Annotated in this window: 58 protein-coding genes, 1 tRNA gene, 1 pseudogene and 1 riboswitch (1 of these 61 cut by a window edge); of the genes and pseudogenes, 23 read left to right on the forward strand and 37 right to left on the reverse strand. The window is 69.7% G+C overall.

Going from position 1 to position 53,686, the window contains the following annotated elements; genetic code table 11:
• Positions 1-195: 195 nt before the first annotated feature.
• The 9 genes from ABT342_RS29655 to ABT342_RS29695 all read right to left on the reverse strand — a co-directional run bounded on the left by ABT342_RS29655 (position 196) and on the right by ABT342_RS29695 (position 9,145).
• On the reverse strand, positions 196-1,257 hold the full coding sequence (locus tag ABT342_RS29655; RefSeq protein ID WP_351580602.1) for a 2-aminoethylphosphonate ABC transporter substrate-binding protein: 1,062 nt from the start codon (positions 1,255-1,257) through the stop codon (positions 196-198).
• Between the two features lie 69 nt (positions 1,258-1,326).
• On the reverse strand, positions 1,327-2,124 hold the full coding sequence (locus ABT342_RS29660; protein ID WP_351580604.1) for an ABC transporter permease: 798 nt from the start codon (positions 2,122-2,124) through the stop codon (positions 1,327-1,329).
• Complete coding sequence (locus ABT342_RS29665; RefSeq protein WP_351580607.1) at positions 2,111-2,983, reverse strand: 2-aminoethylphosphonate ABC transporter permease subunit; 873 nt, start codon at positions 2,981-2,983, stop codon at positions 2,111-2,113. The genes ABT342_RS29660 and ABT342_RS29665 overlap by 14 nt, the downstream gene beginning before the upstream one ends.
• Positions 2,976-4,022 (reverse strand): ABC transporter ATP-binding protein, encoded by a 1,047-nt coding sequence (locus ABT342_RS29670; protein ID WP_351580610.1) that lies wholly within the window; start codon positions 4,020-4,022, stop codon positions 2,976-2,978. The genes ABT342_RS29665 and ABT342_RS29670 overlap by 8 nt, the downstream gene beginning before the upstream one ends.
• Entirely contained in the window at positions 4,019-4,771 is a 753-nt protein-coding gene (locus ABT342_RS29675; RefSeq protein WP_351580613.1) for a phosphonatase-like hydrolase, read from the reverse strand. The genes ABT342_RS29670 and ABT342_RS29675 overlap by 4 nt, the downstream gene beginning before the upstream one ends.
• Positions 4,772-4,776: 5 nt before the next feature.
• Positions 4,777-5,898: a TIGR03364 family FAD-dependent oxidoreductase gene (locus ABT342_RS29680; protein WP_351580616.1), complete on the reverse strand. Its 1,122-nt coding sequence runs from the start codon at positions 5,896-5,898 to the stop codon at positions 4,777-4,779.
• Between the two features lie 134 nt (positions 5,899-6,032).
• On the reverse strand, positions 6,033-6,818 hold the full coding sequence (locus ABT342_RS29685) for a GntR family transcriptional regulator (protein WP_351580618.1): 786 nt from the start codon (positions 6,816-6,818) through the stop codon (positions 6,033-6,035).
• 36 nt (positions 6,819-6,854) lie between these two features.
• The gene (locus ABT342_RS29690; protein WP_351580622.1) at positions 6,855-7,775 is read right to left on the reverse strand and encodes a hypothetical protein; all 921 of its coding nucleotides are present in this window, start codon (positions 7,773-7,775) and stop codon (positions 6,855-6,857) included.
• 191 nt (positions 7,776-7,966) lie between these two features.
• Positions 7,967-9,145 (reverse strand): ROK family protein, encoded by a 1,179-nt coding sequence (locus tag ABT342_RS29695; RefSeq protein ID WP_351580625.1) that lies wholly within the window; start codon positions 9,143-9,145, stop codon positions 7,967-7,969.
• A gap of 67 nt (positions 9,146-9,212) precedes the next feature.
• Between ABT342_RS29695 and ABT342_RS29700 the strand changes: the two genes are divergently transcribed.
• On the forward strand, positions 9,213-10,283 hold the full coding sequence (locus ABT342_RS29700; protein ID WP_351580628.1) for a Gfo/Idh/MocA family oxidoreductase: 1,071 nt from the start codon (positions 9,213-9,215) through the stop codon (positions 10,281-10,283).
• A 3-nt stretch (positions 10,284-10,286) separates the two neighbouring features.
• Here ABT342_RS29700 and ABT342_RS29705 read toward each other — a convergent pair whose 3' ends face one another.
• From ABT342_RS29705 to ABT342_RS29725, 5 genes are all read right to left on the reverse strand, one after another.
• Positions 10,287-10,658, reverse strand: a complete 372-nt coding sequence (locus tag ABT342_RS29705) for a Uma2 family endonuclease (RefSeq protein ID WP_351580631.1) — start codon at positions 10,656-10,658, stop codon at positions 10,287-10,289.
• Between the two features lie 210 nt (positions 10,659-10,868).
• Complete coding sequence (locus ABT342_RS29710) at positions 10,869-11,729, reverse strand: fumarylacetoacetate hydrolase family protein (protein ID WP_351580634.1); 861 nt, start codon at positions 11,727-11,729, stop codon at positions 10,869-10,871.
• A gap of 114 nt (positions 11,730-11,843) precedes the next feature.
• Positions 11,844-12,557, reverse strand: coding sequence for a YidC/Oxa1 family membrane protein insertase (locus ABT342_RS29715; RefSeq protein ID WP_351580637.1), 714 nt, complete (start codon positions 12,555-12,557; stop codon positions 11,844-11,846).
• A gap of 130 nt (positions 12,558-12,687) precedes the next feature.
• On the reverse strand, positions 12,688-12,999 hold the full coding sequence (locus tag ABT342_RS29720; protein ID WP_351580640.1) for a DUF6412 domain-containing protein: 312 nt from the start codon (positions 12,997-12,999) through the stop codon (positions 12,688-12,690).
• A gap of 121 nt (positions 13,000-13,120) precedes the next feature.
• Positions 13,121-13,942: a class E sortase gene (locus ABT342_RS29725; RefSeq protein WP_351580788.1), complete on the reverse strand. Its 822-nt coding sequence runs from the start codon at positions 13,940-13,942 to the stop codon at positions 13,121-13,123.
• An 86-nt stretch (positions 13,943-14,028) separates the two neighbouring features.
• Here ABT342_RS29725 and ABT342_RS29730 point away from each other — a divergent pair, with 86 nt between their 5' ends.
• The 3 genes from ABT342_RS29730 (at position 14,029) to ABT342_RS29740 (ending at position 19,733) form a co-directional block, all read left to right on the forward strand.
• On the forward strand, positions 14,029-15,033 hold the full coding sequence (locus ABT342_RS29730; protein WP_351580643.1) for an SEC-C metal-binding domain-containing protein: 1,005 nt from the start codon (positions 14,029-14,031) through the stop codon (positions 15,031-15,033).
• A gap of 181 nt (positions 15,034-15,214) precedes the next feature.
• Positions 15,215-16,741, forward strand: coding sequence for an ATP-binding protein (locus tag ABT342_RS29735; protein ID WP_351580646.1), 1,527 nt, complete (start codon positions 15,215-15,217; stop codon positions 16,739-16,741).
• Positions 16,742-16,760: 19 nt separating this feature from the next.
• Positions 16,761-19,733, forward strand: a complete 2,973-nt coding sequence (locus ABT342_RS29740; protein ID WP_351580649.1) for a Z1 domain-containing protein — start codon at positions 16,761-16,763, stop codon at positions 19,731-19,733.
• A gap of 5 nt (positions 19,734-19,738) precedes the next feature.
• Here the strand turns inward: ABT342_RS29740 and ABT342_RS29745 are convergent, their stop codons facing one another.
• Positions 19,739-20,437: a hypothetical protein gene (locus tag ABT342_RS29745; RefSeq protein ID WP_351580652.1), complete on the reverse strand. Its 699-nt coding sequence runs from the start codon at positions 20,435-20,437 to the stop codon at positions 19,739-19,741.
• 214 nt (positions 20,438-20,651) lie between these two features.
• Here ABT342_RS29745 and ABT342_RS29750 point away from each other — a divergent pair, with 214 nt between their 5' ends.
• A complete protein-coding gene (locus ABT342_RS29750; protein ID WP_351580655.1) occupies positions 20,652-21,647 on the forward strand; it encodes a NaeI family type II restriction endonuclease in 996 nt (331 codons plus the stop codon).
• 6 nt (positions 21,648-21,653) lie between these two features.
• Positions 21,654-22,124: a very short patch repair endonuclease gene (locus ABT342_RS29755; protein ID WP_351580658.1), complete on the forward strand. Its 471-nt coding sequence runs from the start codon at positions 21,654-21,656 to the stop codon at positions 22,122-22,124.
• A 3-nt stretch (positions 22,125-22,127) separates the two neighbouring features.
• Here the strand turns inward: ABT342_RS29755 and ABT342_RS29760 are convergent, their stop codons facing one another.
• Complete coding sequence (locus tag ABT342_RS29760; protein WP_351580661.1) at positions 22,128-23,243, reverse strand: DNA cytosine methyltransferase; 1,116 nt, start codon at positions 23,241-23,243, stop codon at positions 22,128-22,130.
• A 161-nt stretch (positions 23,244-23,404) separates the two neighbouring features.
• On the opposite strand from ABT342_RS29760, the gene ABT342_RS29765 reads away from it, so the two are divergent.
• Positions 23,405-24,157 carry an HNH endonuclease gene (locus ABT342_RS29765; RefSeq protein WP_351580664.1) on the forward strand — a complete coding sequence of 251 codons (753 nt, stop codon included), beginning with the start codon at positions 23,405-23,407 and terminating at the stop codon, positions 24,155-24,157.
• A gap of 21 nt (positions 24,158-24,178) precedes the next feature.
• Here the strand turns inward: ABT342_RS29765 and ABT342_RS29770 are convergent, their stop codons facing one another.
• Positions 24,179-24,808, reverse strand: a complete 630-nt coding sequence (locus ABT342_RS29770; RefSeq protein ID WP_351580667.1) for an ATP-binding protein — start codon at positions 24,806-24,808, stop codon at positions 24,179-24,181.
• Between the two features lie 220 nt (positions 24,809-25,028).
• Between ABT342_RS29770 and ABT342_RS29775 the strand changes: the two genes are divergently transcribed.
• The 4 genes from ABT342_RS29775 to ABT342_RS29790 all read left to right on the forward strand — a co-directional run bounded on the left by ABT342_RS29775 (position 25,029) and on the right by ABT342_RS29790 (position 27,244).
• A complete protein-coding gene (locus ABT342_RS29775) occupies positions 25,029-25,874 on the forward strand; it encodes a helix-turn-helix domain-containing protein (RefSeq protein WP_351580670.1) in 846 nt (281 codons plus the stop codon).
• A gap of 1 nt (position 25,875) precedes the next feature.
• On the forward strand, positions 25,876-26,088 hold the full coding sequence (locus tag ABT342_RS29780; RefSeq protein ID WP_351580673.1) for a DUF397 domain-containing protein: 213 nt from the start codon (positions 25,876-25,878) through the stop codon (positions 26,086-26,088).
• Between the two features lie 317 nt (positions 26,089-26,405).
• Positions 26,406-26,858, forward strand: coding sequence for a hypothetical protein (locus ABT342_RS29785; RefSeq protein WP_351580676.1), 453 nt, complete (start codon positions 26,406-26,408; stop codon positions 26,856-26,858).
• A 107-nt stretch (positions 26,859-26,965) separates the two neighbouring features.
• Entirely contained in the window at positions 26,966-27,244 is a 279-nt protein-coding gene (locus tag ABT342_RS29790; protein WP_351580679.1) for an acylphosphatase, read from the forward strand.
• A 61-nt stretch (positions 27,245-27,305) separates the two neighbouring features.
• Here the strand turns inward: ABT342_RS29790 and ABT342_RS29795 are convergent, their stop codons facing one another.
• Both ABT342_RS29795 and ABT342_RS29800 read right to left on the reverse strand, forming a co-directional pair.
• Complete coding sequence (locus ABT342_RS29795; protein ID WP_351580682.1) at positions 27,306-27,569, reverse strand: DUF1876 domain-containing protein; 264 nt, start codon at positions 27,567-27,569, stop codon at positions 27,306-27,308.
• A 26-nt stretch (positions 27,570-27,595) separates the two neighbouring features.
• Positions 27,596-28,042, reverse strand: a complete 447-nt coding sequence (locus ABT342_RS29800) for an SRPBCC family protein (RefSeq protein ID WP_351580685.1) — start codon at positions 28,040-28,042, stop codon at positions 27,596-27,598.
• A 193-nt stretch (positions 28,043-28,235) separates the two neighbouring features.
• Between ABT342_RS29800 and ABT342_RS29805 the strand changes: the two genes are divergently transcribed.
• Positions 28,236-29,039: an excalibur calcium-binding domain-containing protein gene (locus ABT342_RS29805; protein WP_351580688.1), complete on the forward strand. Its 804-nt coding sequence runs from the start codon at positions 28,236-28,238 to the stop codon at positions 29,037-29,039.
• 168 nt (positions 29,040-29,207) lie between these two features.
• Here ABT342_RS29805 and ABT342_RS29810 read toward each other — a convergent pair whose 3' ends face one another.
• Positions 29,208-29,708, reverse strand: a complete 501-nt coding sequence (locus ABT342_RS29810) for a COG4315 family predicted lipoprotein (RefSeq protein ID WP_351580691.1) — start codon at positions 29,706-29,708, stop codon at positions 29,208-29,210.
• 206 nt (positions 29,709-29,914) lie between these two features.
• Between ABT342_RS29810 and ABT342_RS29815 the strand changes: the two genes are divergently transcribed.
• Together ABT342_RS29815 and ABT342_RS29820 are read left to right on the forward strand one after the other, a co-directional pair.
• Positions 29,915-30,838, forward strand: coding sequence for a CHRD domain-containing protein (locus ABT342_RS29815; RefSeq protein WP_351580694.1), 924 nt, complete (start codon positions 29,915-29,917; stop codon positions 30,836-30,838).
• 134 nt (positions 30,839-30,972) lie between these two features.
• Positions 30,973-31,281: a hypothetical protein gene (locus ABT342_RS29820; RefSeq protein ID WP_351580697.1), complete on the forward strand. Its 309-nt coding sequence runs from the start codon at positions 30,973-30,975 to the stop codon at positions 31,279-31,281.
• A 168-nt stretch (positions 31,282-31,449) separates the two neighbouring features.
• Here the strand turns inward: ABT342_RS29820 and ABT342_RS29825 are convergent, their stop codons facing one another.
• The 3 genes from ABT342_RS29825 to ABT342_RS29835 form a co-directional block, all read right to left on the reverse strand.
• Positions 31,450-32,823, reverse strand: coding sequence for a DUF445 domain-containing protein (locus ABT342_RS29825; RefSeq protein WP_351580700.1), 1,374 nt, complete (start codon positions 32,821-32,823; stop codon positions 31,450-31,452).
• Between the two features lie 85 nt (positions 32,824-32,908).
• On the reverse strand, positions 32,909-33,601 hold the full coding sequence (locus ABT342_RS29830; RefSeq protein WP_351580703.1) for a DUF1707 SHOCT-like domain-containing protein: 693 nt from the start codon (positions 33,599-33,601) through the stop codon (positions 32,909-32,911).
• A gap of 180 nt (positions 33,602-33,781) precedes the next feature.
• On the reverse strand, positions 33,782-34,654 hold the full coding sequence (locus ABT342_RS29835) for a class I SAM-dependent methyltransferase (protein ID WP_351580706.1): 873 nt from the start codon (positions 34,652-34,654) through the stop codon (positions 33,782-33,784).
• Between the two features lie 146 nt (positions 34,655-34,800).
• Here ABT342_RS29835 and ABT342_RS29840 point away from each other — a divergent pair, with 146 nt between their 5' ends.
• The gene (locus ABT342_RS29840; RefSeq protein WP_351580709.1) at positions 34,801-35,424 is read left to right on the forward strand and encodes a TetR family transcriptional regulator; all 624 of its coding nucleotides are present in this window, start codon (positions 34,801-34,803) and stop codon (positions 35,422-35,424) included.
• A gap of 24 nt (positions 35,425-35,448) precedes the next feature.
• Here the strand turns inward: ABT342_RS29840 and ABT342_RS29845 are convergent, their stop codons facing one another.
• The 3 genes from ABT342_RS29845 to ABT342_RS29855 are packed head-to-tail and all read right to left on the reverse strand — an operon-like array spanning position 35,449 to position 38,051.
• Positions 35,449-36,435: an ABC transporter ATP-binding protein gene (locus ABT342_RS29845; RefSeq protein WP_351580712.1), complete on the reverse strand. Its 987-nt coding sequence runs from the start codon at positions 36,433-36,435 to the stop codon at positions 35,449-35,451.
• 7 nt (positions 36,436-36,442) lie between these two features.
• Entirely contained in the window at positions 36,443-37,207 is a 765-nt protein-coding gene (locus tag ABT342_RS29850) for an ABC transporter permease (RefSeq protein WP_502965636.1), read from the reverse strand.
• A 43-nt stretch (positions 37,208-37,250) separates the two neighbouring features.
• Entirely contained in the window at positions 37,251-38,051 is an 801-nt protein-coding gene (locus ABT342_RS29855) for an ABC transporter permease (protein ID WP_351580791.1), read from the reverse strand.
• Between the two features lie 193 nt (positions 38,052-38,244).
• On the opposite strand from ABT342_RS29855, the gene ABT342_RS29860 reads away from it, so the two are divergent.
• The gene (locus tag ABT342_RS29860; RefSeq protein ID WP_351580717.1) at positions 38,245-40,542 is read left to right on the forward strand and encodes a transglycosylase domain-containing protein; all 2,298 of its coding nucleotides are present in this window, start codon (positions 38,245-38,247) and stop codon (positions 40,540-40,542) included.
• A gap of 3 nt (positions 40,543-40,545) precedes the next feature.
• Here the strand turns inward: ABT342_RS29860 and ABT342_RS29865 are convergent, their stop codons facing one another.
• The 3 genes from ABT342_RS29865 to ABT342_RS29875 form a co-directional block, all read right to left on the reverse strand.
• The gene (locus tag ABT342_RS29865; protein WP_351580719.1) at positions 40,546-40,866 is read right to left on the reverse strand and encodes a DMT family transporter; all 321 of its coding nucleotides are present in this window, start codon (positions 40,864-40,866) and stop codon (positions 40,546-40,548) included.
• A 32-nt stretch (positions 40,867-40,898) separates the two neighbouring features.
• Positions 40,899-40,961: riboswitch (guanidine-III (ykkC-III) riboswitch) on the reverse strand.
• Between the two features lie 82 nt (positions 40,962-41,043).
• Positions 41,044-41,382: a GroES family chaperonin gene (locus ABT342_RS29870; protein ID WP_351580721.1), complete on the reverse strand. Its 339-nt coding sequence runs from the start codon at positions 41,380-41,382 to the stop codon at positions 41,044-41,046.
• Between the two features lie 54 nt (positions 41,383-41,436).
• Positions 41,437-41,757: a DUF3618 domain-containing protein gene (locus tag ABT342_RS29875; RefSeq protein ID WP_351580724.1), complete on the reverse strand. Its 321-nt coding sequence runs from the start codon at positions 41,755-41,757 to the stop codon at positions 41,437-41,439.
• Between the two features lie 183 nt (positions 41,758-41,940).
• Between ABT342_RS29875 and bcp the strand changes: the two genes are divergently transcribed.
• The 4 genes and pseudogenes from bcp (at position 41,941) to ABT342_RS29895 (ending at position 43,974) form a co-directional block, all read left to right on the forward strand.
• A complete protein-coding gene (bcp, locus tag ABT342_RS29880) occupies positions 41,941-42,408 on the forward strand; it encodes a thioredoxin-dependent thiol peroxidase (protein WP_351580727.1) in 468 nt (155 codons plus the stop codon).
• A 146-nt stretch (positions 42,409-42,554) separates the two neighbouring features.
• Positions 42,555-43,194 (forward strand): annotated as a pseudogene (locus ABT342_RS29885) (HNH endonuclease signature motif containing protein).
• Complete coding sequence (locus tag ABT342_RS29890) at positions 43,191-43,847, forward strand: HNH endonuclease (protein ID WP_351580730.1); 657 nt, start codon at positions 43,191-43,193, stop codon at positions 43,845-43,847. The pseudogene ABT342_RS29885 and the gene ABT342_RS29890 overlap by 4 nt, the downstream one beginning before the upstream one ends.
• A gap of 54 nt (positions 43,848-43,901) precedes the next feature.
• Positions 43,902-43,974 (forward strand) — tRNA-Leu (locus tag ABT342_RS29895).
• Between the two features lie 49 nt (positions 43,975-44,023).
• Here the strand turns inward: ABT342_RS29895 and rdgB are convergent.
• The 4 genes from rdgB to ABT342_RS29915 all read right to left on the reverse strand — a co-directional run bounded on the left by rdgB (position 44,024) and on the right by ABT342_RS29915 (position 46,328).
• Complete coding sequence (gene rdgB / locus ABT342_RS29900) at positions 44,024-44,626, reverse strand: RdgB/HAM1 family non-canonical purine NTP pyrophosphatase (protein ID WP_351580733.1); 603 nt, start codon at positions 44,624-44,626, stop codon at positions 44,024-44,026.
• Positions 44,627-44,800: 174 nt separating this feature from the next.
• On the reverse strand, positions 44,801-45,193 hold the full coding sequence (locus ABT342_RS29905; RefSeq protein WP_351580736.1) for a hypothetical protein: 393 nt from the start codon (positions 45,191-45,193) through the stop codon (positions 44,801-44,803).
• 92 nt (positions 45,194-45,285) lie between these two features.
• Positions 45,286-46,017 carry a ribonuclease PH gene (gene rph, locus ABT342_RS29910; protein WP_351580739.1) on the reverse strand — a complete coding sequence of 244 codons (732 nt, stop codon included), beginning with the start codon at positions 46,015-46,017 and terminating at the stop codon, positions 45,286-45,288.
• A gap of 77 nt (positions 46,018-46,094) precedes the next feature.
• Positions 46,095-46,328 carry a PTS sugar transporter subunit IIB gene (locus tag ABT342_RS29915; RefSeq protein ID WP_351580742.1) on the reverse strand — a complete coding sequence of 78 codons (234 nt, stop codon included), beginning with the start codon at positions 46,326-46,328 and terminating at the stop codon, positions 46,095-46,097.
• 179 nt (positions 46,329-46,507) lie between these two features.
• Between ABT342_RS29915 and ABT342_RS29920 the strand changes: the two genes are divergently transcribed.
• A complete protein-coding gene (locus ABT342_RS29920; protein ID WP_351580745.1) occupies positions 46,508-47,731 on the forward strand; it encodes a PTS transporter subunit EIIC in 1,224 nt (407 codons plus the stop codon).
• A 136-nt stretch (positions 47,732-47,867) separates the two neighbouring features.
• The gene (locus tag ABT342_RS29925; protein ID WP_351580748.1) at positions 47,868-49,133 is read left to right on the forward strand and encodes a PTS transporter subunit EIIC; all 1,266 of its coding nucleotides are present in this window, start codon (positions 47,868-47,870) and stop codon (positions 49,131-49,133) included.
• Positions 49,134-49,218: 85 nt separating this feature from the next.
• On the opposite strand, the gene ABT342_RS29930 is transcribed toward ABT342_RS29925, so the two are convergent.
• From ABT342_RS29930 to ABT342_RS29940, 3 genes are all read right to left on the reverse strand, one after another.
• The gene (locus ABT342_RS29930; RefSeq protein ID WP_351580751.1) at positions 49,219-49,641 is read right to left on the reverse strand and encodes a universal stress protein; all 423 of its coding nucleotides are present in this window, start codon (positions 49,639-49,641) and stop codon (positions 49,219-49,221) included.
• A gap of 1 nt (position 49,642) precedes the next feature.
• Positions 49,643-51,118, reverse strand: a complete 1,476-nt coding sequence (locus ABT342_RS29935; RefSeq protein WP_351580753.1) for an APC family permease — start codon at positions 51,116-51,118, stop codon at positions 49,643-49,645.
• A gap of 194 nt (positions 51,119-51,312) precedes the next feature.
• Positions 51,313-52,065 carry an MBL fold metallo-hydrolase gene (locus tag ABT342_RS29940; protein WP_351580756.1) on the reverse strand — a complete coding sequence of 251 codons (753 nt, stop codon included), beginning with the start codon at positions 52,063-52,065 and terminating at the stop codon, positions 51,313-51,315.
• A gap of 206 nt (positions 52,066-52,271) precedes the next feature.
• Between ABT342_RS29940 and ABT342_RS29945 the strand changes: the two genes are divergently transcribed.
• Positions 52,272-52,733 (forward strand): type II toxin-antitoxin system PemK/MazF family toxin, encoded by a 462-nt coding sequence (locus tag ABT342_RS29945; protein WP_351580759.1) that lies wholly within the window; start codon positions 52,272-52,274, stop codon positions 52,731-52,733.
• A 262-nt stretch (positions 52,734-52,995) separates the two neighbouring features.
• Here ABT342_RS29945 and ABT342_RS29950 read toward each other — a convergent pair whose 3' ends face one another.
• Positions 52,996-53,686: the 3' portion of a PLP-dependent cysteine synthase family protein gene (locus ABT342_RS29950; RefSeq protein ID WP_351580762.1), read on the reverse strand. 260 nt of this gene lie beyond the right edge of the window; 691 of the gene's 951 nt are visible here — the last part of the coding sequence; the start codon falls outside the window, past its right edge — the gene reads right to left on this strand; its stop codon occupies positions 52,996-52,998.

Here is a 53,686-nt window from a genome sequence, read left to right on the forward strand (position 1 = left end):
GGTATTTACGGGGTGCTGCCATGGTGCTGGTGGTTCTCCTTCGCCAGGACGGTAACCCTGGCATCAGGGACTCCACAAATCTCAGTACAGCTCAGACTGCTCGAACTAACGAACCGGGGCCAGACGGGTTACGGGCGCGGCCCAACGCTCCGGCATCCCGCTTGGCACCGGAGCGTTGGGCTAGACCCGTTACCATCAGCTGCCGGTCGCGGTCTTCCACGCGTCGACGTACCGGGGGAGGTTCTTGTCGATGTCGTTCCAGTCCGGCTCGAAGACCTCGACGCCCGCCAGCAGCTTGGTCAGTTCGATGGCGTTGGCGTCGGTGGCCTTGATGTCGCTGCGCGAGGAGAAGCCGCCGCCGATCTCGCTGACCTGCTGCTGGGCCTTGTGGGTCAGCATGAAGTCGAGGAGCTTCTTGCCGTTCTCGCTGTGCGGGGCGTTGTCGACGAGGCCGGCGGCGTACGGCAGGGCGAACGTGGTGGGCTTGCCGCCCTGCTTCGCCGGGAACCAGATGCCCAGGTTCGGCATGGACTTGGACTGGGCGTAGTTCATCTGGACGTCGCCGTTGGCGACGAGGATCTCGCCCTTGTCGACCTTGGGCGCGAGCTTGGAGGTGGAGGAGGACGGGCCGACGTTGTTGGCCTGGAGCTTCTTCAGGTACGCCATCGCCGGCTCCTGGCCGCCGAAGTCGTGCATGGCCTTGATGACGACGGCGGTGCCGTCGCCCGCGACGCCTGGGGTGGAGTACTGGAGCTTGTTCTTGTACTTCGCGTCCAGCAGCTCCTCCCAGGTCGTAGGTGACTGAGCCAATTCCTTTTTGTTGTAAACAAATCCGAAGTAGTTGTTGACGACCGAGATCCACTTGCCGTCAGCGTCCTTGTCGGCGCCGTTGACCTTGTCCTCGCCGGCCGGGACGTACGACTGGAGCAGTCCCTTGGCGTCGGCCTGCTGGATGAACGGCGGGAGGGTGACGAGCACGTCGGCCTGCGTGTTGCTCTTCTCGCGGGCGGCGCGCTGCACCATCTCGCCGGAGCCGCCCTCGACGTACTTGACCTTGATCCCGGTCTCCTTCTCGAAGTCCTTGAAGACCCGGTCGTACCAGCCGTCGCCGTTCTCGCCCTTGAGGCCGTCGGCGCTGTAGACGGTGACGACCCTCTCGTCGGAGGCGGCGGAGGAGCCGCCGCAGGCGGTGAGGGTGGTGGTGAGGGCGAGGCTGCCGGTGACAGCGGCGGTGATCGTGGTGAGGTTGCGGCGCATGACGACGTACAACTCCTAGCGGATCGGGGACTGTCCGGGAGTGGTTCCGGGACCAGCGGGTCAGCGGGACTATCGGTACGAGGCTTTGGTGCGGATACGGGAGACGGCGAGCAGGACGAGCAGCGTCGTGGCCATGAGGACCACGGCGACGGCCGAGCCGGTGAACAGGGAGCCGCGGTCGGTGGCGGTGAAGATCAGTACCGGCAGCGGCATCCAGTCCGGCGGGTAGAGCATCATCGTGGCGCTCAGCTCGCCCATCGACAGGGCGAAGCAGAGCCCCGCCGCCGCGTTGAGGGACGGCAGCAGCAGCGGGAGTTTCACTCGGCACAGGACGTACGAGGGACGGGCCCCGAGGCTGGCGGCCGCCTGTTCGTACATCGGGTCGAGACGCAGGATGGCGGCCGAAACCGACTGGTAGGCAAACGCCGTGACAAGAACGGTGTGCGCGAGGATCACGATCCAGCGCGTTCCGTTGAGCAGCACCGGCGGCTGCGAGAAGGCGACCAGCACGGCGAGGCCGACGACCACGGACGGCACGGCGACCGGCAGCATGAACAGCGCGTCGAGGGCGCGGCGGCCGCGCCTGCCGAGCGAGGCCGCGGCGAGGGCGGCCCACGCGCCGACGGCGAGGGCGAGCACGCTCGCGGTGACCGCCGTGACCAGGCTGGTGGTGAGGGCCTGCAGCGCCTCACCGCGCGTCGCCGACACGTAGTGCTCGGCGGTCGGCCCCGACGGCAGGGCCCCGGACCAGTTCGTGGCCAGCGACGCGGCGACGACGACGAGGAGCGGGAGGGCGAAGAGGGGCACGAAGAGGGCGAAGAAGACGGCCCACGTGGCCCATCTGCCCGTACGGCTATGCACCAGCACGGCGGCTCACCACCCGGTAGAGGGCGTACAGCCCCACGGAGATCGCGATGTTGACGACGGCGACGACGCACGCGGCGGCGTAGTCGGATTCGAGGATCGCCTTGCTGTAGACGAGCATCGGGAGGGTCGTGACGCCCTTGGCCCCGGTGAAGAGCACGATGCCGAACTCGTTGAGGCACATGACGAGTACGAGGCTGCCGCCCGCGGCGAGCGCGGGCAGGGCCTCGGGCAGGATCACCTGCCGGATGATGCGCGGCGCCCGCGCGCCCAGCGAGGAGGCGGCCTCCAGCTGTGCGGTCTCCAGCTGCGAGAACGCGGCGAGGAGCGGCCGCATCACGAAGGGCGTGAAGTACGTGATCTCCGCGAGGAGCACGCCCCGGGGGGTGTTGAGGAACTGGAAGGGGCCGCTCGCCGCTCCTGTGGCGTCCGTCCACATCCCGTTGGCCATGCCGACCGTGCCGTAGATGAACAGCAGGGCGAGGGTGATCAGGAAGGACGGGAAGGAGAGGAAGACGTCGATGAACTTCGCGACCGCCTTCCCGCCGGGGAACGGTACGAACGCGATGATCAGCGCGAGTGTGAACCCGAGGACGAGGCACCCGGCGGTCGCCCCGACGGCCAGCCACACGGTGGTGGTCAACGCCTCCCGGAACGCCTGCGACGTGAAGACCTCGGCGTACGCGCCGGGCACGAGGGATTCCTGGACGACGAGCGCGAGGGGGTAGAGGAACACGACGCCGAGGACGGCGACGGGCGGCAGGGCCCAGACCCACCGCTGCGGGCGGGCGTTCCGCGGGGCGCGGGGGACGGCGGGCGCGGCCCCCCGGTCCGGGCCGACGCGTGTGGTGGCGCTAGCCATCGGTCACCCCCGCGGCCAGCAGCACCGCGTCCTCGGGCGCGAAGTGCAGCGTCACCTCGTCCCCGAGCGCCGGTGTCTCGCGCAGTTCACGCAGGTCCGCCTTGACCCGGTGCCCGTCGATGTCGACGTAGAGCCGGTGCGTCGATCCCCGCCACTGGACCTCGGCGATGCGCCCGCGCAGGGCGTTGGGTCCGTCGCCGAGGCCGACGAGGTGCGGGCGTACGCACAGGGTGGCGCCGCCCACGACGTCCCCGGTGGGGACCTTGAGGTCCCGGCCGGCGAAGGACACCGTGCCGGATCCCACGGTGACCGGCAGCAGGTTCGCGTTGCCCACGAACGAGGCCGTGAACCGCGTACGGGGCCTGCGGTAGAGGTCCTGCGGGGTGCCGCAGTCCTGGAGCCGGGCCTTGTCCATGACGGCGATCCGGTCGGCGAGGGTGAGCGCCTCGACCTGGTCGTGGGTGACGTACAGGATCGAGACGTCCGGCAGCTCACGGTGCAGCCGGGCCAGCTCCGCGAGCATCCCGGAGCGCAGCTGTGCGTCGAGTGCGGAGAGCGGCTCGTCGAGCAGGAGCACGTTCGGCCGGATGGCGAGCGCGCGGGCGATCGCGACGCGCTGCTGCTGGCCGCCGGAGAGCTCCCGGGGGTAGCGCCTGGCGTACGCGGCCATGCCGGTCATCTCCAGGGCCTCGGCGACTCGGCCGGGGATGTCGCGCTTGGGGGCCTTCTGCGCCTTCAGTCCGAAGGCGACGTTGTCCTCGACGCGCAGGTGCGGGAAGAGGGCGTACTGCTGGACGACCATGCCGATGCCGCGCCGGTGCGGCGGCAGGTCGGTGACGTCCCGGTCGCCGATGAACACCCGCCCGGAGACGGGGCGTACGAAACCGGCGACGGCGCGCAGCGCGGTGGTCTTGCCGGAGCCGGAGGGGCCGAGGAGGGCCATGACCTCGCCGGGTTCGACGGTCAGGTCGAGGGTGTCGAGGACGGTGTTGCGTCCGTAGGCGACCGAGACCCCGTCGAAGCGGATCCCGCTCGTCATGCTTCCCCCCGGTCCGGTCGGTCGAGTCGCTCCGGTCGGTCCAGTCGGTCGAGGAGCGCGGGCAGTTCGGCGACGGATCCGATCACGTGCGTGGCGCCGTGGGCTTCGAGCTGCGCCGCGTCGTGCGCGCCGGTGAGCACGCCGGCGACGACCCGCGCCCCGGAGCGTACGCCGCTGAGCATGTCGTACGACGTGTCGCCCGCGACCACGAGCTGCTGTACGCCGTCGACGGCGGCCGTGCGGAGGAACGCGGCGAGGACCATGTCGGGGTAGGGGCGGCCGCGGCCTCCGGCGTCGGCCGGGCAGAGGGTGAGCTCGACCAGGTCCCGCCAGCCGAGGGCGTCGAGGATGGCGTCCTGGGTGACGCGGGCGAATCCGGTGGTGAGGACGACGGTGCGGCCCCGGTCCCTGAGCTCTTCGATGGCGGCGCGGGCGCCGGGGATCTCGGCGATGCGGCCGCCGTCGGCCAGCTCGCCGTAGGCCTCTTCGAAGGCCTTGTTGGCCGCCTGTGCCTTGGCCTCGTCGCCGAAGAGATGACGGAAGACGGAGATCTTGGACTCGCCCATGGTGGCGCGTACGTAGTCGAGCATGCGGGGCAGCGCGTCGGGCTGTGCGCCGAGGCGCTCGGCGGCCGTTTCGAAGGCCTGCTCGACGAGGCCGCCGTCGGCGACGGTCGTGCCGGCCATGTCCAGGACGACGAGGTTCAGGGGGTTCGAGGCCGGTCGGGTCGGTCGGGTCGGTCGGGTCATCTGTGTCACCAGTTCAGTTCGTTCGCGGTTCGTTCGGCGATGGCGGGCGAGCAGGTCATCCCGCGTCCGCCCGGCCCGGTCACCAGCCATACGCCGTCGCGCACCTGCTGGCGGTGGACGACGCGGGACGTGTCGGTGCACTGCGCGTACACCCCGGCCCAACGGCGGCGGATCGTCGGCAGGGGCCGGCCGAGGAAGCCTTCGATGACCTGGGTGAGGTGCTCGTAGGGGTCTTCGAGCGTGTCGAAGGCGAAGGGGTGCTCGTACTCGTGGGTGTCGCCGATGGTCAGCCCGCCGTCGCGGCGCTGCACCATCAGCAGCTGCATCTTGTGCGCGGCGGCCGTGGGCCGCTGCGCCTGCCCGGCGTTCAGGGCTTCCAGGGCTTCGGACTTGTACGCCGGGTAGTAGCGGAAGGAGTCGGCGTCGGCGACCGAGGTGGTGAGGGGTTCGCCGAGCGGATCGGTCTGCGCCATCTGGAGGCGGACGCGGCGTACGGGGATCTCGCCCGCGACCTCGCGGACCAGCCCGCCGAGCCAGGCTCCGGTGCACAGGACGACGGCGTCGCCGCTGTGGACGTCCCCGTGGTCGTCGCGCACAGCGTTGTCTCCGATGACCTCGCGGACCTCGCGGCCGGGGAGGAAGGTGTAACGGCCGGTCGCCATCAGGGCCTCGCGCAGGGCGAGCTGCGCGGTGCGCGGCTCCACGGCGGCGTCCCGCTCGCACCACAGGGCGGCCGTGAACGCTCCGCGCAGCGCGGGGTTGAGGGCGCGCGCCTCGTCGGCGGTGACCAGCTTGTAGCCACGGGCGGCGGCGTCCGGGCGGGCGACGGCGGCCTCGGCGACGGCGAGCTCCAGGTCGTTCCGTACGGGCGTCAGCGACCCGATGGCCCGGAAGCCCAGCTGGGGAACCCGGGCCCCGATGCCCTCCCACAGCTCCCGCGCCCGCAGCGCGGTCTCCAGCTCCTCGCCGCCGGCGCGGCCGCTGACCCAGATCTGCCCGAAGTTCCGGAGGCTTGCCCCGCGCGCTTCGGCTTCCCGCTCGATCTGCACGACCTCGTGGCCGCGCTCGATTGCCTGCCAGGCGTGCATGGTTCCCACGACTCCGGCGCCTACGACGATGACTCTCATGGCGGCAACGGTGCGGGGGGTGGGTGACGCGTTGGCGGCGGGTCGGGAACGGGACAGTGAACGGGCCCTCAAGGTTGGCCTAGACCCGTTATCGTTCCGTGACTTCAGCGGTCCCTGGTGGGTCACTCACCGCCCTAAGCCCTGCCCGTTCCCTCGCCTCCGAGGTGCGCGCTGAAGCTGAAGCGGTCCCCCCGGTACAGCGTCCGCACCCGCTCCAGCGGGCGCCCCTCGGTGTCCCTGGACACCCGGTGGATCAGCAGCATCGGAAGCGCGGGCGGGGTCCCGATGAGCAGCGCCTCGCGCGGCGTCGCCAGTACGGTCTCGATCCGCTCGTCGGCGTCGCCGAAACCGATGCCCAGCCGGTCGCGGAGGTAGGCGTAGAACGAGGAGTCCGGGTCGAAGTCCGTGTCCAGGTCGGGTACGCGGGCGACGGCGACGTACGTGCTCTCCAGCCCGACCCGCTCCTCGTCCGCGAGCAGCACCCGCTCCATGTGCCAGACCGGTTCCCCCCGCTCCAGCCCGGTCTCGGCGGCGAGCGTGGCCGGGCACGGGAAGCGGTCGAGGGAGATGAGGTTGCGTCCGGGGGTGAGGCCCTGACGCCGTACGCCCTCGGTGTAGCTGGCGAGCGACAGCGGCTGCTCCAGCTTGGGGCCCGCGACGACCGTTCCCCGGCCCTGCCGCCGCAGTCTGCCCTCCAGCAGCAGCTCGCGCAGGGCCTGGCGTACGGTCTCGCGCGAGACTTCGTACTGGACGGCGAGATCGCGTTCGGTGGGGAGCAGCCCGCCTTCGCCCAGTTCCTCTATCAGGGCGGCCACTTGGGCCTTCACCGCGTAGTACTTGGGGATCCGGCCGTGCTCGGGGATGCCGGAGCGGACGGGCGCGCCGGGGGCCTGGTCGTTCGGGTAGTTCGGGTGGTCCACCGGGCGATGTTACGCAGACGGAGGTGAACGGCCGGGTCAGCGCCGTCCGGAGCGGAGCCGGCGGGCGCCCACGAGGAGCGCCGCCCCGGTGGACAGGAGCGCGACGACGGCGACGATGAGGCCGACGACGTAACGCCTGCCGGTCGCGGCGAGCGCGTCCTCGTCGGCATCCTCGTCGGGGTCGGGGTCGGCGACGCCCGCGTCGAGCGGGGCGGACCGCGAGGCGTCGGGGTTCTTCGGGATGCCCGGGGTGTTCGGAGCGGCTGTGGAGGCAGCCGGATCGGCCGGGTCCGCCGGGTCCTCGGGGGTCTTCGAGGACTTGGGGGTCTTCGAGGACTTGGGCGGCCGCGGCGCGGTGGCGGCGAGCAGGCTGAAGCGGTAGTCGCCGGACTCCCCCACCCAGTCCCCGTCGGAGCCGCGGCGCTGTACGACGGCGGCGTTGGCGACGACCGAGTCGGCGAGCGTGTCGGCGGCGGGGAACGCGAGGCGCACGCGGATGGTGAGCGTGGTGCCTCCGGGCACGACGAAGCCGCCGAACCCGGTCGCGGCGAACGCGCCGACGGCCTCCCCCTGGTCCGTCTGCTCGAAGGCGACGGGCCGCCAGGTTCCGTTCCCCGCGTCGAAGAACTCCATCCGGATCCGGGCGGGGGTGAGGGCGCGGCCCCGGCCCGCGAGTACGACCACCGGGTGGATGTCCCGGCAGGCGGCGGCCGTGGTGTTGGCCAGCTCGATGGAGAACTCGCCGCCCGCGTCCCCGGCCCGGTAGGCGGCCGGTCCGCCGTCGATCCGGGTGGTGAGGGGGAAGTCGGCGGCCCGTACGTCCCCGCAGGCCGGCTGCGGTGCCGGTTCGGCGGCGGGGACGGTGGGGGCGGCGGCCTGGGCGGCCGGGGCCGCGATGACGGCGGGTGCGATCGCGGCCGTGAAGGCTCCGGCGGCGAGGGCGTGGCGCAGTCGCATGGGGAACCTTTGCAGCAGGGGTCGTCGTCCGGCGAGAGGCTGCCATGTGCGGGGCGGCCGCGCCGGGCGCACCACGCCCGGACGGCCGAACAGTCACACAATTACGCCCGGTCGGCGCACGGCTCTGCCGCCCTGGCGGCCTACCGGCCTCGCCGACTTACCGCCTCACCGGCCTCACCGGCCTCACCGACTTACCGGCCGAAGAGGGTGGCGAGGACGAGCTGCGCGGCCCCTTCGGCGACCGGGTACGCACCGGCGTCGGCGAGCGCGACATCCGCGGCCGTCGCCTCCCGCACCCCACGGACGAAGACCTCCGGCGCCGCGGCGACGGTACGCCCGCCGAGGAGCACCCGGTCGACGTCGAGCAGCCGTACGAGATTGCCCGCGCCGACGCCGAGCACACGGGCCGCCCCGTCCAGGTCCCCGCGGCCGACGGCGGCGAGGCACAGCACCTCGACGCAGCCGCGATTGCCGCACTCGCACTCGGGCCCGTCCAGCTGGACCACCTGGTGCCCGAACTCGCCGGCCCCGGTCCTGGCCCCCCGGTGCAGCGCCCCGCCGAGCACGAGCCCGGCGCCCAGTCCCGTACCGAGATGGAGGTACGCGAACGAATCCCCCGCCCCTTTCAGGGCCAGCCCGAGCGCCGCCGCGTTCGTGTCCTTGTCCAGGACGACGGGCAGCCCGAGCCGCTCCGCGAGAACGTCCCTGACCGGCACCCCGTCCCACTCCGCCGCCCCGGTCACCCGCCTCGGCACCCCACGGACGTGATCGAGCGGCCCCGGCATGGCGACCCCGACGCCGACGACCCGGGGGCCGGGCCCTGGCACCGACTCCGGCACCTGCCCGGGCACAGGCCCTGCCCCGGACGCCGACCCCGAGCCTGGCCCCGAGCCCGAGCCCGAGCCCGACCTCGCCCCGGGCTCCGACTCCGGCCACGGCCCCGGCCCCGGCCCCAGCAGCCCCCGTACCTCCTCCTCCGCCGCGGCCAGCACCCTCGCCGTCGCCCCGCCGCCCAGCTCCAGCGGCCGGGTGCGGGACGCGACCACCGTGCCCGCGAGGTCCACCAGCACCGCCGTCAGCTCGTCGCGGTCGAGGTGCAGGCCCACCGCGTGCGCGGCGGACGGGACGAGGCACAGCACCGTGCGGGGCTTGCCGCCGGTGGAGGCGCGGCGGCCCGCCTCCGTGGCCAGCCCCTCCGCGCGCAGCCGGGCCGTGATCTTGCTGACGGCCTGCGGGGTCAGCCCCGTACCGTCGGCGATCTCCAGGCGGCTGATCCCCTCGCCACCCGCGCCGCGCAGCAGATCCAGCACCAGCGCGGCGTTGTGCCCGCGCAGCACCGGCAGATTCGCACCCGCGTTACTCCTCTTCACCCGCCCATTGTCCGCCGCGCTTGCACTTTGGCAACACCGTTGCTTAAGTGAAGTCATGACTCCCGGCATGACTCCCCTGCGCGTCGGACTCGTCGGCTACGGCCTCGCGGGCTCCGTCTTCCACGCCCCGCTGATCGCCGCCACCGAGGGCCTCGCCCTCGACACGGTCGTGACGTCGAACGAGGAGCGCCGGGAGCAGGCCCGCGCCGAGTTCCCCGGCGTACGGTTCGCCGCCACGCCCGAGGAGCTGTGGGCGCGCGCGGACGAGCTCGATCTGATCGTGATCGCGTCCCCGAACAAGACGCACGTCCCGATCGCGACCGCCGCCCTCAAGGCCGGCCTGCCCGTCGTCGTGGACAAGCCGGTCGCCGGGACCGCCGCCGAGGCGCGCTCCCTGGCGGGCCTCGCGGAGGAGCGCGGCCTGCTGCTCTCGGTCTTCCAGAACCGCCGCTGGGACAACGACTTCCTTACTCTCCGCCGGCTCCTCGCGGACGGCGAACTCGGCACCGTCCAGCGCTTCGAGTCCCGCTTCGAGCGCTGGCGCCCCCACCTCAAGGGCGGCTGGCGCGAGTCCGGCGCCCCGGAGGAGATCGGCGGTCTCCTCTACGACCTGGGCAGCCATGTCGTCGACCAGGCCCTGGTCCTCTTCGGCCCGGCGGCGCTGGTGTACGCGGAGTCCGACGTACGCCGCCCCGGCGCCGAGGCCGACGACGACACCTTCATCGCCGTCACCCACGCCAACGGCGTCCGCTCGCACCTGTACGTGAGCGCCACCACCGCCCAGCTCGGCCCGCGCTTCCGCGTCCTCGGCTCGACCGCCGGCTACGTCAAGTACGGCCTGGACCCCCAGGAGACGGCACTCCGCGAGGGCGAACGCCCCTCCGCCCAGGGCGCGTGGGGCGTGGAGCCGCAGGGGCTGTGGGGCCGCATCGGCGCCGGGGAGTCCCCGCTGACCGGCGGCGGTACGCCCGTACCGACGCTCCCGGGCGACTACCCGGCGTACTACGCGGCCATCGCCACCGCCCTGCGCGACGGCACCCCTCCCCCGGTCACCGCCCACGAGGCCGCCGCCGCCCTCGACGTCCTGGAGGCGGCCCGCCGCTCGGCCCTCGAGGGCGTGACGGTGCGGCTCGGCTGAGGTTTACGCCAGGTCGGAGGTGTCCAAGTCGAACCCGAACGGCTCGGGAAGCGGGAGCTTCGCCCCGAAGACGGCGCGGGCTTCGTGCTGGTAGCGGCTGCCCTGGGGCTCCCAGTGCACGACGACCTCGCCGCGATGCCGGTCGATGAGTAGATGCACCGGCATCGCGGCCTGTGCATAGGCGTCGCGCTTCTCGACTCGGTCGACCTCGGCGTCCTGCTCACTGCCCGAGGTCACCTCGATGACCATGAGCACTCCCGAGGCATCCGACCATGACGGCTGCCCACGGAAGTTCCCGACTGGGGCGACGGCCCCGTCGACCCGAGCACGCCCCGCGCGGTACGCAGGCACCGCGAGACCGCGCTCCTGATACACGCGCAGGCCGGGGTCGTGTGCGCGAACCGGTCACCGACGGACATCACGTTCTCGTCGTGATCACCGTCCGGGGCCGGAGTGACCAGGATCCTCCCGTTGATCAACTCGACGTGAAGGGTCTCCGGCGCCGCAGCGGCGAGCGCTGCGAACTCGTCGAGTGTCACTTCGGCCTGCGCAACAGTCATGGCGCCCTCCTTCAGGGCACCAAACCTACGCGTCCTTGAGCTCCTGGCGCTGCCGCCCGAGCCCCTCCACCTCCAGCTCCACCACATCCCCGCCCCGCAGGAACGGCTTGGGCTCCGGCTGCCCCTGCGCCACACCCGCCGGCGTACCGGTGTTGATGACGTCCCCGGGGTACAGGGTCATGAACTGGCTGACGTACCGCACCACTTCCGCGACCGGGAAGATCTGGTCGGCGGTCGAGCCGTTCTGCTTCAGCTCACCGTTGACCCAGAGCTTCAGCGACAGCGCCTGCGGGTCCGGCACCTCGTCCGCGGTCACCAGCCACGGCCCCAGCGGGTTGAACGTCTCGCAGTTCTTGCCCTTGTCCCACGTGCCGCCGCGCTCGAGCTGCCACTCACGCTCCGAGACGTCGTGGGAGAGCGCGTACCCGGCGACGTGCGCGAGCGCCTCCTCCTCCGACTCCAGGTAGCGCGCGGTACGTCCGATGACTACCGCGAGCTCGACCTCCCAGTCCGTCTTCACGCTTTTACGCGGTACGAGCACGGTGTCGTTCGGCCCCACCACCGTGTCCGAGGCCTTGAAGAAGACGACCGGCTCGGCGGGCGTCGCCTGCCCCGTCTCGGCGGCGTGGTCGTGGTAGTTCAGCCCGATGCACACGACTTTGCCGATGCGGGCGAGCGGCGGCCCGATCCGCAGCCCGGCCGCATCCAGGACCGGCAGCTCACCGGCCTCGGCGGCCGCCCGGATCCGGTCCAGCGCGGCACCGTCGGCGAGCAGCTCCCCGTCGATGTCCGCGACCAGCCCGGACAGGTCCCGGAGGGTCGTTCCGTCCTGGTCGAGCAGCGCCGGACGTTCCGAGCCCGCCGTACCGACACGCAGCAGCTTCATGGTCTCTCCCTGTGGTCGAGGTGGCCCCGGCCGATGGAGTGCGGCCATCGTGGGATTGGTCGATCCTCCAAGACATCCGACCACCCCGCAAGACCCCGTTCACACACTGGACCGTTACCCGGCAGTAATCGGAGCGCCGGCCGGGTAGAGAAGCACCCTTTCCACGGCGCTCCACGTAGTGCTCGTCACGACGTAGAGCGCCGCCGCGAGCGGCACCACGGCCACCGTGATCAGCGTGGCGAACGACATCAGCGGCATCACCTTCGTCATCGCCCCCATGCCGGGCATCTGCAACGCATCCGCCTGACCCACCTCCGCCATCTGCCGCTTCGTCCGCACATACGTGAACGCGGCCACGACGGCGACGATCACGAACAGCACCCCGTACACCGCGAGCCCCGCCCCGCCGAACGGCTCGTCCGTCCACCGCCCGCCGAGCGGAGCACCGAGGAGCTCACCGCCGACGCTCCCGCTCGCGAACAGGTGGTACATCAGCAGGAACGCCGGCACCTGCATCAGGCTGGGCAGGCACCCGGACAGCGGCGACACCTTCTCCTTGGCGTGCAGCTCCAGCACGGCCTTCTGCAGCCGCTCCGGATTCTTGCGGTGCTTCTTGCGCAGCTCGGCGATCTGCGGCGCGAGCCGGGTCCGCGCCTTCTGGCCCCTCGCGGCGGCCCGTGAGAGGGGATGGACGGCGAGCCGTACCACCACGGTGAACAGGACGATGGCCGCGGCGGTGGCGGACTCGTGGAAGACGGGCTGGACCAGTTCGGCGAGCTGCTCAACAAGAGCACCGAAGAAGGACATAACAGACGTAAGGACAGACATGGAGAGGCCCTCTGCTTCTCGTCGTGCCAAAGACAAACAACAGACGTGTCGGCATGACGAGTCGCGCGGGGGAACCCCGGATCAGCCCCGGAGGGATCAGCTACTTCCGCTTGCTTACTTCTCCGTGCCCCTACGCGACCGTCGCAGAAGGACGGCCTGGAGCTCGGGGCCTGATGCGCCCCGACGCGTCGGGATCACGCTGCGGCAGGAAGGCCGTGCGCTGCTCGCGATCGCGTATCGCGGTCCGTATGCGCGTACGCGAGACCTGCGGCACCGACCGCGACAGGAGCAGCGCGCAGGCGACGAGCGCGACACCGGCGGCGGCGGTCGCGGCGAGCGCCACGGCGACGGAGAGGCCGATTCCCTCGGCCAGGAACACCTCGACCAGTACGAAGAGCAGCAGTGCGACGGGCCGCAGCACGCGCCAGGCATGTCCGCTCATACGTCGCCCCCCTCCACCTCTCCGTACACGGGTCCGATCCTCACTCTTATATACGCCCCAGACGGCCGCGAGGTTCCCCTATTCGCGGATCTTCATCTCCGAATCTCCGGATCCTCCGCGTTCAACGCGGCCGCATCGAGGCGAGCTTGCCCCACACCACGAGCCGGTACTTCGACGTGTACTCGGGCGTGCACGTCGTCAGCGTCACGAAATAGCCGGCCGTGTCGTACCCGTACCCCGGCTTCACCGCACTCCGCGGCACCGCGGCGATCACCCCGCCGTCCCGCGCCGACGTCTGTGGCAGCGTCCGGTCCACCACATAGGTGAAGACGGCCTCCCGCGTCTCGACCTGGATCCGGTCCCCGCGGCGCAGCCGGTTGATGTAGCGGAACGGCTCCCCGTGCGTGTTGCGGTGCCCGGCGACGGCGAAGTTCCCGGCCTGCCCCGGCTGCGCGGTCCGCGGATAGTGCCCGACGTACCCCTTGTCGAGGACGCCCCGCTTCGCGACGCCCTGCGCGACGGGAGCGACGACGCCGAGCCGGGGGATGCGGAGGACGGCGTACGCCTGATCCCAGCGGGGCGGGCCGACCCGCCCCGCGCCCCGCCGGACGGGCTCGGACTCGGACTCGGACTCCACGGAATCGCGAGGATCTCCCGACCCTCCCGAACCTCCCGAATCCGCCGGACTGCCCGTCTCGTGAGGATCACCCTCGCCAACCTCGTAGGCATCCTCACCCTCCCCCCATTCCCTTTCCAGGGCCTGGACCTGCCGCGCGGCCCCCCGCTTGGCCTGCTGGTTGGTCCACCACAGCTGATGTACGACGAGAAGGAGCATCACCACGCCCAGGGTCACCGCGACCTCGGCCGCCACCCACACCCCCCGGGCGAACGCCGCCCGCCCCCGGCTCCGCCCCTGAACCACCACAGGTATCCGCTCAGGCATCCGCTCCCGCACGGCCCGCACGATAAGGGCTGCTCCTCCAAGTCACCAGGCCCCTGGGAACCCCGTACAGCAGTACGGTGTGCTGCATGCGCCCCGACACGCCTGCCGACCACACCGCCGAAGCCGAGCGTCTGCTGCGCACCGCGGAGCAGTACCCGGAGGACCGTGAACCGCTGCTGCTCCAGGCCGCGGCCCATCTGGAGCTGGCGGGCGACCGCGCCCGCGCGAGCGGCCTGTACGACAGCCTCATCGCCGCCGCCCCCGACAACCCGCACCTGATCAAGTCGCTGCAGGCGGCCAACCTGTGGGAGTACGGCCACGAGGCCGAGGCCCGCGCGATCATCGACGGCATCCGCGCGGCCGCCCCCGAGGACGCGGCCCCCTGGGAGATCGTCGCCGAAACCCTCGAGGCCCACGACGAGCTCGACGCGGCCCACGCCACCTTCACCACGGCCGTGACCCGCCTCATCGACCCGGACGACGAGATCCCGTACCCCGCCCAGTCCCTCCTCATCGGCCGCCACCGCGTCCGACGCCTCCTCGCCCTCCCCCATGACGACTGGGACATGCTCGCCGACCGCGTCCACGCGGCCGCCGTCCCCCTCGACGAACTCCACGACCCCAAGCGCCTCTGGGCCCTCGGCTCCTCCGACCCCACCGAACTCCGCGCCGAAATCGCCCGCCTCCGCACCGAACTCGGCACCTACCGCGCGGCCCTCTCCCGCCCCTTCCCCGTCGCCATCCTCCACTGGCCGACCCCCGAACTCACCGAACTCCTCGCCGCGTACCCCTCCCTCACCTCCGAATACCCCACCCACGCGACCCACCTCGCCGCCATCGAGTCCGCCCTCCGCGACCTCGCCTCCACGGGCACGGGCAACCTGGGCATCGTCACGGGCACGGTCCCCTCGTACGAGGCCTTCGCAGCCTCCGAGTCCGCCTCCCCCTCCGACCCGAACCTCCTCCCCCAGTACGCCACGACCCTGGCGGCCCGGGGCCGGGCGGTCTCCTGGCCGCCGGCGAAGGGGGCGCCTTGCTGGTGCGGGGCGGGGGTGGCGTACCGGGAGTGCCACGGGGCGGACCGGCTCTGACAGCGATCGCCGGGTCCATGGCTTTCCGTACGGCTCGGGGAAGCGGGTCTCAGCCAGAGATCGGACCTGGCTGACACCTGTAAGGGGCATGCAGTAACGTCGCGTTCCGACCTGATGAACTGACGGGCCGCCATCCATCCCCCCACTCAGGCCCAGTCCTGCGTGCGCGAGGAACCTCTTCATGCCCTACACCCCGTCCGCCGACTGGCAATTCGACGTTCCGACCCAGGGCAGCAAGCGGCTCCCGCCCGCCGCTCGCTATGTCGAATCGCTGACCCATCAGGGATACGGCTTCGAGGCCGCCATCGCCGACCTCATCGACAACTCCATCGACGCGGGCGCGCACAACGTCGTCGTCAGTTTCCTCCGGGACGCCGACCGGCTCGTCAGCCTGCTCGTCATCGACGACGGCACGGGAATGGACGAGACCGCCCTGGACGTCGCCATGACCGTCGGCGGGCGCGAGGGTTACTCCGACAACGCCCTGGGTCATTTCGGAGCAGGGCTCAAGGCGGCGTCCCTCTCCCACGCCGATTCACTCACCGTCATCAGCCGAACGAAGCGCAGTCCCTCCGCGGGCCGGCGCTGGCTCACAGCCCGCGCCCAGGCCGACTTCACCTGCGACATCGTCAACGCGCGCTACTGCCAGGACCTCGTGGACCGCTACGACGGTGTGATCGGCTGGCACGGCACCATCGTGCGCTGGGACAACGTCCGTGCCTTCGAGACCGTCACCGACGGCCAGACCGACCGCTTCCTCAATGACGCGATCGAGAAGCTGGAAACGCACCTCGGTCTGTATCTCCACCGGTTCCTCTCCCGCGAGGGCTTCCACATCGACGTCGTCGTCGAGGACGTCCGTACCCGCGAGGAGCTGGACCACCGGGGCGTGGAGCCCATCGACCCGTTCGGCTACCGCATCCCTGGCCGGGCCGGATTCCCCCGTACGTACACCGCCCCCGTCGAGGGCCTCGGCGACGTCGGCCTCACCGCCCACATCTGGCCGCCCAAGTCCCCGCTCGTCTCCTACCGGGGCATAGGCGCACTCGCCGAACGCCAGGGTTTCTACGTCTACCGCAACGACCGCCTCGTCCAGGCCGGCGGCTGGAACGGCACCCGCAGCGCCGAAACCCATCACAATCTGGCCCGCATCGCCCTCGATCTGCCGTCCGCACCGAACGACGTCTTCAGCCTCACCGTGAAGAAGGACGGCGTGAACGTCACCCCGGCCTTCGCACGCGGCCTCGAAAAGGCCGTCGACGCAGACGGGAACACCTTCAGCGCGTACCTGGCGGCGGCGGAGGCGACGTACCGCGAAGCCGCCAAACGCTCCACCGAGGTCCAGCGCAAAGAAGTCGTCCCGCCCGGCAAGGGAGTCGACCCCAAGCTCAAGCGGACCCTCCGCGACGAACTCCCGCAGGTGGAAGGCGAAGACCCGATCACCTTCCGCTGGGACACGCTTCCCTCCGACGTCTTCTTCGACATCGACCGCGAGGAACACGTCGTCCGCCTCAACAAGGAATTCCGCCAGGCCTTCAACGGCGACCGCCGTGCCGGCTCGAACGACGCCCCCGTCCTTAAGGGACTGCTCTACCTGATGTTGGAGAAGAACTTCCGGATGGGTCGCTCCAGCGCCCAGCGCGATGACGAAATGGCGCTGTGGAACAGCGTCCTGCTGACCGCCGCACGCTGCGAACTCGACCGCTGACAGGAGCTGACGCCACACCATGACCGACCACCTGCTCAACCTGCACATCGACGTACTCCGCGCGCTCGAGCGTGGCGGCCCCCGCCCGTTCCTGGACCTGGCCTCAGTGCTCTCCCAGGGCGGCGGGTCCGCCGACACCGACCTGGGCGTCTTCCGCGACCGCCTCGTCGCACGGGACGCCGAACTCACGTCGGCCTGGAGCCGCACGCTCAACGCCTGGGACGCCACCGAGAACGCCGGCTGGTCCGCGTCCCCCGCGAACACGGACGGGCGGCGCGCCGACACGTATGCCCGGCTCGGATTCGACAGTGACCTGGCCAAGGCGCTGGACACGGCGATCCCGGTGGACAAGGGCCAGCGCCAGGTGGTCATCAGCACCGAGTTCGAACCGTGGTACACACAGGAGAAGGCGGCCGCCCACTCCTTCTACTGGCCCGCGTACGAAGCCCTGCTCCGCAAGAAGGGCTGGAGCGACGCGGCGGTCACCAGCCTGGACCAGGCTTCCCACAGCGTCGTCGAACGCCTCTCCGACCCCACCCGCCCCGAGGCCTTCGGCGCGCGCGGCCTCGTCGTCGGTTACGTCCAGTCCGGCAAGACGGCGAACTTCACGGGCGTGACCGCCAAGGCCATCGACGCCGGCTACCGCCTCGTCATCGTCCTCGGCGGCACACTCAACCTGCTGCGCAGCCAGACCCAGCGCCGCCTCGACATGGAACTGATCGGCCAGGAGAACATCCTGCGCGGCGCCGATCCCACCGACCTGGACGCCCTGGTCGGCATCGACTACCAGGACGACGAGGACTGGCCCCACAAGTTCGTCTCCCACGGCGGCCGCCCCTCCGCCCGCGGCGCCTTCGACATCGAGCGCCTCACGACGCGCGACGACGACTACCGGGGCTTGATGCAGGGCATCCGCGCTCTCGACATCGAAAAGCTCGACCGGACGCTGCCCCTGTACGACCCGGCCAACCTGCACCACGCGGCGGCCCGCGTCATGGTCGTGAAGAAGAACAAGTCGGTCCTCACGAAGCTCGTGAAGGACCTGAAGAAGATCGGCCCGATCCTCGGCGAGATCCCGGCCCTGATCATCGACGACGAGTCCGACCAGGCGTCCGTGAACACCATCGACCCGAAGAAGTGGGAGGAAGGCCAGGTCACGCGCACCGCGATCAACGGCCTGATATCCCAGCTGCTCGGCCTGATGCCCCGAGCCCAGTACGTCGGCTACACCGCAACCCCGTTCGCGAACGTCTTCATCGATCCGGGCGACAGCGAGGACATCTTCCCTCGCGACTTCCTGATCTCTCTCCCCCGGCCCGTCGGCTACATGGGCGTCCAGGACTTCCACGACCTCGACTCGCCCATCCCCGTCGATGAGCGCACCGTCGCCGACTCCCAGGAGATGGCCCACGTACGCGGAATCTACGACAGCACGGGCGACCGACTCCTGGAGGCGATGGACGCCTTCGTGCTGTCCGGCGCGCTCAAGCTCCACCGCATCGACAACGGCGTACCCGAGTCCAAGTTCCGCCACCACACCATGCTGGTCCATGAGTCCGTACGCATGGCCGACCACGCGCAACTCGCGCTGCGCCTCAACTCCATGTGGCACTCGTCGTACGGCAGCACCGAGTCCCACGAGCGCCTCGCCGCGCTCCTCACCCAGGACTTCCGCGAAGTCAGCGAGGCCCGCGCCTGGGGCCTGCCCATACCCGCCTCGTACGAAGAGCTCCGCCCGTACATCAGCCGCGCCCGCCAGCTCATCAGCTCCGGCGGCAACCCGGTCGTCATCGTCAACGGCGACAGCGACCGCGACTTCGACCAGGCCGACCTCGACTTCGACCGCACCCCCAACGTATGGAAGATCCTCGTCGGCGGCACCAAGCTCTCGCGTGGCTTCACCGTCGAGGGCCTGACGGTCACGTACTACCGCCGCAAGACACAGCAGGCCGACACCCTGATGCAGATGGGCCGGTGGTTCGGGTTCCGTGACGGCTACCGGGATCTGGTGCGGCTCTACATCGGCCGCGAGGAGCCCTTCGGCAAGACCAAGACCCTCGACCTCTACGAGGCCTTCGAGGCCATCTGCCAGGACGAGGAGACCTTCCGGTCCCAGCTGGCCCGGTACGCCGAACTCGTCGACGGCAAACCGCAGGTCACCCCGGCGGAGATCCCGCCACTGGTGGCTCAGCACCTGCCGTGGATCAAGCCGTCGGCCCGCAACAAGATGTTCAACGCGGAGCTGGTCGAGATCCGTTCACCGGGACAGGCCATTGAGCCTGCCGCCTACCCAACCGCTGCTGGAGCTCTCAAGCTCAACACTGAGCGCTGGCGCCCCCTGCTGGGGGCCTTCGATACAGCACGAACCACCTTTACCAACCCACCAGACAAGACCTCTCCCGTTTCACGGAGTTTCACAGCATTCACCGCAAGGGTCAGCCATGCAGACCTGATTGGAGTGTTGCGTCAGCTCGAATGGGAACGCTCTGATCACTTTCTCCCTCACCTCACATATCTGACGCAGCTCGACGGCACTCTGGCCAAAGTTGATGAATGGCTCCTCATCGCCCCTCAGCTGTCCAATAGCAGCCGGACCGAAGCCACGATTCTCGGCTCGTCCCGCTTCTCACTCGTCCGACGACGCCGCCAGGACATGAAGGTGTCATTCGGTCGCATTGCTGGCCTCGAACACCGAGCGGCGGCCCAGCGACTCATAGATGTTGCCGGATCCTCCGAGCAGGCCCCCGCTTTGGAAGCCCAGGTCGGCGCAAGTACAGGCGTAGTGCTCCTTTACCCCGTGGTGGAGGGCAGCAGCGACGCGGACGTGCAGGCAGCGGCGCCTCACGGGATCGCCGACCCGTCAAAGATCGTTATGGCGTTCACGCTGATCCCGCCGGGGTCCGCGATCGATTCGTCACGACGTCTGGTCCGGTTCCGCGCGAAGGACTCACGGCGTAGCAGCGAGATAGTCGTACCGGCAAGTCTGGATTGACCAGCCTAGTTGCGGTGGCCTGGATCTTGAGCGGAGATCCTGGCCACCGCCGCGTTCAGATGCTGGGATGACGGAAGGTGAACGGATCCGAACCGCGTCGCTGGGGCTAGTTCAATCGTGCTGAACTTGAATGGCGGAAGCTCAGCCCCTAACAGTTCCTCCGCCGGGGTCTTCCGCCCCTCCCCTAGGCCCTGTCTGAATTTCTTGTTGCCCACACGCAGGCTGATTGCGGTGCGGCCGACCCACGCGTCGACACGGAAGAGAGCGTCCGCTAACGGGTGCACGCGGACGTCGATCCCGCTGTACCGAAGCTGCACGACCGTGTACATCTCCCGCAGGAAGCTGTAATAGGCGTTCCCGACCCGCCACCGCATGGCATCCCGGACCTGTCGCTCAGAAAAACCTCGCTCAACCAGCTCTCTGACCTTTGCCTTCGCGGGCTCCCCGAGCATCCGTTTCCCCAAAGGGTCTGAGTGCGCGTAGCGCCGGACATCCTGGTACGAGGGCAACATGCCTAACTGCTCCATGCACACGTGAAACACATGCATGAAGGCGAAATCGGGGTTCCAGTCCACAATCGCGCGGACACTCTCACCGCTCGACCGCTTCACCGTCCCGAGGGCATGCTCCGTGATGCGGCAGACCGCCTCCACGTCAGCAGGGGCCAACGCATAGACCAGGCTCGTACGGTGGGCCTCAACCACGGGTACGACCTCACGGCGCCTGGGATGCTTCTGCCATTCGTGGTATCTCCTTCGCGTAGCCGGAGATGTACAGAAAAGCCCCAGTACGTCCTTACATGTCGTCTCATTGCTTGGCACCAACGCCTCCTGACTTCCTCAACTCATATGATTCATGGATCAGTTGCAGAGACTGCATAAAACTCCATGACCATCCAGGCCACAAGGGAGCGCAGGCTTGACCCTCTTCGACCCGCCCAGTCCCGCGCCGGGCGTCTACGACGACCCGCAGCTCATGCTCGTGCGCCAGCACCTTCTTGAGATCGATCCTTCCGGCAGCCGCTTCGCGCAGGTGCTCAGAGACACCATCGATCAGTTGCTGGATGGCGAACACACGGGCCGCTTCGACTGGCACGACCTGCACAAGACGGAGAAGACCCACGCGGGCACCTTGGTGGAGATCAATCTGCTTCGGGAGTTCGGATTCGCCAGCGGCGATGACATGGACTATCTGATCGAAGGCATCGAGGTCGACTGCAAGTTCTCCCAGAAGGAATACGGCTGGATGATCCCGCCGGAGGCCCTGGACGAGATCTGTCTCGTGGTCTGGGCCGACGACCATCAGAGTCTGTGGAGCGCAGGCCTCCTCCGCGCGAATCGCGAGAAGCTGACCACCAGTGGGCTGGTCACCAAGAAGGGCAACCGGGATGGCAAGTTCCGGCTGACCAAAGAGCACCGCTCGCTCGTCACCTGGCTCTGGCACCGGCAGCCTCTGCAGGAGAACCTGCTCCTGCACATCGACAAGGAGGACCAGAAGGCCATCCTGTCAGCTGGTAGCGGGACACGGCGGAGCCCTGGTCAGGCCAAGGTCAATGAACTGTTCCGGAGGGTTCAGGGCCGACGCGTCAGCCGCACCGTGGTACGCACGCTAGCCCAGCAGAAGGACTACATGAAGCGGATCCGCTACAACGGCGGCGCCCGTGACAAGCTCCGCGACGAAGGCATCCTCATCTGTGGCGACTATCCCCAGCATCAGGCAGTTGCTGCGGAGCTGGGCCTGGAAGTACCCCGGGAGGGCGAAAACGTCAGCGTCCGCATCGTGGAGGCCAAGTCCCACCACGGCGACCGGCCCCAGGTGCTTCTGGAGGGTCGATACTGGGTCCGTGCCAGCGCGGACGAACCGACAGAAAGGGCTCCGCTGCTGCCCGAGACGACGAAGAACGGATCGGACTGACTGATCATGGCGGAGGAGACTGCGGGGGCGAAGGACCCTTGGATCCCTCCTGAGGGCTCCTGGGCCTCGTCGGCGGCAAGGCGACGCAACATGCAGGCGATCCGCAGCCGCGACACCCAGCCGGAGCGGAAGGTTCGCAGTCTCCTGCACGCTCAGGGTCTGCGCTACCGGGTAGCGGCAAAGCCACTACCCGGTCTGCGCCGGACCGCGGATATCGTCTTCCGCCCTGCGAAGCTGGCCGTATTCATCGATGGCTGTTACTGGCATGGGTGTCCTGACCACTACGTCTCGCCGAGAACCAACCCGGGCTACTGGTCGGACAAGGTCGCCAAGAATGTTGCCCGCGACCGCGACACCGACGAGCAGCTCCGGAAGGCCGGGTGGACCGTGCTGCGATTCTGGGAACATGAGCCACCTGACACATGCGCACTCAAGATCGCAGCCACAGTCAGCCGTATCCGTGCTACAGAGCAGTGAGGATCAGACCCGCTCCGCCGCCTCGAGCGCCGCATAGATCCGCTCACCCACGGCTTGCGCTACCGGAGGGGGAAATGCGTTCCCCACCTGCCGGTACGCGGCAGTTTTGAGGCCGGTAATCGGCCAATGCGTCGGGAAGCCCTGGATCAGCGCTGCCTGCTTCACTGTCAGCTTCGGACCGGCCGGCGCGAAGAGATCCCGGTCTGCGTCCTTCATCCTCTCAGGTTCATTAGCCACGCCCAGCGCACATACTCCAAGGCCACTCCAGGCCTTCTTGGCACGCGTGGGGCCCAGGTCAGCACCGCCGTGCTTCTTCGAGCCACCCACCAGAGTGGGGGCCACGTCGGTCTGGGCCTTCTCGTACCAAGCCTTAAGAGCATCCTCAGCGCGAGCATCGTCTACCGCATCGAAGCGCGCTTTCATGCTGTCGTACAGAATGTCGCCGACCGTGAGCGCGATGGGATTCTCAGGCTTCATCCACGAGAAATGCGGCGCGTACTCACTTTTCATCGCAACGAGGATGCTTCGGGGACGCAGCTGAGGCACACCGTAGTCCTTGGCCTCCAGAACATCCCAGAAGCACTTCACGTACCCCATTTCCTCCAGCTCGCTGACGATCCGCTTCCGGTAGTCCTCGAACTTCGGATCCATGAGTCCGCGAACGTTCTCGATCATTACCGCCCTGGGGTCAAGGCGGCGGACCAGCTTCAGCATGACCGGGAACAGGTCTCGTTCGTCATCTTCGCCTAGCTGCTTTCCCGCTGCCGAGAACGGCGGACATGGCACCCCTCCCGCAAGGAGATCGAGACGCGGCAGCTCCAGTGAACCGCTGCCAAGCTCCGGCTGACCATCCGCAGGAGCATCCCTGACGCCCAGCTCAGGCTTCACTCTCAGCCCGAGGCTGGCCGGATCGAAGTCATTGAGATCTTCCTCTATGACCCGGCAGCCGTGCCACTCCTCATGGCTGGCGACGTTGTGCCTCAGAGTGGCGCAGGCATCCTTGTCGACTTCGATCAGGGCCACATGCCTGAAGCCCGCGTCATGCAGACCAACAGCCTGCCCACCGGCACCGGCACAGATCTCAACAGAGCTGTACTTCAGCTCATTGGTGCGGGTCATGCCCCTCCTTCACGTCGAACAACGGCGGACACCCAACGCAACCCGCCATCACAGAGGGTGACAGACCCCACTGACAATCGAGACCTCATAAGTGTGCAGCACTTCTTGCCGACACTCGGATCCACCCCCGCCGCACGGCGAACACTCATACGATATTGCCCATGCGTAGCCCTGCATGGACTTGGGATGAGCTGCTGCTGGCCTGCGCGCTGGTCGTTAAGAACGGCTGGCGCGAGCTCCGGGAGAGCGATCAGGCCGTCTCCGAGCTGTCCGACCTCCTCCGTTCGCTCCCGCTGCACGAAGGGATGGCCCGGGAGCTTCCGAAGTACAGGTCGATCGGCAGCGTGAGCCGCAAGACCACGGATCTTGCAACGAACCATCCAGCATATACGGGCAAACCAACCAGGGGCGGCAGGCTCGACCGCCAGGTCATCCAGGCCTTCGTGGAACGCGAAGCCGAGATGCTCCAAGCTGCTCAGGCGCTGGAAGACGGTATCGGCTCCGGCCAGCTTGCACTGGTACCCGAGCAACCCGACGAGATCGCCGAGGACGGCTCGACCGCCCTGGAGGGCCGGCTGCTCGCTCGCTGGGCGATATTCCGGGAACGCAACCCCCGGCTCCGCAAGCGCAAGATCGACCAAGCCCGCAACCGGGGGGTGCCGCTCACCTGCGAAGTGTGCGCGTTCGACTTTAACGCTGTGTATGGGCGGCTCGGGGAGGGCTACATCGAAGTGCACCATGTGCTACCCCTCCACATTTCGGGACCTCGCGAGACCAAGCTCGAAGACCTTGCCTTCCTGTGCGCCAATTGCCACCGCATGTGCCACACAAGCCATCGAGGCGCATCCTGGCGCACCCCGGACGCACTGCGAGCCGAGATGGCAAAAGCGGGAGGAGCAGGCCGCCTGGCGTAGACCCGGCGGCCCGCTCACCCGTCAAGCCGCCTCGGTCTCTGCCTCGAAGTGCATCTGCGCCCGATCGAGGATGTCGTCCGGGTCGGTTCCGCGCGCCGCCAGCCAGTGGAGCAGGTCGACGATCAGGTCAGTAACCGCCCCCTCCATAACCGGACCGGCTGGCACCAAGTGTCGGTACCCCACCGTCTCTCGGTAGTCCTCCAGAACCGCCGCCGCCCGCTGCACCCGCAGGCACTGCCAGGAGAGCTCTAGCGGCAGCTCACACCACACTGCCTTGCCGGTGGCCGTCAGGAGTGTGCCCCACTCTGCGGCCATCCCGGCCAGGAGGTGCAATCCACGCCCACACTCCGTGTCGCAGATGGAACGGGCAAGCACCGGAACGACGTGACTCTCGTCGTGGACTTCCACACGGATCACGCGTTGGAGCGATTCGAGTACGAGCGTCGCCGCAGTGCCCTCACCGACGTGCTTGAGGACATTCGTCGCCAGCTCGGAGACGACAAGCTCCGTTCCCTCGGCGGCCGTGGGATCCACACCCCACCTGCGGAGCGTGGACCTCACTACCCTTCTCAGATTTCGCACCTCCGCCGGCACTGCTCTGAACGGCAAGACGCTGCGGAGCCGCGGTTCAGAGATTCCATAGTCAGCCATGACGAGACTCTCCCTCCCGCGCCACGACAGCACTGCGCCCGCCGTATCCAAACGGCGACGCTGCGTAGCGCTTCCACTGCGAGTATGGCAGCGAGAAGTCTTGCTGTGTAACTTCTCACGAAACCCAGCTGGGTGAATCTGCTGGTTCGCCAACTTGCTTGCCGCCTAGCCTTACTGGCGCTGTCCTGCCCGGAGTGGCGCGGCAGAAGGGGAGGCACTCATGCCCGTACGGGCCACAACTCGGCGCCGACAGCTCGGCGCAACTATGCGCAAGCTCCGTGCGCGCGCCGGCATGACGCTTGAGGAGGCCGGTCGGATGGTCGGCGTCTCAAAGGCAACGGTCAGCCGGTACGAAACTCAGCAGGGGCCAGTCAAGTGGCTGGTCGTAGACGCGCTCTGCCGCACGTACGGCACCAGCGATGCGGAACGAAAGGCGGTCGTCTCGCTCGCCAAGGACGCCAAGCAGCAGGGCTGGTGGAGCTCGTTCCACGACTCGATCCCCGAGAGCATGAACCTCCTGCTCACTCTTGAGGACGAGGCCGTGCGAGAGGACCACTTCTGCTCCGTATACGTGCCGGGCCTCCTCCAGACCCGCAACTACGCCTGCGCGCTGCAACAGGCCAATGAGATGCGGCGCTCTCCTGAAGAGATCGAGCGGCTCGTAGACATCCGGATGAAACGGCAGGAGATCCTCGCCCGGCCGAACGCGCCACACCTGTGGGCCATCCTCGACGAATCGGTGATCCGCCGCGTCGTCGGTTCGCGCGACGTCATGCGTGAGCAGCTCGGCCGTCTTGTCGACGCTACCGAGATGCCAAACATCACCCTCCAGGTACTGCCGTTCGCGCGGGGCGCCCATGGTGCCGCCCTGGGCAGCTTCGTCATTCTCGGCGGGCCCGAGCCGTCCCTCGATGTCGTGTACGTCGATCTCCATGTTGGTTCGGTCTTCATGGAGAAGGAGCATGAACTTGCGCGCTACCGGCTTGCGTTCGAATACCTGCGCGCGCAAGCGTTGGACATTGACGCGTCAGCAGAGACGATCAGATGTGCTCAAGAGGAGATGTGAGATGCCGTCGGCGAACCGCGCCACACCTACGGAACTGAAGTGGTTCAAGTCATCGTTCAGCGGCGCGAATGAGACTGAGTGTGTCGAGACCGCCCCCCTTCCCGGCACAATGATGGTTCGCGACTCCAAGCGCCCCCACGGCCCTCGGATCGAAGTCATCGAACCAGCGTGGGACGACTTCGTACGAGCCCTACGCGAGGGCTGGATCGGATGACTCGGCTTCTCCTGGCTGCAGGACATCGTTCGGCCGCGACATCCTGGCCGAGCCAACTCCCCTGTTCGCCGACAGCGACAAGGCCGGAGCGGCCTCTACGACGGCCCAGAGCCGCTGATTCCGACCCTGATTCCTGTGCGAGCCGATGGGGTTCGCACGGTGCTGCCGACCAAGGCGCCCGAGACGGTAGGCGGAGCAGAGGACTCCGGTAGGTATCGACCAGTTTGCGGGACTGTTACCTGTGCGAGTGGTGGGCCCCTTGGGACGGTCGTAGCGTCGATAGAGGAACGACCGAGCGAGACGGCTGGGGAGCGCGCATGCAGAGACACAAGCTGGCGACGACGGCCCTGGCCTACGCGTCCCTCTCACTCGCAGCAGCAGTGGTACCGGCATCTGCGTCCACTTCCCCCTCCGCAGTGTCACAGCCACGCGACTACGTCGTGGTCGTCGACTGCTTCTCGAAGCCGCAAGTGCGCCCCAGCGAGTTCCTGATCGCCTGCGGGGACGGCAACAGCGGCCTCACCGAGGTCGAGTGGACACATTGGGGGTCGAAGTTCGCCGTGGGCCGCGGGCTCAACTTCGTGAACGACTGTCGGCCCTACTGCGCTGCGGGGACGTTCCACTCCTACCCCGTGAACATCACGCTCGCGCGTCCGGAGCCGTGGGAGGAAGATCCCGATCAGGAGCGCTACACCCGGATGCGCCTCGTCTACACGGACGGCACACCTGCACAGACACCACGAGACGTGACCCACCGGCTCTGGGGCTGAGACTCCGTACGTGGCCCTGGGCCGCCCCGCCGCATGCCGGGACGCGGTCGGGGCTCCGGCCGCGTCGGGAGCGGCTGAGGGGGCGGGGGATCCCTACGATCGAGGGCATGGTGCGGAAGCGCGTGATCGTGTCCGGGTTGGTGCAGGGCGTGTTCTACAGGGACACGTGCCGGCGGGTGGCCGAGGAGTACGGGGTGTCCGGGTGGGTGCGGAATCTGCCGGACGGGGGTGTGGAGGCGGTGTTCGAGGGGGAGGCGGACGCGGTCGAGACGCTGGTGCGGTGGGCGCGGCAGGGGCCGCCCATGGCCGACGTGCAGGGGGTCGACGTGGTGGAGCAGGAGCCTGAGGGGCTCGTGGGGTTCGAGGTGTTGGGGACTCCGAGGTAGCGGGGCAGGGAGAGGGCCGGGCGCGTGCGCCCGGCCCTCGGGTGTGCAGCGGTGGTCGGGGCTACATCGCGATGTCCGCCGGCCGGTGAGTGTGGCTCTCGACGTCCTCCGCGGCACGGTCCACCAGTTCGTGGGCCAGGTCGGAGCAGGCTCGGGCCGCCGCGAGTTCTTCGCCGATTTTGGCGTCCGGGGTGTCGCCCGGGCTGCGCCTGGCTACTCCCATGGCCTGGACGCCGGGGGCGTTCGGGCCGCTGAGGGAGGCCTTGCAGGCCGTGCGGGTGCCGTCTTCCTCGAACGACAGGTCGATGCTCCAGTGTTGCGTCATGACGGATCACCTTCGCCGTACGGTTCCTACTTCTTGGTGGGGTGCGCCCCCTCCACCAGGTCCTTGAACTGGTGGAGGTCCTCCCGGACGGTCCGTTCTATGGCGGAGGACTGGGCAAATCCCTTGGGGCCCCCGAAGGCGTCGTGCGCCTCGGCGGGGTCGTAATCCATGCGTACTTGCAGCTTGGTGCGGTTCGCGTCGAGCGGGAGGAGCGATACGGAGCCGCTCATGTGCGGGGCCTCCGTGGTCCTCCAGGTCATCGTCTCGTTGGGGCGGAGATCCGCGGTGTCGGCGTCGATCCCACTGGTCATACCGCCGCCGGCGTCCAGATCCATGTGTATGCCCGACGCACCTTCGCGCCGGGCCTCGCGGACTCCTCCGACGAAACGTGGATAGTCCTCCACCTTATGGAGGTGGTCCCAGACCACGTCACCCGATGCCTTGATGTCGATCTCTTCCTCGAGCTTGGACATGACCGTCTCCCTGTCTCTCCCTCCAGGGTGCGTTCCGTAGCGCGCCACCGCAACGCACACATTTTCATCACGATTCCTTCAGGTGTTGGCCATATCGCCCTCGGTCGCCCCCGGGCCTGCCAGCATCGGTTCGTTCATCGATGAACGACACGCCTTTGGGGGGCTTGTGCGTAGGAGAACGTCTGTCGTAGCCGTGGCCGCGCTTGCGGCGACACTCGCCGGATGCGGGACCGGGACCGGGAGTGAGGGCAAGGCCTCTTCGCCGAGCACCACGGCCACCGCCACCGCCACCGCCGCTTGGACGATCCGGCTCGTCGACGACGAGGAGAGCGCCGACGCCGGGAAGCGGCTGGTCATCGACGTACTGGCCAATGACACCGCCACTCCGGGAGGGGGCGGGGCCGAGCAGCCCGTGACGCGCGCGTTCGACGCTGCGGAGTATGACCTCACCGTCGGGACGGCGCCGCTGCACGGAAAGGCCGAGGTCGACGGGGACAGCATCGCGTACACCCCGACGGCGGGGTACGGGGGCGCGGACGAGTTCACGTACCGGCTGAGCCCGACCGAACCGGGGGTGGCGGGCGGGACCGCCGTCGTACGGATCACGGTCACCGCTCCCGCGCCGACCCCGACCCCGACGCCCACTCCGACTCCGACTCCGACACCGACTCCGACACCGACTCCGACACCGGAGACCGTGTACTACGAGAACTGCTCCGCAGCTCGCGCCGCCGGAGCCGCCCCCGTACACCTCGGCGATCCGGGGTACGCCCGTCACCTCGACCGGGACGGGGACGGGGTGGGGTGCGAGCCTTACAACGGCGGGTCCGGAGGCTCCGGCGGGTCCGGTACGGGCGGCAGCGGCGGAGACGGAGGCGGCACGTACTACAAGAACTGCTCCGCCGCCCGCGCCGCCGGCGCCGCCCCCGTGCGGCGCGGTGATCCCGGCTACGGAAGCCACCTCGACCGCGACGGGGACGGCGTCGCCTGCGAGTGACCTGAGGAAGAGGAAGGAAGCAATGGCATTCCCGGCGGTCGGCCACCAGCGGGGGAATTGGGTGGCCGACCACCGGGAATGCGGGGCTGCGGCGAAGGGCGGGGAGCCCTGTTTTCCCAGACGCCGCAGGTTTATGGGTGGGTGCGGGGCATAAAGAATTCCGCGGCGTCAGACCGCCTTTTTGATGAGTTTGCCGTCCGTCGCGATCACGAACCACTCGCCGTCCAGCCCCTGCCCGTTGACATCCCCGGGCGTCGCGTCGCCGACGTAGTAGTAGAGCGGCCAGTCGCCGTACGTCGCCTGCTCCGCGCCCTCGCCCAGCTTCGTCTCCTTCAGCAGGGCCGCGTCCGTCCCGCTGCCCGCCGTGACGTCCTTGGCGGAGGTGAGCGCCGGCCAGACCGCGATGCAGTCGGCGTCGCAGGCGCTCGCGCTCGCTCCGGGCTTGTCCTTGGTGAATCCGTACAGCGTACGGCCCGAATCGTCGACCAGGATCTTGCCGAGGGGCGAGTCGGCGATCTTGACGGAGGAGGCCGCTGCGGCGGGCTTGGACGGCGGGCCCGCGGGCTTGGTCGCCGGCGCCTCCGAGCCGCCGCAGGCGCTCAGCGTGAGCAGTGCGAGCACGGTCGCCGGAGCGGCGACGAGCGTGGTCCTGATACGGGTTCTGGGCATGGCGTCTCCCCCGGTGCAATGTGTGTGGGTACGCCATGTAGTACGACCGCAACTGACCGGCGGTTCAATCGAATTCAAGAAATTTTCCATTGAACAAGGACGAGTCCCGCCGCGTACTTCCCGGCGAACCCGGCTCCACACGGCGTCGGACCATCGGGAGGCTGAGAACAATGCGGAAGCGAATTCTTGCTGGGGCGGCTACGGCAATGCTGGTCGGTGCGGCGAGCGTTGCCCCGGCGATCGCGCACGACGGCCACGACCACGCATCCGAAGGCAGTAGCGGCAGCGGTACGCACGCGGGCACCCCGGCCACCTTCACCACCCCGGCCAGGGGCAAGGCGGTGACCCTCGCCGCCGAGCTCTCCGGCGCGAATGAGGTGCCGGTGCAGGGCGGGCCCGCCGTGAACGACCCGGACGGGAAGGCCGTCGCCCTGGTCAAGGTGAAGGGCGACCGCGTGACGTTCGCGCTGCAGTGGAAGGGTTTCGTACCGAGCCTCGGGCACATCCACGAGGGCGTGGCGGGGAAGAACGGCGGCGTGAAGGTGCCGCTGTTCGGCAGCGCGATGCCCGACAGCGCCCACTCGGCGGCCGGGCAGGTGGCGGTCACCGATGCGAAGCTCGCCGAGAACATCCGCAACAACCCGGCCGGTTTCTACGTCAACCTGCACAGCGCGGAGTTCCCGGGCGGGGCCGTGCGCGGGCAGCTCAAGCCGCTGAAGCGGAACATCAACCCCCTGGACATCATCAAGGGCGGCAAGCTGCGGGCGCTGTCGAACGGTGACCAGGAGGTCCCGAAGAACGACGCGTCGAAGGTCGGCGACCCGGACGGGCACGCGGTGACGTTCCTGCACCCGAAGGGCACGGCCGTGGACTACTCCTTCGCGTGGATCAACATCCAGAGCCCCTCGAAGGGGCACCTCCACAAGGGGAGCTTCGGCAAGAACGGTGACGTCGTCTTCGACTTCTTCAACCGGCCCGTGCCGGACGGGATCTTCGCGGTCTCCGGGCGGCTGGAGGGGCAGAACGCGGACGTGGTGAAGCGAGTGAAGGACAACCCCGGCAACTATTACTCCAACATCCACACCGCCGAGTTCCCCGACGGTGCCGTGCGCGGGCAGCTCTTCCGCTGAGCCTGCTCTTCCACTGAGCCTGTGAGCCTGCTCTTCCGCTGAGGGCCGCCTTTCCGCCGACCTGACGGCGGGGAAGGGCAGGTGTGTCATTACGCTCGATCATCCAGGCGAAGAGCGAACGAAGGGCGCACACCATGGCCAGGATTCCGGCAGCAGCAGTCGCGGCGAGCGGCCTCATCGGCGGCTACGGCGTCGCCCGCTGGACCAAGAAGCGCCCGCTCGGCGGGGTCGCCCTGGCCGCCGCCGGGGCCGTCGCCGCGCGGCAGTGGCAGCAGGAGGCCGGCGGGAAGGCGGCCGCGGGGCTGAGTGCCGCGTACGTCGCCGCCTTCGCCGGATCGCACCCGCTGGCCAAGAAGGTCGGGGCGTGGCCCGCCGTGTTCACCGTGGCCGGTGGGGTGGCCCTGGCGTCGTGGGCCGTCACCCGGGTCGCCGCGGGGCGGTGAGCACGCGTACGCGGTCAGGCCGACCCGCGATGCGTACGTGTACGCGGTCACGCCGACCCGCGATGCGTACTCGTACGCGTACGCGGTGAACCGGAACCCGTTCCCGTACGTACTCAGGGGCAACTCCCCCGTTGGCCGGGCGCGTGGCCGGACGAGAGATCGGTCCGGTCACGCGCCCAGCGCGTGCGCGACCGTGTAGATGACCAGGCCCGCCAACGCGCCGACGACCGTGCCGTTGATGCGGATGAACTGGAGGTCGCGGCCGATGTGCGCCTCGATCTTGCGGGAGGTGTGCTCCGCGTCCCAGCTCGCGACCGTGTCGCTGATCAGGGACGTGATCTCGGCGCGGTACGTCGTCACCACGTAGACCGCGGCGTCCTCGACCCACCCCTCCAGCTTCTGCTGCAGCCGACCGTCCGTCGCGAGCCGTGAGCCGAAGGAGATGAGGGAGGCGCGGGCCCGCAGGCGCAGTTCGCTGCGCTCGTCCTCGGCGGCCGAGATGATCATGGTGCGTACGGAGGACCAGGCTGAGGCGATGACGTCCTGGACCTCGGGGCGGGCCAGCATGTCCGACTTCATACGTTCCACCCGGGCGCGGGTGTCCGTGTCGGCCTGGAGGTCGGCGGCGAAGTCGGTCAGGAAGCGGTCGAGCGCGCCGCGCGCCGGGTGGTCGGGGACGTCGCGCATCTCCGTGACGAAGCGCAGCAGCTCCTTGTAGACGCGCTCGCCGACCTTGCGGTCCACGAAGCGCGGGGTCCAGCCCGGGGCCCCGCCCTGGACCGCGTCCATGACGGAGTCGCCGTGCTCGATGAGCCAGTGCTGGGCGCGGGCGCAGATCAGGTCGACGGCGCGGTGGTGGGCACCGTCGGTGACGATCTTCTCCAGGGTCTTCCCTATGCCGGGGGCGATCTCGGCAGCCTCGGCGCGGCGCGTGATGGCCTCGCCGACGACCGCCTGGACGTCGGAGTCCCGTAGGACGGTGAGCGCGCCGCGCAGCGCGGTGGACAGCTCTGCGGTGACGCGGTCGGCGTGCGCGGGCTCGGCGAGCCAGGAGCCGAGGCGGCCGCCGAGGGAGAGGCCGTGCAGCCGGGCCCGTACGACGTCGCCGGAGAGGAAGTTCTCACCGACGAAGGAGCCGAGCGAGGCGCCGAACTGGTCCTTCTTGGTGGGGATGATCGCGGTGTGCGGGATGGGGATGCCGAGGGGATGCTTGAAGAGCGCGGTGACCGCGAACCAGTCGGCGAGCGCGCCGACCATGCCGGCCTCGGCGGCCGCCGCGACGTAGCCGGGCCAGCCGTCGATGCCGGAGTTCTTCGCCCAGGTGGCGAGCGTGAAGATCAGGGCGACGAGGAGCAGCAGGCCGGTGGCCATCGCCTTCATGCGGCGTACGCCCCGGCGCTTCTCCTCGTCGGCCTCGGTGTACGCGAAGGAGGCGAGGGTGGCGGGGCGGGTGCGGGCGGCGGCGCGCGTGCCGGAGGGGCCGGGGGTGCCGGTGGTGAGGTCCGCCGGGGTGTCCGGGGTCGTGAATTCTGTACGTTCCATCCGCTCCACCCGTTCGCGTCCGTATCGTCCCTTCCCTACCTGACCTACTCCTGGGACGCACGTCGAGTTCCCCGCCGGGCACCCCCTAGTCGTTCTCGTTGCCCTTCTCCAGCGCCTTGCCGCCCTTCTCCAGCCTGAGCCGCCGCTTGTCGGCCTTGCGGAGCTTGCGGTCGACGCCGACCCCGCCCATCAGCGCGAAGCCGGTGACCGTCACCCGGGGCGCGCCCGGCGCGATCTCGGGCGCGGCCTTCTCCCGCTCGTCGAAGCCGCCCATCAGGCCGAAGCCGCTGACGTGGACCTCGACGTCCGGGGGGACGGTGACCTGGATGCCGCCCATGACCGCGAAGCAGCGGATCACCACGTCGCGTTCCTCGAAGTTCGCGTCGCGCAGGTCGATCTCGCCGCCGCCCTGGAGTACGACGCCGGTGAATCTGCGGCCGATGGTCCAGGTGCCCTTGCGGGCGAAGCCGCTCCAGAACGCGAACCCTCCCTTGGACGTGGCCGGCTGCCGGCCGATGCGCCGCGACCACGGCACCACGCCGTCGGCAGGGACGGAGGCGAGTCCGGTCCCGGCTCCGGCGCCGGCTCCGTCCGGCGCGGGGAGGTCCCTGACCAGCGGCTCGAGCTCCCCGTGGGTGCGTGCCCGGTACGCCGCGTCGAGCCGTTCCTCGAACTCGCCCATGTCGATCCGGCCCTCGGCCACGGCTTCGCGCAGGCGTTCGGCGATACGTTCCCGCTCGGCGTCGGAGGCACGCATCTCCGGAAGATCACTCGTCATACGAAAAGCCTAATCAAGGCCGTCGGGGCCCGCCCGGACCTCGCGGGCCCCGACGGCAAAGATTTCCCGCGACCCCGCGACCCCGGGCCCCCTCCGGCCGCGTGAGGCCCCTCCCTCTAGGACGACGCCCCCGGCCGCGTAACGCCCGACCTCCGCGACCGGCCCCCCGCGACCGACGCCCTACGCCGCGTCCCGCACCGCACCCCCCGCCGCCGCCCTGCGCCCGGTCACCAGCCACGCGGTGGAAAGCAGCATGACCGCGCCGTCCGCCTCGTGGGGCCGCAGGGCGTCCCGCAGGGTGCCGCGGGCCCGGTCGCCCGTGGCGGCGTCCACCTGGGCGAGCATGTGGCGGCCGGGGCCGGAGTCCAGGAGGAAGTCCGCCGCGTCCTGAGCGTCGCGCCCCCAGATCCCGTACGCCGTCACGCGCTCGGCGTGGACGTCCGCGAATCCGGCGGCGGAGACGAGGCCGGTGGTGCGGGCGGGATCGGCGAGGGAGAACATACCCGGCGCGCCCGGCACGCCGAACTCCCCGATCGGGAGGATGCCGCTCAGCGAGGCCAGGGCCATGAGCCACTCGTTGCCCTCCGCCTCGGCGGTACAGATGAACGCGAGGCGCCCGCCCGGCCGCAGCGCGCTCCCGATGTTGGCGAAGGCGACGGCGGGATCGGCGAAGAACATCACGCCGTAGCGGCTGATGGCCACGTCGAACGCGGCGGGAGGGAACGCGTACGCCTGGGCGTCGCCCTGGAGGAACTCCACGTTGCCCACGCCCTCCTCGTGGGCGGTGGCGCGGGCGCGCTCCAGCATGGGCGCCGAGAGGTCGAGGCCGACGGCGTGGCCGTACGCGGCGTGGCGGGCGGCGAGACGGGTCGTCCGGCCGGCTCCGCAGCCGATGTCCAGGACCCGGTCGTCGCCGGCGAGGCCGGCCGCGTCGAGGAGCAGCGGGTTGAAGCCGTCGTTGACGGCGTCCCAGCGGTCCTGGTGGCTCGCCCAGTGGCGGCCCTCGTATCCGTTCCACGCCTGGGACTGCTCGGTGTTGACGATGCGTTCCATGGGACAGACACCTCTTCAGGTACGGAGAAGGTCCGAAGAAGATCCGGAGATCTCTTCGGGCCTCTAGAATGGGCAGGTGCCCAAACGGTATGGGCAGACGCCCATACTGACAATCGACTTTCGGACAGCTTTCGGAAAGAGGTGGCATGTCACCGCGTGGCGTGGCGATTCCCGACCTGCGCGAGCGGCTCTTCACGGCCGCGGAACGGGTCGTGGCCCGCGAAGGGACCTCCGCCCTGACCAGCAGGGCGGTCACCACCGAGGCCGGCGTCGCCAAAGGCGCCCTGCACGCACACTTCGCGGGGCTGGACGAGTTCGTCGGCGAGCTCATCCTGGACCGGTACGCGCGCACGGCACGCCAGGCCGCCGAACTCCCCTCACTGGTCGGCCGGGACACGGTGGCGGGCAACCTCCTCACGGTCGCGCTCGCGCTGATGACCTCCGTGGACCCGGCGGTGGTCGCGCTGGCGATGACCCGTCCCGCGGCCTCGCTGCACACGCGTCAGGGGCTGGAGGCCGGGGCTCCCGGGTTCTCAGCGATCCAGGACGCGGTCACCGCGTACCTCGACGCCGAGCGCCGCCTGGGCCGGCTGCCCGCCGCCGCCGACACCGCGACGACGGCCCTCGCCCTGGTCGGGACGGTGCACCACCTGCTGATGACCCACACGATGACCCGCACCCCGGGCGGACCGGAGCCCCGCGAGATCACGGAGCGCCTGGTCACCCTCCTGGTCGGCGCCCCTCCGCCCCACGACGCCCCCGCTCCCTAGGTCGTCACCCCCGGGGCCCGGTCGTCACGAACGGGCCCCGACCGAGCCGTACATCTTCGCGATCACCGCCTCGATGTCCGGCTCCCGCACCGACAGATCCACCAGCGGGTACTCCGCCGCGATCGCCGCCACGATCGGCGCCGCCGACGAGGAGGCCGGGAACGCCAGCCACTGCCTCGGCCCCTCCACCCGTACCGGCCGCGCCCCCGCCACCTCGATCGGCGGCAGCTCCCGCTCCAGGTCCACCACCAGCATCCGCTCGCTCTCGCCGATCTCGTGGAGCCCGGCGAGGGGACCGTCGTACATCAGCCGGCCGTGGTCGATGACCATCACCCGTTTGCACAGCTGCTCGATGTCGGTGAGGTCGTGCGTCGTCAGCAGCACGGTCGTCGCCCGCTCGGCGTTCAGATCCCGCAGGAACTCCCGCACCTTCGCCTTCGACACGACATCGAGGCCGATCGTCGGCTCGTCGAGGTACAGCACCTCCGGGTCGTGCAGCAGCGCCGCCGCGATGTCGCCGCGCATGCGCTGGCCGAGCGAGAGCTGCCGTACGGGGACGTTCAGCAGCTCGCCCAGGTCCAGCAGCTCCACGCACCGGTCCAGGTTCTCGCGGTAGCGCGCGTCCGGGATCCGGTACATGCGGTGGACCAGGCGGTACGAGTCGATCAGCGGCAGGTCCCACCACAGGGTGGTGCGCTGGCCGAAGACGACACCGATGCGCTGCGCCAGCCGCGTCCGCTCGCGCGACGGGTCGATGCCCGCGACGCGCAGCCGCCCGCCGCTCGGCGTCAGAATGCCCGTCAGCATCTTGATGGTGGTGGACTTTCCGGCGCCGTTGGGCCCGATGTAGCCGACCATCTCCCCGCGCGGCACCCGGAAGCTGATCCCGTCCACCGCCCGGACCTGCGTCTTCTCACGGCGCAGCAGACCGGCCCTGCGGCGTACGTCGAAGACCTTCTCCACGCCGTCCAGTTCGATGAAACTCTCAGTGAAGTCGTCGATGTGGTCCATAAACGCATCAGCTCCCCGTGCTCCGGTACGAACGAAGGCCCGCCCGCCACACCAGCCCGGCGAGCCCACAGCACACCGCCGCGACCAGCGGCGGCGTGAACGCCAGCCAGTGCGGCACATCCAGCGGATAGGGCCGCCCGAGGACGTACAGCGCGGGCAGCCAGTTGACGAAGGCCAGCGGCACGACGAAGGTCACGCCCCGCACCAGCTCCTTCGCGAAGATCGTCGGCGGGTACTGGAGCAGCGTGTTCCCGCCGTACGTGAAGGAGTTCTGCACCTCGGCGGCGTCCTGCGCGACGAACTGGAACGCCGCGCCCGCCACGAAGACCGACCCGAAGATCGCCGCCCCGCTGATCACCATCACCGGCACCATCGCCACCCGCACCGGGTCCCAGGCGATGTCCAGCGTGACGAGCGCGTAGCCGAGGACGAACAGCCCCTGGGTGATCCTGCCGAGGCGGCGCAGCGCGAAACGGTCCGCCGCCACCTGGGCGAGCACCGGCACCGGCCGGACCAGCAGGGTGTCCAGGGTGCCGTCGCGCACCCGCCGCCCGACCCGGTCCATCGACCCCAGCAGCAGATCGGTCAGCCCGAAGGCGGTGCTCGACACCCCGTACAGCAGCGCGATCTCGGGCAGGCTGTACCCGCCGAGCGCCTCCGTGTGCGCGAACATCAGCAGGATCACGACGAAGTCGAACGCCGTCCCGGCGAAGTTCCCGAGCGTCGTCATCGCGAAGGACGCGCGGTACGTCATCGTCGAGCGGATCCACATCACGGCGATCAGCCCGTACGCGCGCAGCCCATGGCGTACCCCGTCAACCACCCTGCACCACCACCCTTCTCGTCGCGGCCGACTGGAGCACCCGCCCGGCGCCGAGCAGCACCACCGCCCACCCGGCCTGGAAGGCGTACGCCTCCAGCAGCTCCCACCCGGTGTGCTTGCCGAGGAGGACGTCCGCCGGGACCTGGAGCAGCGACGACCACGGCAGCATCAGCGCCAGCTCCCCGAGCAGCCCGGGGAAGAGGGTGAGCGGCAGCAGCTGCCCCGAGAAGAACAGCGCGGCCAGCATGCTGAGGTGCGCCACCCCCGCCCCGTCCAGCAGCCAGAACGTGGACAGCGTCACCAGATAGCGGATCGCGAAGCTCACGACGCAGCCGAGGGCCACGGCGAGCAAGGCCGCCGCCCAGGTCAGCGCGTCGCTCGGGAGCGCCAGGTCGAAGGCGAGCGCGCCGACCAGCATCGGCACGACGCCCCGGCCGAGCAGATGGAACGCCGCCCGGCCCAGGTCGCCCGCGAGCCACCACAGTTGGAGGTCGACCGGGCGGTACAGGTCGATGGCGACGTCACCCGAACGGATCCGCTCGGCCAGCTCGTCCTCGAAGCCGCCGCCCATCATGGCGCAGGTCATCAACAGCGCCTGGCCGAGCCACACATAGGTGAGCGCCTGGGAGAGGTCGTATCCGCCGAGCTGCGGCCGCTCGTCCCAGAGGGCGATAAAGGTGTACGCCACGATGAACCCGAAGACGGTGTTGGTGAACACTCCCGCCGCTGTCGCCACCCGGTACGTCGCATAGCGCCGGAACCCACCCGCCGCGACGACCGCGTAGAGCCGCACCATATGCCTCCTTCCCCCACGTCTGCCCGCATGGACCAAAGCGCCCGACCTTAGTCCAGTCGAATCGGCCGCGCGACCGTATTCCGACCGGGGGTCCGGGGGTTAGGAGGGCGAGACGTGCACTATGGGCACGACAAGCGAATCGCCCGGAATGACACCGTTAGTGACGCAGGGTCGAGGAGTCCCCACCGACATGAGCGACGTGCAGCAGCAGCAGCTACGGCAGCCCGCCGACACGGGCGGCAGGCCCGGAAAGGACCCGGCTCCCCGGCGCCGCCGGCGCCTCCCCTCCTGGCGCGCGTTGCTCGGTACGTTCCTGATCACCGCGCTGCTGCTCATCGGCGGCTTCGTCGCGGGCTACATGCTCGTCGACATCCCGCCCGCCAACTCGGCCGCCACCGCCCAGTCCAACGTCTACCTCTACAAGGACGGCACCCAGATCGTCAGCGACGGCGAGGTCAACCGGGCGAACGTCCCGCTCGCCCAGGTCCCGAGGACCGTCCAGCACGCGGTGCTCGCCGCCGAGGACCGCGACTTCTACTCCGAGCGGGCCATCGACCCCGAGGCCACGATCCGCGCCGGCTGGAACACCCTCACCGGCAAGGGCAGGCAGTCCGGCTCCACGATCACCCAGCAGTACGTCAAGAACTACTACCTGGGCCAGGAGCAGACCATCACCCGGAAGGTGAAGGAGTTCTTCATCGCGATCAAGCTGGACCGGGAGGAGAGCAAGTCCGACATCCTGGAGGGCTACCTCAACACCAGCTACTTCGGCCGCAACGCCTACGGCATCCAGGCCGCCGCGCAGGCCTACTACGGCAAGGACATCGGCGAGATCGGCACCGCGGAGGGCGCGTACCTCGCCTCGCTGCTGAACGCCCCCAGCGCGTACGACGTCGCCACCCACCCCGAGAACCAGCCCAAGGCGCTCGCCCGCTGGAACTACACCCTCGACGGCATGGTGAAGGAGCGCTGGCTGACCCCCGCCGACCGGGCCGCCATGGTCTTCCCGATGCCGCAGACCGCACGGCCCCAGGCCGGTCTGTCCGGGCAGCGCGGCTATATCGTCCAGGCCGTCGAGGACTACCTGACCAGCAACGACATCCTCGACGACAACGCCCTGGCGGGCGGCGGCTACCGGATCACCACCACGCTGGAGAAGGCGAAGCAGGACGCCTTCGTCAAAGCCGTCGACGACCATGTGAACTCCAAGCGCGACGAGAACCGCCGGCCCGTCGACCGCAACGTCCGCGTCGGCGGCGCCGCCATCGACCCGGCCACCGGCAAGGTGCTCGCCATGTACGGCGGCATCGACTACACGAAGCAGTACGTCAACAACGCCACCCGCCGCGACTACCAGGTCGGCTCCACGTTCAAGCCGTTCGTCCTCGCCGCCGCCGTCGAGAACGGCTCCCACACCCAGGACGGCCGCAAGATCACCCCCAACACCGTCTACGACGGCACCAACCGGCGGGAGGTCCACGGCCACGCCGGTCCGACCGGCTACGCCCCGGAGAACGAGGACAACCGCTCGTACGGCCCCGTCACCGTCCGGATCGCCACCGACCACTCGATCAACGCGGTCTACGCGCAGATGGCCCAGGACGTCGGCCCGGCGAAGGTGCGGGACACGGCAGTCGCCCTCGGCGTCCCGTCCGCCACGCCCGATCTGACCGCCTACCCGTCCATCGCGCTCGGCGTCGCCACCGCGAGCGTCCTCGACATGGCGGAGGCGTACGCGACCCTCGCCAACCACGGCAGGCACGGCACGTACACGCTCGTCGAGACCGTCACCAAGGGCGGCCAGGAGATCGAACTGCCCACCGCGGAGAGCCGGCAGGTCGTCAGCAGGGAGGCCGCCGACACGATCACGGCGGTCCTCCAGGGCGTCGTCGAACGCGGCAGCGGCAGGGCGGCCCAGTCCGCCGGGCGGCCGGCCGCCGGGAAGACCGGCACGGCGGAGGACGACAAGGCGGCCTGGTTCGCGGGCTACACGCCGGAGCTGGCGACCGTCGTCGCCGTCATGGGGCAGGACCCGGTCACGGCGCGGCAGGAATCGCTGTACGGGGCCCTCGGGCTGCGCCGGATGAACGGCGGCGGGCCGCCCGCCGCGATCTGGGGCCAGTTCACGGCGGCGGCACTGGCGGGCAGCGAGCTGCGCGGCTTCGAGCTGGAGCCGGCGGAGGGGACGGACGAGGAACTGCCGCCGTCGCTGCGGGACCGGCGCTCGCAGGGGCCCGACGACCGGCGGGACCCCCGGGAGCCGGGGGACCGGCAGCGGTCCGCGGAGCCCACGACGGCCCCGCTGCCCCCGAACCGGCGGCCCACGGCGCCCCCCGTCGCCCCCACCCCCGGTGATCGCGCGCCCGGCGAAGGCGCCGCGGAAGGGGGGTTCCCGGACGACGGTGGCCTGCTGATCGGCGGCGCGGACTCGGGCGGGAGAGAGGACACGGGCGAGGTCTACGACGACCGGTACCCGCCCCGCCAGTGACCCTCAGTGGCCGGACGTCGCCTTCAGCCCCACCACGGCGACCAGCAGGAGCACGACGAAGAAGATCCGGGCGGCGGTCACCGGCTCGTTCAGCACGAGCATGCCGACCACCGCCGCACCGGCCGCGCCGATGCCGACCCATACGCCGTACGCCGTGCCGATCGGCAGCGACTTGGCGGCGTACGACAGCAACAGCATGCTCGCGACGATCCCGGCCCCGGTGAACACGCTCGGCCACAGCCGGGTGAACCCGTCGGTGAACTTCATCCCGATCGACCAGCCGACCTCGAGCAGACCGGCGACAACAAGCAGAACCCAGGCCATGACGGCACCTCCGAGACGCGGACTTCGTGCGGGGTGCGTCGTCTTTGCGATGCCCGGTACGGCGCGTCTCGTCGGGTTCCCTCAAAAGTAGCAAACGGCGGACGGACGGATACGAGAAGGCCCGGTGACCCCGGTCACCAGGCCCTTTTCGTACGCACCCGTTCTCTGCGGATTTCTCTACAGATACAGCCCGGTCGAGTCCTGCCCGCCCTCGAACCGGTCCGCGGCGACCGCGTGCAGATCGCGCTCCCGCATCAGGATGTACGCGACCCCGCGCACCTCGACCTCGGCCCGGTCCTCGGGGTCGTAGAGCACCCGGTCCCCCGGCTCCACCGTCCGTACGTTCTGACCGACCGCGACCACCTCGGCCCAGGACAGCCGCCTGCCGACCGCCGCGGTCGCCGGGATCAGAATGCCGCCGCCCGACCGGCGCTCGCCCTCCGGGGCGTCGGACCGGACCAGTACCCGGTCGTGCAGCATCTTGATCGGCAGCTTGTCGTGCGTGTTCTCGCTCACGACCACGAACCTACCTGGCCTGACCGGTTCCGCACCCCGCAGGGGTCCGCGGCCTCACGCCCGGCGCTTCCTGACCGACAGGGCCAGCAGCCCGGCCACCCCGACGACCAGCAGCGCCGCGGGCACCACCCGCTCCAGCCGGGGCGCGCCGTCCTGGTGGACGAACCGGCCCTTCACATCCGTCATCGCCCGGTTCGCGGCGACGAACGCGCGCCCCAGCGTCTGGTCCACGGTCGAGGCCACCCTCGCCTTCGCGTCCCCGACGATCGTCTTCGGGTGCACCCGCACCCCGATCTCGTCGAGCGTCTCGGCGAGCCTCTCGCGCCGGCGGACGATGTCCGCCTCGATCTGCGCAGGGGTCCTGGAATCCGACACCGCGCCGCCTCCGTGGTCGTATCCGGTGGTTCTTGGTCAACTGCTACGTCATCGACAGTCTGTCAGCTCGACGCCCGCCATACCCCCTCGGCACCCCTCCCCGACCCGGCCCGCACGGTCCGAGCCGTGCCGAGCATTACGCTCGACGTCGTACGCGGCCCGTAATCCTGAGGAGAACCCAGCATGAGCGAGCGACTCCAGCCCGGCGACACCGCCCCGGACTTCACCCTGCCCGACGCGGACGGCAACGAGATCTCGCTCGCCGACCACAAGGGCCGCAAGGTCATCGTCTACTTCTACCCCGCCGCCCTCACCCCCGGCTGCACCAAGCAGGCCTGCGACTTCACCGACAACCTGGAGCTCCTGACCGGCGCCGGCTACGACGTGATCGGCGTCTCCCCGGACCAGCCCGAGAAGCTCGCGAAGTTCCGCGACAAGGAGTCCCTGAAGGTCACGCTGGTCGGCGACCCGTCGAAGGAGGTGCTCACCGCGTACGGCGCCTTCGGCGAGAAGAAGCTGTACGGCAAGACGGTGACGGGCGTGATCCGCTCGACGGTCGTCGTGGACGAGGAGGGCAAGGTCGAGCGGGCCCTCTACAACGTGAAGGCCACCGGCCACGTAGCCAAGATCATCAAGGACCTGGGCATCTGACCCGCCCTTCCCCGACGGAGCGGCCCGCACCCAACCGGTGCGGGCCGCTCCGCTTATCAGGCAAATCGACCCGTAACTGTCCGGCTATCGACCCGTTACTCCGTACGAGGACCGCACGGGTGGCCGAGAAAAGGAGAGGGCCGGGGATGCCGATCAGCCCGCACACGAAGGAACGCCTCGCGGAGGCGGCGCGCACGTCGCGCACGCTGACGGAGGCGCTGGAGAAGTTGGGGGTGGACCCGAAGGGCGGCTCGCGGCGCTATCTGCACGACCGTATGCGGAAGCTGGGCGTGGACGTCTCCCACTTCGAGAAGGAGGGTGTGAAGTGGACGAGGGAGGTCCTGGCAGAGGCGGTCGCCGCCTCGAGGACCATGTGCGAGGTGCTCCGCCACCTCGGCCTCGACGTCGTGGGCGGCTACCACACGCACATCAGCCGCCGAGTGAAGGCCTTCGGCAGACACCTCGCACTTCGAACTGCCGTCCCCGGCAGGTCGCACCAAGGTCCGCCGAACCCCTGAGAACCTTCTGGTCATGCGCGACGGCCCCTATGCCCGGCGCGCGCAGAGCGAGCAGCTGAAGCAGGCGCTGACCGCGCTGGGCATTCCGAACGAGTGCAGGATGTGCGGTATCCCCGCGACCTGGCAGGGCTATCCGCTGCCGCTGGAGGTGGACCACATCGACGGCGACTGGCGCAACAACCTGCCTGAGAACCTGCGGCTGCTCTGCCCCAACTGCCATTCCACCACCGACACATACCGTGGCCGCGCCAAGGGGCGTCGCCGGTGAGCGCCGGGAACCGCTACACGCGGGAGATCCTGACCGAGGCCGCAACACGTTGCGGTGACATCGACGAGGTCATCGCCTACCTGGGCACGAAGCCGTATCCCCGGCTCGACAGGTACCTGCTGGAGCGCTTCCGCCGGTACGACATCGACGTCACACACTTCACGCGCCGAAGCTACCGAAAGCGCGTGAAGCCCGACGGGGCGCGCCTGCGTGAGGCAGTAGCCGCATCGCAGTCGCCGGCCGAAACACTGCGGCGCCTGGACATGCCCGCAACGGGCAGCCTGAACAAGGCGCTCAAGCAATGGATCCACGAGGACAGCCTCTCGACCGCGCACTTCCTCGGGCAAGCACATCAGCGCGGGAAGGGCGGGTTCAGGCCGGTGAGGTCGGCAGCGGAGATCCTCGTCAAGCACGAGGGAACCCGACGCACCCGCACCCGTCACCTCCGGCGCGCACTGCGGGAAGCCGGGGTTCCGGAGTGCTGCGATATGTGCGGGACGTCGGCCGAGTGGGGCGGGCGGCCCATGACCCTTGAGGTCGACCACGTGAATGGTGACTGGAGCGACGACCGCGCGGAAAACCTGCGGCTGCTCTGCCCCAACTGCCACGCGGTTACGGACACCTGGTGTCGGGGAGGCCGGAGTAGTCGCTAGACCGCAGGTGCATCAGCCACAGGTGCGGCGTGCGCAGTAGAGTGTTCCTGGCTTGCGCCCGTACGCCACCCGGTGAGCGGCGGTCTTTAGGTGGCCGCGTATGTCGGTTCGAATCCGACCGGGCGTACTCAATCAGGGCCTGGTCTCCCGCATGCGGGAGACCAGGCCCTGTCCCGTCAGCCCAGCAGCTCCCGCACCACCGGCACCAGCGCCCGAAACGCCTTGCCCCGGTGGCTGATCGCGTTCTTCTCCTCCGCCGACAGCTGCGCGCACGTCACGTCGTACCCGTCCGGCTGGAGGATCGGGTCGTAGCCGAAGCCGTTCGTGCCGACCGGGTCGTGGCGCAGGACGCCCCGCAGCTGCCCCTCGACCACCCGTTCCGTGCCGTCCGGGAGCGCGAGGGCGGCCGCGCAGGCGAAGTGGGCCGCGCGGTGGTCGTCCGCGATGTCGGAGAGCTGGGCGAGGAGCAGGTCGAGGTTGGCGCGGTCGTCGCCGTGGGTGCCGGACCAGCGGGCGGAGAAGATGCCGGGGGCGCCGTTCAGGACGTCCACGCAGAGGCCGGAGTCGTCGGCGACGGCGGGCAGGCCGGTGGCCTTCGCGAGGGCGTGGGCCTTGAGGAGTGCGTTCTCGGCGAAGGTGACGCCGGTTTCCTTGACGTCGGGGATGTCGGGGTAGGCGTCCGCGCCGACGAGGTCGTGCGGGAGACCGGCGTCGGCGAGGATCGCGCGGAGTTCGACGATCTTTCCGGCGTTACGGGTGGCGAGGATCAGGCGGGTCATGCGCCCAGTATCGCTGCGCTTTGGTGGGCGCCGGTCCGGCCGGGGGTCCGGGGGTCGCCCCCGGAACAGCACAGCGCTGGGGGCCGGTGGGCGCCGGTCCGGCCGGGGGTCCGGGGGTCGCCCCCGGAACAGCACAGCGCCGGTCCGGCCAGGGGCACCCCCGGGACAGCGCCGCTACGGCGTGCAGACCTTGCCGATCTCCGCCGCCGCGTCCGTGACCGGCTTGATGTCCGGTGTGGTGTCGCCGTTCTCGACCGACGTGCGGACGTTCTCGACGCCCTTGGACAGGTCGTCCACGGCCTTGGACAGGTCCGCGTTGTCGGTCTTGTCCTTGAGGCTGCCGAGTTCCTTGTCGATCTCGTCGAGGGCCTCGGTGAGCTGGGTCGGGTCCTCGGACGCGGTGTTGACGGCCTGGGAGAGCTTGTCGACGCTCGCGGCGATGGCCTCGGCGGTCTGGGCGCACTCCAGCGCCTTGTCGAGGGCGCCGCAGCCGACCGCGCCGGTGGTGAGGGCGAGCGCGGTGACGACGGCGAGTGCTGTACGACGCAGGCGTATCGGACGACGCATGGAGCTGGTACCTCCCGGGTGTACGGACGGGCGTACGGTTCGGCCCGTACGCCCGTATGCGTAGGGACGCCCGGAACGGCGTCCCTGGTTGCTCAGAGCGTGCGGGCGAGCGCCTCGGTCTGGAGGGCCGCCAGGTCGGCGCAGCCTCCGGTGGCGAGGTCGAGGAGGGCGTTGAGCTCCTTGCGGTCGAAGGGCTCGGCCTCGGCGGTGCCCTGGACCTCGACGAAGCGGCCGTCGCCGGTGCAGACGACGTTCATGTCGGTCTCGGCGCGTACGTCTTCCTCGTAGCAGAGGTCGAGCAGCGGCGTACCGTCCACGATGCCGACGGACACCGCGGCGACGGTGCCGGTCAGCGGCTTGCGGCCGGCCTTGACGAGCTTCTTGGCCTGGGCCCAGGCGACGGCGTCGGCGAGGGCGACGTACGCGCCGGTGATGGCGGCGGTGCGGGTGCCGCCGTCGGCCTGGAGGACGTCGCAGTCGAGGACGATCGTGTTCTCGCCGAGGGCCTTGTAGTCGATGACGGCGCGCAGCGAGCGGCCGATGAGGCGGGAGATCTCGTGGGTGCGGCCACCGATCTTGCCGCGGACGGACTCGCGGTCGCCGCGGGTGTTGGTGGAGCGCGGGAGCATCGAGTACTCGGCGGTGACCCAGCCCTCGCCGCTGCCCTTGCGCCAGCGCGGGACGCCTTCGGTGACGGAGGCGGTGCAGAAGACTCGGGTGTCGCCGAAGGAGATGAGGACGGAGCCCTCGGCGTGCTTGCTCCATCCGCGCTGAATGGTGACCGGGCGGAGCTGTTCGGGGGTGCGGCCGTCGATTCGAGACATGGTGAGGAGCCTATCCGTACATGGGTGAGGGGCCGGTTCCAGTGTGGAACGGCCCCTCGAAAGGTGAGCGCGCGGGCTCACATCATGTCTTCGATCTCCCCGGCGATGGGGTCGGCGTCGGTGCCGATGACGACCTGGATCGCGGTGCCCATCTTGACGACGCCGTGGGCGCCCGCGGCCTTCAGCGCGGCCTCGTCCACGAGCTCGGGGTCGGCGACCTCGGTGCGCAGGCGGGTGATGCAGCCCTCGACCTCTTCGATGTTGTCGATACCGCCGAGCCCGGCGACGATCTTCTCAGCCTTGCTGGCCATGTTCTCTCCCTAGGTCCTTCAAGTCCTTCGGCAGCCCCGGCGCTGAATTGTCACGCTAACGCACGATCGGCCCAACTTCGCGAGCGAGTCGTGTCCTCGTATCGAAGGATGACGATCACCGGCCGACGAGCTTATCGCAACTGGTCTACACCAGTCTGCACGGATCGAAGGGGGCTGCCATGGCAAGCGGGCTCCTCCCCGGGCTCCAGAAGATCGGCCGCAGCCTCCAGCTGCCGGTGGCGGTCCTCCCGGCCGCCGGTCTGCTGGTCAGCCTCGGCAATCTCTTCGGCGCGTATCTGCACGGCCCGTTCTGGGAGAAGACCTCCGAGGTCCTGACCAAGGGCGGTACGGGCATCCTGAACGGCGAGACCGGCCTGCCGCTGCTCTTCTGCATCGGCGTCGCCATCGGTTTCGCGAAGAAGGCCGACGGGTCCACGGCCCTCGCGGCGGTCGCCGGCTTCCTCGTCTACCAGAACGTCCTGACGGCGTTCCCGGTCGAGGGGAGCGTGACGGCGCAGAAGCCGGACGGCACTCCACAGAACCCCGGCGTGCTCGGCGGCATCCTGATCGGCCTGCTGACCGCCGTGATCTGGGAGCGCTATCACCGCACGCGGCTCGTCGACTGGCTCGGCTTCTTCAACGGCCGCCGGCTCGTCCCGATCATCATGGCGTTCGTCTGCTGCGTCCTGGGGGTGGTCTTCGGGCTGATGTGGGAGCCGGTGGGCGCGGGTCTGGAGTGGTTCTCGAAGCAGCTGATCGGCCTCGGTTCCTGGGGCGCCGGCATCTTCGGCGTGGCGAACCGCCTGCTGATCCCGGTCGGCATGCACCAGTTCCTGAACACGTTCTTCTGGTTCCAGGCCGGTTCGTACACCACGCCGGACGGCACGACGGTGCACGGCGATCTGACCCGCTTCTTCGCCGGGGATCCCACGGCGGGGCAGTTCATGTCGGGCTTCTTCCCGATCATGATGTTCGGCCTGCCGGCCGCGGCGCTCGCGATCACGCACTGCGCCCGCCCCGAGCACCGCAAGCGGGTGGCGGGGCTGATGGTCTCGGTCGCGCTGACCTCGTTCGTGACCGGGGTGACCGAGCCGCTCGAGTTCGCCTTCATGTTCGCGGCACCCCTGCTGTACGGGGTGCACGCGCTGCTCACCGGTGCGTCGATGGCGATCACCTGGGCGCTCGGCGTGCACGCGGGCTTCAGCTTCTCGGCCGGGCTCATCGACTACCTGGTCAATTGGCACCTGGATACGAAGCCGTGGCTGATCCTGCCGATCGGCGCGTGCTTCGCGGTGGTCTATTACGTGGTCTTCCGTTTCGCGATCACCGTGTTCGACATCCCGACGCCGGGGCGCGAGCCGGAGGAGGTCCAGGAGGAGCTGGAGCGCGAGGCGACCGAATGACGCGCGAGGCGACCGAATACCGACCCGAGTCGACCGAATAACGAACGAGAATCGCGGGTTCCTTATCCCTTCCTCACCGTGCTACAACTGGTCTACACCTCTCAATGGTGTAGACCACGCGGTACTGGAGGAACTTGTGACCACGGCGAGCGCCGCACCCGCGGCCGACAAGAAAAAGGGCGCCGGCGCGATGGCCGTCCTTCAGCGTATCGGCCGCAGCCTCATGCTGCCGGTCGCGGTGCTGCCCGCCGCCGCGCTGCTGGTGCGGTTCGGCCAGCCCGACATGCTCGGCAGCGAGTCGCTCCCGGCCTTCGTCAACAAGATCGCCGGCTATATGGCGGCCGGCGGCGGCGCCCTGCTCGACAACATGGCGCTGCTGTTCGCCGTCGGTATCGCGATCGGCTTCGCCAAGAAGTCGGACGGCTCCACCGCGCTCGCGGCCGTGACCGGCTACCTGGTCTTCCAGAAGGTGCTGGCCACCTTCACCGACAGCAGCCTGCCGAAGAAGGAAGCCATCGTCGACGGCAAGATCGTCATGGTGGCACAGCCGGTCGACGCCAAGGTCCTCGGCGGCGTCGTCATGGGCATCATCGTCGCCCTGCTCTACCAGCGCTTCTACCGGACCAAGCTGCCGGACTGGGCGGGCTTCTTCGGCGGCCGCCGGCTCGTGCCGATCCTGTCCGCCTTCGCCGGTCTGCTCGCCGGGATCGTCTTCGGTCTCATCTGGCCGTGGCTCGGCGCGGGTCTGCACTGGTTCGGTGAGGCCCTGGTCGGCTCCGGCGCCGTCGGCGCGGGCGTCTTCGGTGTCGCCAACCGCGCGCTGATCCCGGTCGGCATGCACCACCTGCTGAACTCCTTCCCGTGGCTCCAGGCCGGTTCGTACGAGGGCAAGAGCGGCGACATCGCCCGCTTCCTCGCCGGTGACCCGACCGCCGGACAGTTCATGACCGGCTTCTTCCCGATCATGATGTTCGCCCTCCCGGCGGCCTGCCTCGCGATCGTCCACTGCGCCCGCCCCGAGCGCCGCAAGGTCGTCGGCGGCATGATGTTCTCCCTCGCGCTGACCTCCTTCGTCACCGGTGTGACCGAACCGATCGAGTTCACGTTCATGTTCATCGCGCCGGTGCTGTACGCGATCCACGCGGTGCTGACCGGTGTCTCCATGGCCCTGACCTGGGCGCTCGGCATGAAGGACGGCTTCGGCTTCTCGGCCGGCGCGATCGACTTCCTGCTGAACCTGGGCATCGCCTCCAACCCGTGGGGCCTGGCCCTGGTGGGCCTGTGCTTCGCGGCGGTCTACTACGTCGTCTTCCGCTTCGCGATCACCAAGTTCAACCTGCCGACGCCGGGCCGTGAGTCCGACGAGGAGCTGGCCGAGCTGCGGAAGGCCGAGGCCAAGTAGCCGTAGCCGCCCGGTCCCCGCGCCTCCCCGCGCACGAGCCCCCGCGTTCCGTACGCCCTGCGTACACGGGATGCGGGGGCTCCGCTCATCGAGCGGCTTCCGCCGGTACGCACAGCACCGGCACCGTCGACAGGTGCAGCAGCTTGTGCGGGGTCGAGCCCAGCAGCGCGCCCCGCATCGGGCTCTCGCCGTACGTCCCGACCACGATGACCCGCCCGCCGTGCCGGGCGGCCGCGACGAGCAGAGCCTGCGCCGGGAGCTCGTCGAGGATCTCGACCGCCGTCGGCACGCCCGCCTCGTCGGCCGCCTCGACGGCGTGCGCGAGCGCGGCCCGTGCCGCCTCGCGGATGGCCTCGCGGTGGGAGGCGTACTCCTCGCCGAGAACACCCGGGGCGGCGGCGCCGTAGACCAGGACGAGCGGCTCGCCGAACGCCACCGACACCTCGATCGCGATGCGCAGCGCGCGCTCGGCGCCCGGCGACTCGTCGTAGCCGAGGATGACCGCCATCTCAGCGCTCCTTCGTGCCGCGTACGACCTCGGGGTCGGCCACGCCGCGGCGCTCGCGCCAGAACTCGGCCGCCGTGAGGCGCCGCGCGACCATCACGACCAGCCCCACCACCGCGATGAAGATGCCGATGACGAGCGGCGGCCCGAGCCCGAACCACGAGACGCCGCTGTAGGAGTTCGCCGGGTCGGACATGTCGATGACCGACTCCGCGAGCAGCCAGAGCAGCAGACAGGCACCGACCAGCGGGCCCACCCCGATGAGGAAGAAGTTGCGGGCGCTCTCGGTCAGATGGCGGCGGTAGTACACGGCGCAGGCGATGCCGGTGAGCGCGTAGTAGAAGGCGATCAGCAGGGACAGCGCGGTCAGGGAGTCGAAGAGGGCGTTCTCGCTGATCTGGTTGACGACGACGTACCAGACGATGGCGACGACGGCGACGCCCCACGTGCTCACATGGGGCGTGTGGAACCGTGGGTGGATCTTCCCGAACACGGACGGCAGGGCGTGGCGCCTGGCCATGGACAGGGCCGTGCGCGAGGACGGGATGATCGTCGTCTGCGTCGAGGCCAGCGCGGAGGTCGAGACGGCCAGCAGGACGACCCAGTTCCAGCCGCCCATCACCTCACCGGCGAGCTCGGCGAAGACGAACGCCTCGTCGTCCGCGTTCTCGGCGAGGAACGCCGGTCCCGCGTAGGCCACGACCGCGATGCCGACGGACAGGTACGTCACCAGCAGGATGATCGTCGACCAGATGCCCGCCCGGCCCGGGGCGCTGGCGGAGTCCCTGACCTCCTCGGTCAGGTTGACGGCCGATTCCCAGCCCCAGTACATGAAGACGCCGAGCAGCAGGCCCGCGGTGAGTGCCGCGCCTCCCGCCCCGAAGGGGTTCAGCCACCCGATGTCCGGTTCGAGAGGTTCGAGGGTGCCCGTGCCGGCGTAGACGCGGGAGATCGCCACGACGGCGAAGGCGAGCAGGAAGACGATCTGGGCGATGATCAGGACGTCCTGCACATGGGCCGACGCCTCGGTGCCGATGACGCATACCGCCGTCATCGCGAGGATGAGCAGGACCGTGAGCAGCTGGCGGACGAGCTGGTTCGCGGCCCAGCTGTCGAGGCCGACGGCGAGCATTCCGAAGCTGACGGCGACGTCGGCGAGCGAACCGACGACCAGCACGCCGGTCATCATGATCGCCCAGCCGCCGAACCAGCCCACCCAGGGGCCCATGGCCCGGGTGACCCAGGAGAAGGTGGTACCGCAGTCCTGGTCGGCCCTGTTGAGGTAGAAGAACGCCGAGGCGATCAGCAGCATCGGCACGAAGGAGGCCAGGATCACGCCGGGGGCGTTGATGCCGACGAGGGCGACGACCGGGCCGATGACGGCGGCGAGGGAGTACGCCGGGGAGGTCGAGTTGATGCCGATGACGAGGGCGTCGAGGAAGCCGATCGCGTTGTGTTTCAGTTCAACGTCATCGGCCATCTTTCCTCGCAGATCAGGCGGCGATGTGTCGTGTTTATGTAATTTTACGAGGAGGGCCGCGGGGCGGCCTCCCGACTACGCCACGTGGACCTGCGCGGACGGGCACGCGTGGGCGGGGGCGCGTGGGCGGCGCCTACGCGGGCGGCGCCTGCCTCGACGGGCATCGACGGACGCCGACGGTGCCTGCGTGGCGCCTACACCTGGTAGACCGCGCCCGGAACGGCCAGCTCCGCCGGGCCCCCGTACACCGCACGGGCGTCCGCCAGGTTCCGCTCGGCGTCCGTCCACGGCGGGATGTGCGTCAGCACCAGCCGCCCCACCCCGGCGCGTGCGGCGTGGGCGCCGGCCTCGCGGCCGTTGAGGTGCAGGTCCGGGATGTCTTCCTTGCCGTGGGTGAAGGCCGCCTCGCAGAGGAAGAGGTCCGTGCCGTCGGCGAGCTCGACGAGGGGGTCGCTGACGCCCGTGTCACCGGAGTACGTGAGCGAACGGCCACCGTGCTCGACGCGGATGCCGAAAGTGTCGACCGGGTGGGCCATCTTCTCCGTACGGACCGAGAAGGGGCCGATGTCGAAGGCGCCGGGCTTGAGGACGTGGAAGTCGAACACCTCGCTCATCGACTTGTCGGAGGGGGTGTCCGCGTAGGCGGTGGTCAGGCGCTGCTCGGCGCCCTCCGGCGCGTAGACGGGGATGGCGTCGCAGCGGCCGCCGTCGTGGCGGTAGTAGCGGGCCACGAAGTACCCGCACATGTCGATGCAGTGGTCCGCGTGCAGATGACTGAGGAAGATGGCGTCGAGGTCGTAGAGACCGATGTGGCGCTGCAGCTCGCCGAGGGCGCCGTTGCCCATGTCGAGGAGCAGCCGGAAGCCGTCGGCCTCTACGAGGTAGCTCGAGCAGGCCGATTCCGCGGAAGGGAACGACCCCGAGCATCCGACGACGGTGAGCTTCATGGAGCTTGAACCTCCGTGGACAGGAGCGGGGAAGGAAGGGTGCGCGGGCGGGTTCGCGGGGAGGGCGTGCGGTGTGTTGAGCGTAAGGCGCGAAAGGGGGCGCCGCTCCTTCGCGGCGGCCCGTTGTGGGGGAACTCACCTGCGCTGTCACCGGTTAGGACGACGCCCCCCGCGCGTGTGCGGGGCGCGCCGGTACCGTCGGAGGTATGGACACGTCCTGGTGGCTCGCGCTCGGTGCGGTGGTGGTGCTCGCGCTCGTCGTCGCGGTGGCGGACGGGCGCGGGCGGATGCACCGGAGGCTACGCCGTCGCCCCCGCGCCCGGCTCCGGCCGCCCGGCAGGCCGGATGAGCGCGGGGCCCGGCCCCGGCCGGGCGAGATCTGGTGGGCGAACGTCCCTTATGAGGACGGCCCCGGAACCAAGGACCGCCCCTGCCTCGTCCTGCGCGTGCACGGCGGCGAGGCCCGCGTCGTCAAGATCACCAGCAAGTACCACGACGAACGGCCCGGGGTGATCCCGCTGCCGCCCGGCTCGGTCGGGGACACCCACGGGCGTCCCAGCTTCCTGGAGACGGACGAGCTGCGCGAGGTGCGCGTGGGCGACTTCCGTCGCCGGGTGGGGGTGGTGGACCCGCTGCTGTGGGACCAGGTCCGGCACCTGTCGCCCTGACGGGGGGTGGGGCGGGTTGCCGTGGTGGGGCGGGCCGCTGCGCGGGGCTTTGTCCCCTACCCGCCCCTTCCCGAAACTGGGGGCAAGCCCCCAGACCCCGTACGGCCTTCGGCCGTGTCCTCAATCGCCGGACGGGCTCCAAAGGAGACCCGCTGGGGGTCCCCCCACGCCCGCCAGGGCGTAGGGGGAGATTGAGGAGCTGGGGTTCGGGGGCGGAGCCCCCGCAAGCAGGCGCCCCATCCGCACCCGCACGCGACGCGCTTCAGGCCCAGAGCTGGCCCTGGAGCGTTTCGATCGCGGCCTCCGTCGTCGGGGCCGTGTAGACGCCCGTGGAGAGGTACTTCCAGCCGCCGTCGGCGACGACGAAGACGATGTCCGCCGACTCCCCCGCCTTGAGCGCCTTCTTGCCGACACCGATCGCCGCGTGCAGCGCGGCCCCCGTGGAGACGCCCGCGAAGATGCCCTCCTGCTGGAGGAGCTCACGGGTGCGGGTGACCGCGTCGGCCGAGCCGACCGAGAAGCGGCTGGTCAGGACGGACGCGTCGTACAGCTCGGGGACGAAGCCCTCGTCGAGGTTGCGCAGGCCGTAGACGAGGTCGTCGTAGCGCGGCTCGGCCGCGACGATCTTGACGTCCGGCTTGTGCTCGCGCAGGTAGCGGCCCACTCCCATCAGCGTGCCCGTCGTGCCGAGGCCCGCCACGAAGTGGGTGATGGAGGGGAGGTCGGCGAGGATCTCGGGGCCGGTGGTGGCGTAGTGCGCGCCCGCGTTGTCCGGGTTGCCGTACTGGTAGAGCATCACCCAGTCGGGATGCTCGGCGGCGAGTTCCTTCGCGACGCGGACGGCGGTGTTGGAGCCGCCCGCGGCGGGGCTGGAGATGATCTCGGCGCCCCACATCGCGAGCAGCTGGCGGCGCTCCTCGCTCGTGTTCTCGGGCATGACGCACACCATGCGG

The organism is Streptomyces sp. NPDC000410 (assembly GCF_040300305.1).
GTDB lineage: Bacteria > Actinomycetota > Actinomycetes > Streptomycetales > Streptomycetaceae > Streptomyces.

What these genes read in the sequence shown, in the direction of transcription:
- ABT342_RS29690 (WP_351580622.1), bottom strand. Translation starts at nt 7,775, where the DNA reads ATGCGACTGCGCCACGCCCTCGCCGCCGGAGCCTTCACGGCCGCGATC.
- ABT342_RS29675 (WP_351580613.1), bottom strand. Translation starts at nt 4,771, where the DNA reads ATGACCCGACCGACCCGACCGACCCGACCGGCCTCGAACCCCCTGAAC.
- ABT342_RS29680 (WP_351580616.1), bottom strand. Translation starts at nt 5,898, where the DNA reads ATGAGAGTCATCGTCGTAGGCGCCGGAGTCGTGGGAACCATGCACGCC.
- ABT342_RS29940 (WP_351580756.1), bottom strand. Translation starts at nt 52,065, where the DNA reads ATGAAGCTCACCGTCGTCGGATGCTCGGGGTCGTTCCCTTCCGCGGAA.
- ABT342_RS29715 (WP_351580637.1), bottom strand. Translation starts at nt 12,557, where the DNA reads ATGTCTGTCCTTACGTCTGTTATGTCCTTCTTCGGTGCTCTTGTTGAG.
- ABT342_RS29735 (WP_351580646.1), top strand. Translation starts at nt 15,215, where the DNA reads ATGCCCTACACCCCGTCCGCCGACTGGCAATTCGACGTTCCGACCCAG.
- ABT342_RS29850 (WP_502965636.1), bottom strand. Translation starts at nt 37,207, where the DNA reads ATGTGGATCCGCTCGACGATGACGTACCGCGCGTCCTTCGCGATGACG.
- ABT342_RS29755 (WP_351580658.1), top strand. Translation starts at nt 21,654, where the DNA reads ATGGCGGAGGAGACTGCGGGGGCGAAGGACCCTTGGATCCCTCCTGAG.
- ABT342_RS29730 (WP_351580643.1), top strand. Translation starts at nt 14,029, where the DNA reads ATGCGCCCCGACACGCCTGCCGACCACACCGCCGAAGCCGAGCGTCTG.
- ABT342_RS29780 (WP_351580673.1), top strand. Translation starts at nt 25,876, where the DNA reads ATGCCGTCGGCGAACCGCGCCACACCTACGGAACTGAAGTGGTTCAAG.
- ABT342_RS29930 (WP_351580751.1), bottom strand. Translation starts at nt 49,641, where the DNA reads ATGGCGGTCATCCTCGGCTACGACGAGTCGCCGGGCGCCGAGCGCGCG.
- ABT342_RS29815 (WP_351580694.1), top strand. Translation starts at nt 29,915, where the DNA reads ATGCTGGTCGGTGCGGCGAGCGTTGCCCCGGCGATCGCGCACGACGGC.
- ABT342_RS29835 (WP_351580706.1), bottom strand. Translation starts at nt 34,654, where the DNA reads ATGGAACGCATCGTCAACACCGAGCAGTCCCAGGCGTGGAACGGATAC.
- ABT342_RS29935 (WP_351580753.1), bottom strand. Translation starts at nt 51,118, where the DNA reads ATGGCCGATGACGTTGAACTGAAACACAACGCGATCGGCTTCCTCGAC.
- ABT342_RS29945 (WP_351580759.1), top strand. Translation starts at nt 52,272, where the DNA reads ATGGACACGTCCTGGTGGCTCGCGCTCGGTGCGGTGGTGGTGCTCGCG.
- ABT342_RS29820 (WP_351580697.1), top strand. Translation starts at nt 30,973, where the DNA reads ATGGCCAGGATTCCGGCAGCAGCAGTCGCGGCGAGCGGCCTCATCGGC.
- rdgB (WP_351580733.1), bottom strand. Translation starts at nt 44,626, where the DNA reads ATGACCCGCCTGATCCTCGCCACCCGTAACGCCGGAAAGATCGTCGAA.
- ABT342_RS29665 (WP_351580607.1), bottom strand. Translation starts at nt 2,983, where the DNA reads ATGGCTAGCGCCACCACACGCGTCGGCCCGGACCGGGGGGCCGCGCCC.
- ABT342_RS29785 (WP_351580676.1), top strand. Translation starts at nt 26,406, where the DNA reads ATGCAGAGACACAAGCTGGCGACGACGGCCCTGGCCTACGCGTCCCTC.
- ABT342_RS29670 (WP_351580610.1), bottom strand. Translation starts at nt 4,022, where the DNA reads ATGACGAGCGGGATCCGCTTCGACGGGGTCTCGGTCGCCTACGGACGC.
- ABT342_RS29655 (WP_351580602.1), bottom strand. Translation starts at nt 1,257, where the DNA reads ATGCGCCGCAACCTCACCACGATCACCGCCGCTGTCACCGGCAGCCTC.
- ABT342_RS29775 (WP_351580670.1), top strand. Translation starts at nt 25,029, where the DNA reads ATGCCCGTACGGGCCACAACTCGGCGCCGACAGCTCGGCGCAACTATG.
- ABT342_RS29765 (WP_351580664.1), top strand. Translation starts at nt 23,405, where the DNA reads ATGCGTAGCCCTGCATGGACTTGGGATGAGCTGCTGCTGGCCTGCGCG.
- ABT342_RS29865 (WP_351580719.1), bottom strand. Translation starts at nt 40,866, where the DNA reads ATGGCCTGGGTTCTGCTTGTTGTCGCCGGTCTGCTCGAGGTCGGCTGG.
- ABT342_RS29795 (WP_351580682.1), bottom strand. Translation starts at nt 27,569, where the DNA reads ATGACGCAACACTGGAGCATCGACCTGTCGTTCGAGGAAGACGGCACC.
- ABT342_RS29905 (WP_351580736.1), bottom strand. Translation starts at nt 45,193, where the DNA reads ATGCGTCGTCCGATACGCCTGCGTCGTACAGCACTCGCCGTCGTCACC.
- ABT342_RS29810 (WP_351580691.1), bottom strand. Translation starts at nt 29,708, where the DNA reads ATGCCCAGAACCCGTATCAGGACCACGCTCGTCGCCGCTCCGGCGACC.
- ABT342_RS29915 (WP_351580742.1), bottom strand. Translation starts at nt 46,328, where the DNA reads ATGGCCAGCAAGGCTGAGAAGATCGTCGCCGGGCTCGGCGGTATCGAC.
- ABT342_RS29845 (WP_351580712.1), bottom strand. Translation starts at nt 36,435, where the DNA reads ATGGACCACATCGACGACTTCACTGAGAGTTTCATCGAACTGGACGGC.
- ABT342_RS29760 (WP_351580661.1), bottom strand. Translation starts at nt 23,243, where the DNA reads ATGACCCGCACCAATGAGCTGAAGTACAGCTCTGTTGAGATCTGTGCC.
- ABT342_RS29790 (WP_351580679.1), top strand. Translation starts at nt 26,966, where the DNA reads ATGGTGCGGAAGCGCGTGATCGTGTCCGGGTTGGTGCAGGGCGTGTTC.
- ABT342_RS29830 (WP_351580703.1), bottom strand. Translation starts at nt 33,601, where the DNA reads ATGACGAGTGATCTTCCGGAGATGCGTGCCTCCGACGCCGAGCGGGAA.
- ABT342_RS29725 (WP_351580788.1), bottom strand. Translation starts at nt 13,942, where the DNA reads ATGCCTGAGCGGATACCTGTGGTGGTTCAGGGGCGGAGCCGGGGGCGG.
- ABT342_RS29920 (WP_351580745.1), top strand. Translation starts at nt 46,508, where the DNA reads ATGGCAAGCGGGCTCCTCCCCGGGCTCCAGAAGATCGGCCGCAGCCTC.
- ABT342_RS29800 (WP_351580685.1), bottom strand. Translation starts at nt 28,042, where the DNA reads ATGTCCAAGCTCGAGGAAGAGATCGACATCAAGGCATCGGGTGACGTG.
- ABT342_RS29720 (WP_351580640.1), bottom strand. Translation starts at nt 12,999, where the DNA reads ATGAGCGGACATGCCTGGCGCGTGCTGCGGCCCGTCGCACTGCTGCTC.
- ABT342_RS29825 (WP_351580700.1), bottom strand. Translation starts at nt 32,823, where the DNA reads ATGGAACGTACAGAATTCACGACCCCGGACACCCCGGCGGACCTCACC.
- ABT342_RS29860 (WP_351580717.1), top strand. Translation starts at nt 38,245, where the DNA reads ATGAGCGACGTGCAGCAGCAGCAGCTACGGCAGCCCGCCGACACGGGC.
- bcp (WP_351580727.1), top strand. Translation starts at nt 41,941, where the DNA reads ATGAGCGAGCGACTCCAGCCCGGCGACACCGCCCCGGACTTCACCCTG.
- ABT342_RS29840 (WP_351580709.1), top strand. Translation starts at nt 34,801, where the DNA reads ATGTCACCGCGTGGCGTGGCGATTCCCGACCTGCGCGAGCGGCTCTTC.
- ABT342_RS29740 (WP_351580649.1), top strand. Translation starts at nt 16,761, where the DNA reads ATGACCGACCACCTGCTCAACCTGCACATCGACGTACTCCGCGCGCTC.
- ABT342_RS29770 (WP_351580667.1), bottom strand. Translation starts at nt 24,808, where the DNA reads ATGGCTGACTATGGAATCTCTGAACCGCGGCTCCGCAGCGTCTTGCCG.
- rph (WP_351580739.1), bottom strand. Translation starts at nt 46,017, where the DNA reads ATGTCTCGAATCGACGGCCGCACCCCCGAACAGCTCCGCCCGGTCACC.
- ABT342_RS29700 (WP_351580628.1), top strand. Translation starts at nt 9,213, where the DNA reads ATGACTCCCCTGCGCGTCGGACTCGTCGGCTACGGCCTCGCGGGCTCC.
- ABT342_RS29710 (WP_351580634.1), bottom strand. Translation starts at nt 11,729, where the DNA reads ATGAAGCTGCTGCGTGTCGGTACGGCGGGCTCGGAACGTCCGGCGCTG.